The 57671-nt window shown below is 58.8% G+C and carries 50 protein-coding genes and 1 tRNA gene (1 of these 51 running past the window's edge); 37 read left to right on the top strand and 14 right to left on the bottom strand.

The features are described 5' to 3' along the window. Positions 1 to 133, top strand: the end of a protein-coding gene (locus tag ACO54Z_RS09955) for a peptide ABC transporter substrate-binding protein (protein ID WP_485996868.1). 1436 nt of this gene lie to the left of the window's left edge; only the last 133 of its 1569 coding nucleotides appear in the window; its start codon lies beyond the left edge, outside the window; the stop codon is at positions 131 to 133. Positions 134 to 140: 7 nt separating this feature from the next. After that, a complete protein-coding gene (locus ACO54Z_RS09950) occupies positions 141 to 1718 on the top strand; it encodes a peptide ABC transporter substrate-binding protein (protein ID WP_485996867.1) in 1578 nt (525 codons plus the stop codon). Positions 1719 to 1761: 43 nt separating this feature from the next. Here ACO54Z_RS09950 and ACO54Z_RS09945 read toward each other — a convergent pair whose 3' ends face one another. The 8 genes from ACO54Z_RS09945 to ACO54Z_RS09910 form a co-directional block, all read right to left on the bottom strand. Next, complete coding sequence (locus tag ACO54Z_RS09945) at positions 1762 to 2517, bottom strand: ABC transporter ATP-binding protein (RefSeq protein ID WP_485996866.1); 756 nt, start codon at positions 2515 to 2517, stop codon at positions 1762 to 1764. After that, the gene (locus ACO54Z_RS09940; protein ID WP_485996865.1) at positions 2514 to 3692 is read right to left on the bottom strand and encodes a FecCD family ABC transporter permease; all 1179 of its coding nucleotides are present in this window, start codon (positions 3690 to 3692) and stop codon (positions 2514 to 2516) included. The genes ACO54Z_RS09945 and ACO54Z_RS09940 overlap by 4 nt, the downstream gene beginning before the upstream one ends. Positions 3693 to 3903: 211 nt before the next feature. Next, entirely contained in the window at positions 3904 to 5001 is a 1098-nt protein-coding gene (locus ACO54Z_RS09935) for an ABC transporter substrate-binding protein (RefSeq protein ID WP_485996864.1), read from the bottom strand. Between the two features lie 190 nt (positions 5002 to 5191). Then, positions 5192 to 5659 carry a hypothetical protein gene (locus ACO54Z_RS09930; protein ID WP_485996863.1) on the bottom strand — a complete coding sequence of 156 codons (468 nt, stop codon included), beginning with the start codon at positions 5657 to 5659 and terminating at the stop codon, positions 5192 to 5194. A gap of 219 nt (positions 5660 to 5878) precedes the next feature. Continuing rightward, a complete protein-coding gene (locus ACO54Z_RS09925) occupies positions 5879 to 6727 on the bottom strand; it encodes a hypothetical protein (protein ID WP_485996862.1) in 849 nt (282 codons plus the stop codon). Positions 6728 to 6809: 82 nt separating this feature from the next. After that, entirely contained in the window at positions 6810 to 7316 is a 507-nt protein-coding gene (locus ACO54Z_RS09920) for a hypothetical protein (RefSeq protein ID WP_485996861.1), read from the bottom strand. A gap of 64 nt (positions 7317 to 7380) precedes the next feature. Further along, positions 7381 to 7830: a hypothetical protein gene (locus ACO54Z_RS09915; RefSeq protein WP_485996860.1), complete on the bottom strand. Its 450-nt coding sequence runs from the start codon at positions 7828 to 7830 to the stop codon at positions 7381 to 7383. 54 nt (positions 7831 to 7884) lie between these two features. Further along, on the bottom strand, positions 7885 to 8307 hold the full coding sequence (locus tag ACO54Z_RS09910) for a hypothetical protein (protein WP_485996859.1): 423 nt from the start codon (positions 8305 to 8307) through the stop codon (positions 7885 to 7887). 88 nt (positions 8308 to 8395) lie between these two features. Between ACO54Z_RS09910 and ACO54Z_RS09905 the strand changes: the two genes are divergently transcribed. The 11 genes from ACO54Z_RS09905 to ACO54Z_RS09855 all read left to right on the top strand — a co-directional run bounded on the left by ACO54Z_RS09905 (position 8396) and on the right by ACO54Z_RS09855 (position 19687). After that, positions 8396 to 9430 (top strand): Gfo/Idh/MocA family oxidoreductase, encoded by a 1035-nt coding sequence (locus tag ACO54Z_RS09905; protein ID WP_485996858.1) that lies wholly within the window; start codon positions 8396 to 8398, stop codon positions 9428 to 9430. Between the two features lie 259 nt (positions 9431 to 9689). Next, positions 9690 to 11828 (top strand): protein-disulfide reductase DsbD, encoded by a 2139-nt coding sequence (locus ACO54Z_RS09900; protein WP_485996857.1) that lies wholly within the window; start codon positions 9690 to 9692, stop codon positions 11826 to 11828. 97 nt (positions 11829 to 11925) lie between these two features. After that, a complete protein-coding gene (gene aroQ / locus ACO54Z_RS09895) occupies positions 11926 to 12372 on the top strand; it encodes a type II 3-dehydroquinate dehydratase (protein WP_298080281.1) in 447 nt (148 codons plus the stop codon). Between the two features lie 13 nt (positions 12373 to 12385). After that, entirely contained in the window at positions 12386 to 12844 is a 459-nt protein-coding gene (gene accB / locus ACO54Z_RS09890) for an acetyl-CoA carboxylase biotin carboxyl carrier protein (protein ID WP_485996856.1), read from the top strand. A gap of 10 nt (positions 12845 to 12854) precedes the next feature. Beyond that, the gene (gene accC / locus ACO54Z_RS09885; RefSeq protein ID WP_485996855.1) at positions 12855 to 14198 is read left to right on the top strand and encodes an acetyl-CoA carboxylase biotin carboxylase subunit; all 1344 of its coding nucleotides are present in this window, start codon (positions 12855 to 12857) and stop codon (positions 14196 to 14198) included. A gap of 129 nt (positions 14199 to 14327) precedes the next feature. Beyond that, positions 14328 to 15212, top strand: a complete 885-nt coding sequence (prmA, locus tag ACO54Z_RS09880) for a 50S ribosomal protein L11 methyltransferase (RefSeq protein WP_485996854.1) — start codon at positions 14328 to 14330, stop codon at positions 15210 to 15212. Between the two features lie 88 nt (positions 15213 to 15300). Beyond that, on the top strand, positions 15301 to 16242 hold the full coding sequence (dusB, locus tag ACO54Z_RS09875) for a tRNA dihydrouridine synthase DusB (protein WP_485996853.1): 942 nt from the start codon (positions 15301 to 15303) through the stop codon (positions 16240 to 16242). Positions 16243 to 16254: 12 nt separating this feature from the next. After that, entirely contained in the window at positions 16255 to 16518 is a 264-nt protein-coding gene (locus ACO54Z_RS09870) for a helix-turn-helix domain-containing protein (protein ID WP_298080276.1), read from the top strand. Next, positions 16515 to 16943 carry a DUF192 domain-containing protein gene (locus tag ACO54Z_RS09865; protein ID WP_485996852.1) on the top strand — a complete coding sequence of 143 codons (429 nt, stop codon included), beginning with the start codon at positions 16515 to 16517 and terminating at the stop codon, positions 16941 to 16943. The genes ACO54Z_RS09870 and ACO54Z_RS09865 overlap by 4 nt, the downstream gene beginning before the upstream one ends. Before the next feature lie 69 nt (positions 16944 to 17012). Then, positions 17013 to 17543, top strand: a complete 531-nt coding sequence (locus tag ACO54Z_RS09860) for an inorganic diphosphatase (RefSeq protein WP_485996851.1) — start codon at positions 17013 to 17015, stop codon at positions 17541 to 17543. A 41-nt stretch (positions 17544 to 17584) separates the two neighbouring features. Then, positions 17585 to 19687 (top strand): prolyl oligopeptidase family serine peptidase, encoded by a 2103-nt coding sequence (locus ACO54Z_RS09855; RefSeq protein WP_485996850.1) that lies wholly within the window; start codon positions 17585 to 17587, stop codon positions 19685 to 19687. Positions 19688 to 20026: 339 nt separating this feature from the next. On the opposite strand, the gene ACO54Z_RS09850 is transcribed toward ACO54Z_RS09855, so the two are convergent. Further along, a complete protein-coding gene (locus ACO54Z_RS09850; protein WP_485996849.1) occupies positions 20027 to 21319 on the bottom strand; it encodes a DEAD/DEAH box helicase in 1293 nt (430 codons plus the stop codon). 236 nt (positions 21320 to 21555) lie between these two features. Between ACO54Z_RS09850 and deoC the strand changes: the two genes are divergently transcribed. Both deoC and ACO54Z_RS09840 read left to right on the top strand, forming a co-directional pair. Continuing rightward, positions 21556 to 22272 (top strand): deoxyribose-phosphate aldolase, encoded by a 717-nt coding sequence (gene deoC, locus ACO54Z_RS09845; protein ID WP_485996848.1) that lies wholly within the window; start codon positions 21556 to 21558, stop codon positions 22270 to 22272. Beyond that, positions 22260 to 22979 (top strand): endonuclease/exonuclease/phosphatase family protein, encoded by a 720-nt coding sequence (locus ACO54Z_RS09840; RefSeq protein WP_298079139.1) that lies wholly within the window; start codon positions 22260 to 22262, stop codon positions 22977 to 22979. The genes deoC and ACO54Z_RS09840 overlap by 13 nt, the downstream gene beginning before the upstream one ends. Before the next feature lie 3 nt (positions 22980 to 22982). On the opposite strand, the gene ACO54Z_RS09835 is transcribed toward ACO54Z_RS09840, so the two are convergent. Beyond that, the gene (locus ACO54Z_RS09835) at positions 22983 to 24149 is read right to left on the bottom strand and encodes an NnrS family protein (protein ID WP_485996847.1); all 1167 of its coding nucleotides are present in this window, start codon (positions 24147 to 24149) and stop codon (positions 22983 to 22985) included. A gap of 169 nt (positions 24150 to 24318) precedes the next feature. Here ACO54Z_RS09835 and ACO54Z_RS09830 point away from each other — a divergent pair, with 169 nt between their 5' ends. From ACO54Z_RS09830 to ACO54Z_RS09800, 7 genes are all read left to right on the top strand, one after another. Beyond that, positions 24319 to 29400, top strand: coding sequence for an alpha-2-macroglobulin family protein (locus ACO54Z_RS09830; RefSeq protein ID WP_485996846.1), 5082 nt, complete (start codon positions 24319 to 24321; stop codon positions 29398 to 29400). Positions 29401 to 29808: 408 nt separating this feature from the next. Then, positions 29809 to 30612 (top strand): hypothetical protein, encoded by an 804-nt coding sequence (locus ACO54Z_RS09825; RefSeq protein ID WP_485996845.1) that lies wholly within the window; start codon positions 29809 to 29811, stop codon positions 30610 to 30612. 342 nt (positions 30613 to 30954) lie between these two features. Beyond that, positions 30955 to 31140, top strand: a complete 186-nt coding sequence (locus ACO54Z_RS09820; protein ID WP_485996844.1) for a hypothetical protein — start codon at positions 30955 to 30957, stop codon at positions 31138 to 31140. A gap of 47 nt (positions 31141 to 31187) precedes the next feature. Continuing rightward, entirely contained in the window at positions 31188 to 32084 is an 897-nt protein-coding gene (locus ACO54Z_RS09815; RefSeq protein WP_485996843.1) for a hypothetical protein, read from the top strand. Between the two features lie 18 nt (positions 32085 to 32102). Next, positions 32103 to 32870, top strand: coding sequence for a hypothetical protein (locus tag ACO54Z_RS09810; protein ID WP_485996842.1), 768 nt, complete (start codon positions 32103 to 32105; stop codon positions 32868 to 32870). A gap of 8 nt (positions 32871 to 32878) precedes the next feature. After that, positions 32879 to 33217, top strand: coding sequence for a hypothetical protein (locus tag ACO54Z_RS09805; RefSeq protein WP_485996841.1), 339 nt, complete (start codon positions 32879 to 32881; stop codon positions 33215 to 33217). A 396-nt stretch (positions 33218 to 33613) separates the two neighbouring features. Beyond that, positions 33614 to 36424 (top strand): hypothetical protein, encoded by a 2811-nt coding sequence (locus ACO54Z_RS09800; RefSeq protein WP_485996840.1) that lies wholly within the window; start codon positions 33614 to 33616, stop codon positions 36422 to 36424. A gap of 78 nt (positions 36425 to 36502) precedes the next feature. Here the strand turns inward: ACO54Z_RS09800 and ACO54Z_RS09795 are convergent, their stop codons facing one another. Further along, positions 36503 to 37453 carry a cation diffusion facilitator family transporter gene (locus tag ACO54Z_RS09795; protein ID WP_485996839.1) on the bottom strand — a complete coding sequence of 317 codons (951 nt, stop codon included), beginning with the start codon at positions 37451 to 37453 and terminating at the stop codon, positions 36503 to 36505. 96 nt (positions 37454 to 37549) lie between these two features. Between ACO54Z_RS09795 and ACO54Z_RS09790 the strand changes: the two genes are divergently transcribed. From ACO54Z_RS09790 to hemF, 8 genes are all read left to right on the top strand, one after another. After that, positions 37550 to 39121 carry a tannase/feruloyl esterase family alpha/beta hydrolase gene (locus ACO54Z_RS09790; protein ID WP_485996838.1) on the top strand — a complete coding sequence of 524 codons (1572 nt, stop codon included), beginning with the start codon at positions 37550 to 37552 and terminating at the stop codon, positions 39119 to 39121. Positions 39122 to 39225: 104 nt separating this feature from the next. Beyond that, a complete protein-coding gene (locus tag ACO54Z_RS09785) occupies positions 39226 to 40305 on the top strand; it encodes an ATP-binding protein (protein ID WP_485996837.1) in 1080 nt (359 codons plus the stop codon). Between the two features lie 82 nt (positions 40306 to 40387). Next, on the top strand, positions 40388 to 40915 hold the full coding sequence (locus ACO54Z_RS09780; RefSeq protein ID WP_485996836.1) for an REP-associated tyrosine transposase: 528 nt from the start codon (positions 40388 to 40390) through the stop codon (positions 40913 to 40915). A gap of 381 nt (positions 40916 to 41296) precedes the next feature. Further along, positions 41297 to 43540, top strand: a complete 2244-nt coding sequence (locus ACO54Z_RS09775; RefSeq protein WP_485996835.1) for a DUF5682 family protein — start codon at positions 41297 to 41299, stop codon at positions 43538 to 43540. Positions 43541 to 43591: 51 nt separating this feature from the next. Then, positions 43592 to 44155: a GrpB family protein gene (locus ACO54Z_RS09770; protein WP_485996834.1), complete on the top strand. Its 564-nt coding sequence runs from the start codon at positions 43592 to 43594 to the stop codon at positions 44153 to 44155. A gap of 12 nt (positions 44156 to 44167) precedes the next feature. Further along, complete coding sequence (locus ACO54Z_RS09765; RefSeq protein ID WP_485996833.1) at positions 44168 to 44635, top strand: hypothetical protein; 468 nt, start codon at positions 44168 to 44170, stop codon at positions 44633 to 44635. Further along, the gene (gene leuE / locus ACO54Z_RS09760; RefSeq protein ID WP_485996832.1) at positions 44632 to 45273 is read left to right on the top strand and encodes a leucine efflux protein LeuE; all 642 of its coding nucleotides are present in this window, start codon (positions 44632 to 44634) and stop codon (positions 45271 to 45273) included. Before ACO54Z_RS09765 ends, leuE begins: the two co-directional genes overlap by 4 nt. A gap of 11 nt (positions 45274 to 45284) precedes the next feature. Further along, complete coding sequence (gene hemF, locus ACO54Z_RS09755) at positions 45285 to 46208, top strand: oxygen-dependent coproporphyrinogen oxidase (protein ID WP_485996831.1); 924 nt, start codon at positions 45285 to 45287, stop codon at positions 46206 to 46208. A gap of 652 nt (positions 46209 to 46860) precedes the next feature. Here the strand turns inward: hemF and ACO54Z_RS09750 are convergent. Together ACO54Z_RS09750 and ACO54Z_RS09745 are read right to left on the bottom strand one after the other, a co-directional pair. Beyond that, complete coding sequence (locus ACO54Z_RS09750; protein WP_485996830.1) at positions 46861 to 47727, bottom strand: hypothetical protein; 867 nt, start codon at positions 47725 to 47727, stop codon at positions 46861 to 46863. 18 nt (positions 47728 to 47745) lie between these two features. Then, complete coding sequence (locus tag ACO54Z_RS09745) at positions 47746 to 49038, bottom strand: leucine-rich repeat domain-containing protein (RefSeq protein ID WP_485996829.1); 1293 nt, start codon at positions 49036 to 49038, stop codon at positions 47746 to 47748. A gap of 174 nt (positions 49039 to 49212) precedes the next feature. Between ACO54Z_RS09745 and ACO54Z_RS09740 the strand changes: the two genes are divergently transcribed. The 5 genes from ACO54Z_RS09740 to rbfA all read left to right on the top strand — a co-directional run bounded on the left by ACO54Z_RS09740 (position 49213) and on the right by rbfA (position 54391). Beyond that, positions 49213 to 49289, top strand: a tRNA-Met gene (locus tag ACO54Z_RS09740). A gap of 65 nt (positions 49290 to 49354) precedes the next feature. Next, the gene (rimP, locus tag ACO54Z_RS09735; RefSeq protein WP_079541639.1) at positions 49355 to 49828 is read left to right on the top strand and encodes a ribosome maturation factor RimP; all 474 of its coding nucleotides are present in this window, start codon (positions 49355 to 49357) and stop codon (positions 49826 to 49828) included. Positions 49829 to 49838: 10 nt separating this feature from the next. Then, positions 49839 to 51329 carry a transcription termination factor NusA gene (gene nusA / locus ACO54Z_RS09730; protein WP_485996828.1) on the top strand — a complete coding sequence of 497 codons (1491 nt, stop codon included), beginning with the start codon at positions 49839 to 49841 and terminating at the stop codon, positions 51327 to 51329. Between the two features lie 18 nt (positions 51330 to 51347). Next, positions 51348 to 53999, top strand: a complete 2652-nt coding sequence (gene infB, locus ACO54Z_RS09725) for a translation initiation factor IF-2 (RefSeq protein ID WP_485996827.1) — start codon at positions 51348 to 51350, stop codon at positions 53997 to 53999. After that, positions 53999 to 54391, top strand: a complete 393-nt coding sequence (gene rbfA / locus ACO54Z_RS09720; protein ID WP_485996826.1) for a 30S ribosome-binding factor RbfA — start codon at positions 53999 to 54001, stop codon at positions 54389 to 54391. The genes infB and rbfA overlap by 1 nt, the downstream gene beginning before the upstream one ends. 110 nt (positions 54392 to 54501) lie before the next feature. Here the strand turns inward: rbfA and gpmA are convergent, their stop codons facing one another. Beyond that, positions 54502 to 55188: a 2,3-diphosphoglycerate-dependent phosphoglycerate mutase gene (gene gpmA, locus ACO54Z_RS09715; protein ID WP_485996825.1), complete on the bottom strand. Its 687-nt coding sequence runs from the start codon at positions 55186 to 55188 to the stop codon at positions 54502 to 54504. Between the two features lie 218 nt (positions 55189 to 55406). On the opposite strand from gpmA, the gene ACO54Z_RS09710 reads away from it, so the two are divergent. After that, entirely contained in the window at positions 55407 to 56474 is a 1068-nt protein-coding gene (locus ACO54Z_RS09710; RefSeq protein ID WP_485996824.1) for a TerC/Alx family metal homeostasis membrane protein, read from the top strand. A gap of 3 nt (positions 56475 to 56477) precedes the next feature. Further along, positions 56478 to 57056 carry a TerD family protein gene (locus ACO54Z_RS09705; protein WP_298078723.1) on the top strand — a complete coding sequence of 193 codons (579 nt, stop codon included), beginning with the start codon at positions 56478 to 56480 and terminating at the stop codon, positions 57054 to 57056. Positions 57057 to 57671 lie beyond the last annotated feature (615 nt).

Below are 57671 nucleotides of genomic sequence, written 5' to 3'. Positions count from 1 at the left end.
CGTCATTGACGACTACGCCGTTGCGCCGCTGTACCATTACGTCACCGTGCGCCTGCTCAAGCCACAATTCAAAGGCTACGCAGGCAATGCCCTCGGCATCGTGCGCACCCAGGATTTACACATCGAACCATGAGAACCCCATGAAAAAAACACTGCTCCTCACCACCGCCCTCCTGCTCGCCGCCACCAGCGGCGCGCAGGCCGAGACCGTCTTCCGCCGCAGCAACGACGCCGAACCCGCCAGCATGGACCCACAACTGGCGCAGGGAATGCCGGAAATGCACATCCTGCGCGATATGTTCGTCGGCCTCGTCGATGAAGACGCGGGCGCGCACCTCATCCCCGGCGTCGCCGAACGCTGGGACATCTCCGACGACGGCAAAACCTGGACCTTCCACCTGCGCGACAATGCCTGGTCGGACGGCACCCCGGTCACTGCGAGCGATTTCGTCTATGCCTGGCGGCGCGCGGTCGATCCGGCGGTCGGCAGTAAATACAGCTTCTTCCTCTACCCGGTGAAAAACGCAAAAGCCATCGCCGAAGGCAATGCAGCGGTCGATACCCTCGGCGTCAGCGCCGCTGATGACAAAACACTGGTGGTCGAACTGAACGAACCGACGCCCTACTTCCCCGGCCTGCTCATCAACGCCGTCACCTACCCCGTACCGCGGCACATCATCGAAAAACAGGGCAAAGACTGGACGCGCCCCGAAAACCTCATCGGCAACGGCGCCTTCAAAATGCGCGAATGGAAACCGCAGTCGCGCATCGTCCTCGAAAAATCCGCCAACTACTACGGCGCGCAGGACGTCCAGCTTGACAAGGTCATCTACTACGTCAGCGAAGACAAAAACGCCGAACTGCAACGCTACCGCGCGGGCGAGCTGGACTGGACGGCAGACGTACCGAACGACCAAATCAAATGGCTGCGCGAAAACCTCGGCGCAGAGCTGCACATCCACAACTACCTCGGCACCTTCTACTTCGGTTACAACCTCACCAAACCGCCATTCAAGGACAACCCCAAACTGCGCGAAGCACTGAGCCTCGTCATCGACCGCGAACGCATCGTCAAAAACATCACCGCCAGCGGCGAACAACCCGCCTACGGCTTCGTCACCCCCGGCATCAGCGGCTACACCCCCTACCAGCCCGAATACGCCAACTGGGACCGGCAAAAACGCCTCGAAAAAGCCAAGGCGCTCTACGCGGAAGCCGGCTACAGCAAAGAAAACCCGCTACGGGTCGAACTGCTCTACAACACCAACGACAACAACAAAAAAGTCGCCATCGCCGTCGCCGCCCTGTGGAAAGACGCACTCGGCGTCGAAACCAGCCTGATTAACAAAGAATGGAAGGCGTACCTCAACGACCGCCGCGAATACAACACCCAAGTCTTCCGCGGCTCGTGGATGGGCGACTACGACGACGCCAACACCTTCCTTGACCTCTTTGTCAGCGGCGGCGGCAGCAACACCATCGGCCTGAACGACGCGGCATACGACAAACTGCTCAGCGACGCCGCGCGCGAAACCGACGGCACAAAACGCGCCGCCATCCTGCAACAGGCGGAAAAACGGCTGATTGACCAGCACGACCTCGTCCCGGTGTTTTTCTTCGTCTCCAAACACCTGGTGAAGCCATATGTCAAAGGCTACGAAGAAAACGTGATGAACCACTGGCCGAGCAAATACATCCGCATCGAGAAAGAACAATAAACCCGCAAAAAACCGCCCTCCAAGGCGGTTTCTTTTTATTCACTCATTCTTGATGACACGGACACACCGGTATCACTGCGGTGTAGGCGCTCGGCGTGGTGACGATTTCCGCCTCGATTTCATAGACCGCGCGCAGGCTGTCGGGCGAGACCACTTCGGCGAACGCGCCCTGTCCGGCGACGTGGCCTTTGTTCAGCAGCAAGATGGTCTGTGTGTGGCGCGCGGCAAGGTTCAGGTCGTGGATGGCAATCACCACCAACGCGCCGGTGCGCGCAACGTAAGCGCCAAGGCGGTCGAACACTTGCATCTGGTGGCGGATGTCGAGCGCGCTGGTCGCTTCATCGAGCAGTAGCAGTTTCGGCTCGCGCAGGAGGCGTTGCGCGAGCAGCACCAGTTGTTGCTGCCCGCCGGAGAGGCGCGTCATGCAGCGGTCGTGCAGGTGACCGATGCGGAAGTCGTCCAGGATGGCGCAGGCGGCGTCAATCAGTTTGTGACCGACGCGCAGACCGAGTTGTTCGTGGTGGCCGAGCAGCACGGTTTCCAGCACGCTCAGCTCCGCGCTCACCTGGCAGTTTTGCGGCATGAAGCCGATGTCGCGCAGGCTGACCGGCGCGCCCTGCCAGTGAATCGTGCCGCTGAAGCGTTGCACGGTGGCGATGCTTTTGATGAGGGTGGATTTGCCGGTGCCGTTCGGGCCGATGAGGCCGACTATCTGCCCCTGCTCAAGGCGCGCGGTGATGTCGCGCAGGATGGGGGTTTTGCCGTAGCTGACGGCGACGTGTGCGAGTTCGAGGCTCATCCTTCGTTCCTCCTGCCGCTGCGGATGATGATGCCAAAGAGCATCGGCACCCCGGCGACGGCGGTGATGATGCCGACGGGGATTGCGCCGCCGGGCGAGATGATTTTGCCGAAGACGGAGGCGCCGATGAGGATGACCGCGCCGGTGACTGCGGCGAGCGGCAGGGCAAAGCGGTGGTCTTCGCCGACGAGCGAGCGCGCCATGTGCGGCGCTATCAGGCCGACAAAGCCGATGGTGCCGACGAAGGACACGGCGGCGGCGGTGAGTAGCGCGACGATGATGAAGCTGCGCTTGCGCAGTTTGTCAACGTTGATGCCGAGGCTCATCGCGTTGGCGTCGCCGAGGCGCAGTGTGGTCAGCGCCCAGGTGTCAAAGATGATAAACGGCACGCAGACGAGCAGGGTGGCAAGGCCGACCGCGACGGATGTCCAGCTCGCTTTCAGCAGGTTGCCAAAGAGCCAGAAGACGATTTGTTGTGACGCTTCCGGCGTGGCGAGGAATTGCAGCAGCGATTGCAGCGACTGGAAGAAAAACAGCACGGCAATGCCGCCGAGGACGAGGATGGCGGGCGTGGCGCTGCGCAGGATGGCGATGAGGTAAATCAGGCCGCAGGAGCCGATGGTCATCGCAAAGGCAGCGGCGGGAACGATGAGGAAGCCAAACCAGGCGTGCGCGGCAAGCCCCGGCACCATGCCGCCAAACATAATGGCGAGCGCCGCGCCAAAGCCGGCAGCGGCAGAGAAGCCGAGGGTGAACGGGCTGGCGAGCGGGTTGGCGAGGATGGTCTGCATCTGCAAGCCGGCGAGGCCGAGGCAACAGCCGACGAGAATCCCGGTCAGCGTCTGCGGCATCCGCAGTCCCCAGAGAATCGTCACCAGCTTGCGCAGCCGTGCCTCATCGGCGAATGTTTCCTGCAAGCCGCGCCAGAGCGATTCCAGCCCGGCAGGTGCGGCAGGCAGGGCGGACAGCGCCTGACTGGCGACGCTGCTGCGGTCGGTATCAAAAAACGGCCCGGCGCGCAGCGCCTTGAAAATATCGGCCAGCGGCATTCCGGACGGGCCGGTAGCAAGGTCGGCCAGCGCCAGCGCGAGCAGCACGAGCGCGGCGGCGGCGAGCAACAGCAGCCGCCGGTCGGCATTGCGCTGGTAACTGCCGTGAATGGAGGCGGGGGTCATAAAAAGTCCTCAAAGAATTAACGTATCGGGAGTGTGGCCGTAGGATGTGTGGCGGCATCGCCGACACGCACGCGGAGCTTATCGGGATGCGCGTGCCTACGGCATACACCCTACGAGAATCGAATAACGCACGCCTTGGCATATCCTGCCAAGGCGCATCCTATATACGACAAACCGGGCGGGCAGAAATATATCCGCCCGCGGTTTTCCATTATTTACCCGGCTGATAACGGGTCATAAAAACACCGTCCGCTTCAATCGGCAGCCATTTCTTGTAATATTCCTGCAAATTCCGCACCGGATCGATATCCTTGAAGGCGTCAGGATAAAGCTGCTTGGCGATAAATTGCGCATAAACATAATCGGAAAGGGTACGTGCGCCGCCGTGATAAATCGCAAAAACATTATCCGTTTTTACCGCAGGCAAATCCGCCCAGCCGGGACGTTTCAGATAAGCTGCAATGCGTTCATTGACGGTTTTGGGGTCGGCAGAAAAACCGACGGCGACCGCCTGCGGCTTGTTTTTCCATTCCGAACCGGCGAGGAAAATCAAATCCGGTGCTTCGGCGAGGATATATTCCGGGCTGAGCGGTGCCGCGCCTTTCACCTGTCCGGCGGCGATATTTTCCCCGCCCAGTTTTTCCAAAAGGGCGCCCCACATCGTGTTGCCATAAGAATTGCCGAAAGTATCCGCACCATTTTGTGCGAGCTCAACGTAAACTTTTTTCGGCGACGGTTTCAGTTTTTCAATGCGCTTTTCAATATCGGCGAAGGCATTCTTGTAATTATCGGCCAATTCCTGCGCGCGCTGTTCCTGTCCCAGCAATTTGCCCAATGCCAACGTGGAAATAGTGTGTTTCTCTACCGTTTGCGCATTGTAATCGAGGACGACATAGGGAATGCCCGCCGCATCGAGTTGCTTCACCGATTCGCCCAGTCCTTCATAATTCCAGACGCCGAGGATAACCAAATCGGGATTGGTGGCGATGATTTTTTCAATGGAAAACGTGCCGTCTTCGGTATTGCCAATATCGGGAATCTCTTTCAGTTTCGGCAGCGCTTTTTCATAAAGCGCGTATTGCTGCGGCCGCCAGTCTTTCCAGGTGGAAAGGGCAAGGGCGACGACCTTGTCCATCGCATCCTTGCCGCCAATGGCAAGATAATCTTCATAATAAAAACCGAGCACGATGCGCTCCGGCACTTTGGGTACGGTGACGGTGCGACCAACGACGTCGGTAGCGGTGATTTCGGCAAAGGCGGGGGCGGCGGCGGTGAATGCCAGCGCGGCGGCGAGCAGGAGCTTCTTCATGTAAACCTCTTGAATGCAAGGGAAAAGGGAGCCGGAAATGGCACGCGGGATTATAGGGTAACACGCCGGTAAATGCGATAACTTCTTGTTAGCCGCCGTGGAAATTTGTGGCAGACGCGGGAAAATCCCCGTGGTACTACGCGACGGCGAGCCACAAAAAACCGCGCCGGAGCGCGGTGGGTCATGTGATTTATGGCTTCTGTTTTTCCGACGCTGCGTCGGGTACCGCATCTGCAAGTATCCTGCCGCAGGCCTTGTAGGCTTCATTGCCAATATCTTTTATTGCTTGTAGTGATTTTCTTGTGTCTTCCACCGAACTTCCACTAAATAATTTGGCCAATATTGAAAATTGGGCATCGTAATCCAATTTGTCAGAGAAACATTGGCACAGGCTGTCATTATCTTCACCATTGATTTTGATACAATCTTCTTTCACTATTTCTTTATACTCATCCAGTCGTTCGCGCAGTTTTACAACCATAATTTTGGCCAATTCTTCTGCGGCCAGTGGATAACCGGCTATTTTTGCTTCCTGTAATACTTCATTGCTAATCTGTTCTTTAAGTATATCGCCTTTGCTTTTTTCGACAGCAATTGCAGTTATGGTAAATACTACAAAAAACAGACCAGCAAGGACGTTTTTCAGAATATTTTTCATGGAAATCTCCTTGTGTTAAAAATGTCAAGGGTTTGGGATAGTTCATGTCGGTCGTCACATGGGGATTATTTTCTGCCCCGAACCTCCCTTACGGGGGAGAGAGCTGACCTGCGTACGTCCGCAAAACATTGCTTGCAGTAGACGCAATTGTAACAGCACTTGGCTTGAATCAACGAATCAAATCGTACCGAGCGGAAATTTGCTGCGTAGGTACAACAACTACTTTTGTTTTTTTGCTTTGGCGATTGAGGCGGACAAACCGCAAGCCTTGCCTGTCGTCATGATAGCTTGTTGCCGTGCCCGTGCCTGCCGCGCTTTTTTCTGCGCTTGCGGTTCTCCCTCAAGGGTTTTTATGACCAAGGAAAATTGGGCTTCGTAATCGAGTTTGTCGGTAAAGCATTGGCATTCGCTCTTTTTGTCGCTGCCGAATGTGCTGAGGCAGTCTTCTTTACTGGCCTGTTTGAAGTCGGCCAGATGTGTATGCAGTTTGTCGGCAAGCATTTGGGGTATTTGCGTTTCTGTCAGCGGTTTGCCCGATGCTTCGGCAGATTTTGCTTGCTGGAGTAATTCTCCGATGATTGTTTTAGTCAGCAGGTCTGTTTTGCTGGATGCCTTTAGGGTTTCCTGACTATGGGCAATACTCAAATCGCACGCCTTGATGGCGGTCATTTCCTGTTCTTGTCGTAGCTGCTGCGCTTTTTCGACTTCTGCTGCCCGTATTTTCTGGTCTGCATTCAGCGCCTTTTCCATCCGTGCCAGGTGAGCGTTGTAATCCACTTTATTGATAAAGCATTGGCATTGTTTTTGGTTGGCCTTGCCGTAATCGCGGATGCAGTCTTCTTTCATGGCGTCGCTGTATTCGTTCTGGCGTGTGCGCAGCTTGGCAATGACCCGTTGACTTATTTCTGCCTCATTGGGGCTAGTACCAGATGCCTGCATTTCTTGCATGACTTCGGTGGCAACCTGTTTTCTGAGGATTTCGTATTTGCTTTGCGCCGCAGCCGTCGCGTGAATGGCGATACCGGCCAGCAGGATTGCGGCGAGGGTGTTTTTCAGGATTTTTTTCATGATGATTTACTTGGAGATTTCAGCAACAAAAACGGCGCAGATTATCCGCGCGGGGATATATCTGCGCCGCTGTGCAGGCGATTTATTTTTTCGCCGGTTGGGCTTCTGCCGCTTTGGCCGCCTCGGCAGCCGCTTTGGCTTCAGCTTCACGGCTGATGTTGATGTCCAGTCCGCAGGCCTTGTACGCCGCTTCTTCGTTTTCTTTAACCGTCTGGGCTTCTTTTTCCAGATTGGCGTCCGGCGTGGCGACCTGTTTTTCCATCATCGCAAAGTATTGCTCGAAATCCAGCTTGTCGGTTACGCACTGGCATTGGCTGTTTTTTTCTTTGCCGTAATCCTTGACACAGTCATCTGTTACCGCTTCTTTGAATTCGCCCAGGTGGGCGCGCATTTTGCCGAGGAATTTTTGTGCAAGGTCTTTTTCGGTGATGTTTTTCCCGGCTTTGCTGTCCGCCGTGATTTCCTGTATCAGCTCATTGGCGATTTTTTCACCAAGTTCATCGGATTTGTTTTTTTCCGCGGCCATGGTAGTTGTGGCTACTGCGGCAAGCAGCAAGGCGGCGAGGGTGTTTTTCAGAGATGCTTTCATCGTTTTTCCTGGTTATGGATGGAAGTGTTCAGGCGCGCAGGGGCGCGCCTGATAAAGGGGATAGTTATTCGGTTTCCTCGTGATATTCAAGGCCGCAGGATTCATAAACGGCTTTTTCGTTTTTAATGATGGCCTTGCTCTCTTTTTCAATCTCTGCGGGGCTGGCATCATTCAGTTGTTTTTCCATCAGGGCAAAGCTGGCTTCGTAGTCGAGTTTCCCGGTTGCACATTTGCATTGGCTTTCTTTGTCCTTGCCATATTCCTGCACACAGTCTTCGTGCATGGTTTCTCTAAATTCGCCGAGATGGTCGTGCATTTTTTTCAGGAACAGGCGGCCAACTTCTTCATCGCTCGGCTCTTTGCCATTCGTGTTATGTTGGCTCATCAGTTCTTGCGTCATTTCCAGCACGATTTTGTTGGCCAGCGCGTCGGCTTTTTCATCTTTTGCCTGCGCTGTCATGGCCAGTCCGGAAAGCAGTAATCCGGCAAGGGTGCTTTTTATTAGCGGTTTCATCGCAGATTCCTTGTGTTGAGGGAAGAAAACGGGAATTGGCGGCTGTAGCTGCCGTTATTTGAGCCGCAGCCCGCACATACGGTAGGCGCGTGCAGTCATCGCATCCAGGCGGCTTATTTCGTAGCGGTAATCGCCGCGCGGGTTGGCGCGGTATTTTTGTGTGTACCTGAAGACGGCATCGTAATCCAGTTTATTGGCAAGGCATTGGCACTGGCGCAATTTTTCCGGGCCATAGGTTTCGATGCAATCATTGCGTGTCGCCAGTTTCAGCTCGCCACGGTGTGCGCGCATTTTTTTGCCGAGAATTTGGCTGACGGTCTTGTTGCCCAGTTTTTTGCCACGAACCGCCTCTTTCCAGGCGACCTCCTGCGCGACTTCACGATTGACCTGATCACCGAGGCGCGAGGCGCGGTCAGCCTTGACGCAGGCAGTGAGGCTCAGGCTGCAAAGCAGCAATGCAAACAGCGTTTTTTTCATTTCAGTTGCCTTTATCTGGGGGGAAACTGCGATAATTATAAACGGCTTTTTATTACAATATTTCATCATGTTTGATGAGGAGAATTCCATGCAACACATTTCCGTCGCGATCATTGGTTGCGGTATGTCCGCCCACACCTTTCATTTGCCGCTGATTGCTGCCAGCGCCGATTTCCGCCTCACCGCGCTGGTGAGCAGCCGTCCGCAGCCGGATGTTGCCGTGGCACAATTCCCGGATGCGGCGGCAATGCTGGCGCAGTCCGATGCGGAGCTGGTCGTCATTACCGCGCCGAATGCGGTGCATTTTTCCCTCGCCGCGCAGTGTCTGGCGGCAGGACGGCACGTCGTGCTGGAAAAGCCGATGGTGAACACGGTCGCGGAAGGACGCGAGCTGATTGCGCGGGCAGAACGCGCCGGGCGATTGCTTTCGGTCTTTCATAACCGCCGCTGGGACAGTGATTTTTTGACGTTGCAGGCGCTCTTGGCGCGCGGCGAGCTGGGTGCGTTGCGCTTTTTTGAGTCGCGCTGGGACCGCTTCCGCCCCGAAGTGCGCGACCGCTGGCGCGAGAATCCCGGCGTCGGCGCGGGTATTTGGTACGACCTCGGCGCGCATTTGCTCGATCAGGCGCTGACGCTGTTCGGGATGCCGCAGGCAGTGACGGGCAACTGCCGCGCGCTGCGCCCCGGCAGCCGGACGGTGGATTATGCGCAGGTGCAGTTGCATTACCCGGATTTTGAAGCGGTTTTGCATACTTCGCCTTATACCTGCGCGCCGGTCGCGCGTTTCCGCGTCGAGGGCGATGCGGGCAATTTCGTCAAATTCGGGCTGGATGTGCAGGAGGCACAGTTGAAGGCGTGGCTGTCGCCGTGCGATGCCGCTTACGGGCTGGAGGATGCGGCGCAATTCGGCACGCTTTATGCGCCGGATGGCAGCGCCCGCACCGTGCCGCCGGTGCGCGGCGATTTTGCCGCTTTTTACCGCAATGTCGCCGCCGCCTTGCGCGGAGAAGCGCCGCTGGCGGTGACGGCAGAGGACGCGCTGCGGGTGATTTATTTGACCGAGCTCGCGCAGCAAAGCAGCGATTGCGGGCGCAGGCTGACGGTGGATACGACGGCAGTTTGAGGATTTCCCGCAAGCCGCCATAAGGATTTGATGTCCGGGAGGATTAAGGCGATACGGCGATGCGTATTGCGCTATGCAAGCGCGACGATTCGCACGGGTGGTTTTGCCCGAATGGCAGGAAAGGTTTGCACCATAGCGGGTGGGCGCTCTGCCGTCGCAATCTTTTGCGCGACCGGCTTGAATTGCCGAATGGCAGTAGCGCGGCGCGGCAAATGCGCTAGAATTGCGCCCGTTTCCACTCATCCATAACTCACGCATCATGAAATATTTGCTTTCTCTCTTTTGGCTTCTCGCTGTCGCCGTCGCGCAGGCCGATCCGCTGCCTGCCGAGGAGGTGTTCAAGCCGGAAATTCATCAAAGCGCGACCGCCGACGGCTATCGCACCGAAGTCACCATCCATTTTCCCGACGGCTATTATTTGTATGCCGACAAGACCACGCTCGGCGGGGTGGTTGGCGAGGAGTCGCGCACCCCGGCGGAGGCGAAGGAGGACCCGTATTTGGGGCCGACGCAGGTGTGGCATCAGCCGCCGACGATTACCCTCAGCCACCGCGACCGCGCTGACACGTTTACGCTGAAGACGCAGGGCTGCGAGGAAAACGTTATTTGTTATCCGCCGACGTCGTGGACGTTGCAGGTGCCGCCTGCCGAGGTCGCCGCCAATGAGGCGGTCATGGCGCAACGGGCGACGGCGGCAAATGTTGAACCCGCCGACACTGCCCCAGCCGCGCAACCGTCGCTGTTCCAGACGAAGAAAAACGAGGTCTTGCCGGAAGACCAGGCGTTTCTCGTCGATGCGCAAAAAGGCACGAACGGCCAGCTTGACCTGCATTATCAAATGCCGGAGGGCTATTACCTATACCGCCACAGCCTGAAAGCGGAGCTGGACGGCAAACCGTTGGCGCTGCCGTTGCCAGAGGGCGAGCGTCATCAGGACGATTTTCTCGGCGAGCAGGAGATTTACCGCAACACCCTGCGCTTCAGTCTGCCCGACGTGCAGGGCAAGGCGCTCACCCTGCATCTGCAAGGCTGCGCCGAGGGGCTGATTTGCTACCCGCCCATTCAGCGGCAATTCCATTTTGAGGCGGGCAATAGCGCGGGCGGTCTCACCACCACCCCGTCCATTGCTGCGGAAACGCCCGCCGCGCCGCCAGTTGTCGCCAACAGCGATGCGCCTTCCGCCATCGTGCAGAAGTTGAACGACCATTTCTTCATCGCGCTGCCGCTCGTTTTGCTGCTCGGCATCGGCGTCAGTTTCACCGCCTGCGTCTATCCGCTGGTGCCGATTGTCACCAGCCTCGTTGTCGGCAAGAACACCAGCACCGCCCGCGCCTACCGCCTCATCAGCGTCTATGTGCTGGCGATGGGCGCGACGATGGCGCTGCTCGGCGCGGTCTTCGGCATTTTCCAGATTAACCTGCAAGTGATTCTGCAAAAGCCGTGGATTACCGTGCTGGTAGCGCTGCTCTTTGCCGGGCTGTCGCTGTCGCTGTTTGACGTTTATACCCTGCAAACGCCGCGCTGGCTGCAAAAACCGGTGGACAAACTCAACCGCAAACAGCAATCCGGCTCGTACAGCGGCGCGGCGGCGATGGGCGCGCTTTCTATCCTCGTCGTCAGCCCCTGCGCCACGCCGGTTCTGACCGCGCTGCTGCTCTTTACCACGCAGACAACGCCGCTCAAGGGCGCGACCGCCCTGTTCTTCTTCGGCCTCGGCACCGGCCTGCCGCTGTTGCTGTTCGCCGGTGCCTTCCGCAAATTCCTGCCGAAGGCGGGCGCATGGATGGACAACGTCAAAAAGGCCTTCGCTTTCGCCCTCTTGGCCATTGCCGTCTGGCTCGTCGCCCGCATCCTGCCGCTCGCCTGGGCGCTCGCGGCGTGGATGCTGTACGCGCTCTTGTTTGCGACCTATATATATGGCGACAGCAAGACGCGCCGCTTCCTCGCCGGATTGGGGCTTACCGTTGCCATCGCCCTCGGCGTGCAAAGCGCGGCGCAATTCTTCGCGCCGCCCGCCGCAGCCGTCGCCCAACAAGGCGCGGCCTTCCGCGAACTGCATAGCAAAGCGGAAATCGAAGCGGCGCTCGCCGCCAGCGACCGCCCGGTGCTGCTCGATTTCTATGCCGACTGGTGCGTCGCCTGCAAAAAATGGGAAGCCAACATCTGGCACAACCCGCGCTTTGCCGCCGACCTCGCCGGTTACACCCTGCTGAAAATCGACGTCACCGACTTCAACGACGCGCACAAGGCCATCTTCAACGCGCTCAACCTCGTCGGCCCGCCCGCCGTCCTCTATTACCCGCCGCACGGCCAACTCGCCGCGCCGCAGGAAAAAATCATCGGCGAGCAGAACGCGGATGATTTCGCGGCAAAACTGGCAGAATGGCGCAAGAAATAGACTATAATGCGCGGCTTTAACGCCCCCGGCCCGCAATACCATACGGTGTTGCGGGCATCAATATGCGACCACCACCCCATTTGAGACAACACACCCTATGGCGCTCATTTTTGTCATCAACGGCCCCAACCTCAACCTGCTCGGCAGCCGCGAACCGGCGCACTACGGGCATGACACCCTCGACAGCATCGAACACCGCCTCAGCGAAATGGCGACCGGCCTCGGCCACCAACTCGAATTCATCCAGCACAACCACGAAGGCGTCCTCATCGACCTCATCCACGCCGCAGGCAAACACGAAGTCGATTACATCATCATCAACCCCGCCGCTTTCACCCACACCAGCGTTGCCCTGCGCGACGCCCTCGCCGCCGTCGCCATCCCCTTTACCGAAGTCCACCTCTCGAACATCTACCGCCGCGAACCCTTCCGCCAGCACTCCTACTTCAGCGACCTCGCACAAGGCGTCATCAGCGGCTTCGGCGCGACCGGCTACGAACTGGCGCTGACCGCTGCCCACCACTACCTTACCCAACCCAAATAAGAGACCGCCCACTATGGACATCCGCAAAATCAAAAAACTCATCGAAATGCTCGAAACCTCCGGGATAGCCGAACTGGAAATCACCGAAGGCGAAGAATCCGTGCGCATCAGCCGCTACGGACAAACCTCGCCGATGCCCGCGATGCCCTACCCGCCGCAGGCGTACAACCTCGCCGTCCCTGCCCCTGCTGCCGCACCCGCCGCCGAAGCAGCGCCTGCGGGCAAACCCGCGCCGGACGGCAAAATCATCCGCTCGCCGATGGTCGGCACCTTCTACAACGCCCCCGCCCCCGACGCCGACCCCTTCGTCAAACTGGGCGATGACATCAAAACCGGCGACACCGTCTGCATCATCGAAGCGATGAAAATGTTCAACCGCATCGAAGCCGACTTCGGCGGAAAAATCGTCGAAATCCTCGTCGAAAACGGCCAGCCGGTCGAATACGACGAACCGCTGTTCGTGGTCAAATAAGGAGCGCGCCATGTTTGAGAAAGTGCTGATAGCCAACCGGGGCGAAATCGCGCTGCGCATCCTGCGCGCCTGCCGCGAAATGGGCATCGAAACCGTCGCCGTCCACTCCAAGGCCGATGCCGACCTCAAACACGTCGTGCTGGCCGACGAATCCGTCTGCATCGGCCCCGCACCATCGTCCGAAAGCTACCTCAATATGCCGGCCATCATCTCCGCCGCCGAAGTGACCAACGCCGACGCCATCCACCCCGGCTACGGCTTTCTCTCCGAAAACGCCGACTTCGCCGAGCGCGTCGAACAATCCGGCTTCACCTTCATCGGCCCGCGCGCCGAAACCATCCGCATGATGGGCGACAAAGTCGAAGCCATCAAGGCGATGAAAGCCGCCGGCATTCCCTGCGTCCCCGGCTCCGACGGCCCGCTCAGTACCGACCCGGACGAAATCCGCGCCACCGCCGAGCGTATTGGCTATCCGGTCATCATCAAAGCCGCCGGTGGCGGTGGCGGGCGCGGCATGCGTGTCGTCAGAAGCGCCGACGAAGTCGTCGATGCCGTGCGCCTCACCAAAACCGAAGCGCGCCAAGCATTTGGTAACGACATGGTGTACATGGAAAAATTCCTCGAAACCCCGCGCCACATCGAAATACAAGTACTGTCGGACAAACACGGCAACGCCATCCACCTCGGCGAACGCGACTGCTCGCTCCAGCGCCGCCACCAAAAAGTCATGGAAGAAGCGCCCGCCCCCGGCATCACCGAAGCACAGCGCAACAAAATCGGCGCCGTCTGCGTGGAGGCCTGCAAACGCATCGGCTACCACGGTGCGGGCACCTTTGAATTCCTCTACGAAAACGGCGAGTTCTACTTCATCGAAATGAACACCCGCGTCCAGGTCGAACACCCCGTCACCGAAATGGTCACTGGCGTGGACATCGTGCGCGAACAAATCCGCATCGCCGCCGGCCTGCCGCTTTCCTACACCCAGGACGACATCAAGGTGCGCGGCCACGCCCTTGAATGCCGTATCAACGCCGAAAACGCCAAAACCTTCATCCCCTCGCCGGGGCGCGTCACCGAATTCCACGCACCGGGCGGACTGGGCGTGCGCGTCGAATCGCACCTCTACGACGGCTACACCGTACCGCCGCACTACGACTCGATGATCGGCAAACTCATCACCTGGGGCGACACCCGCGAAACCGCCATTGCGCGGGCGAAAATGGCACTGCGCGAACTCGTCATCGAAGGCATCAGCACCAACATTGAGCTGCACCAGGATTTGCTTGAAGACCCGGTCGTCAACAAAGGCGGAATGGACATCCACTACCTTGAACACAAACTCGGACTGGCCTGAACCCGACGCCCCGCATCCGCGGGGCGCATTACTTGTAGCGCCCGAACTGCCGCATTCCCGTAGGGTGGGGCTTGCCCCACCACATCACCGACATACCCGCCCCGCCAAAACCCCAAAAGGAAACACCCCATGACCGCACAATGGCTGGAAATCACCCTGCACAGCACAAGCGACGCCGACACCGACCGCATCGAAGCCGCACTCGAAGCCGCGGGCGCGATTGCCATCACCTACACCGCCGCCGATGACGAAGAAATCTTTGAGCCGCCCGTCGGCACGATGCCGCTGTGGCAACACACCGGCATCACCGGTCTCTTCCCGCAAAACAGCGACCCGGAAACCATCCACTTCCTGCTGCGCGCCGCGCTCGGCAACGACATCGCGCTTGATGACCGCCTCTTTGCCGACAGCGAATGGACGCGCGCCTGGCTTGACCACTTCCGCCCGATCGACTTTGGCGGCGGCTTTTGGGTGGCGGCGAGCGAACACCATATTGATGACCCAACAGCGACCGTGCTGCGTCTTGACCCTGGTCTCGCCTTCGGCACCGGCACGCATCCATCGACTGCAATGTGCCTCAACTGGCTGGTACACCACGGCGCGCTCGCGGGCAAAACCGTCTATGACTACGGCTGCGGCAGCGGCATCCTCGGCATCGCCGCCGCCCTGCTCGGTGCAGCGCACGTCTGGCAGACCGACATCGACCCGCAGGCACTCACCGCCAGCGGCGAAAACGCCGACAAAAACGGCGTGCGCGCGCGCATCACCCTCTGTGCCGACCCGAACGACGCGCCCAAAGTCGATTTGCTCGTCGCCAACATCCTGCTCGAACCGCTCTGCTTCCTCCGCCCACAGTTTGAAAAACACCTGCGCGCAGACAGCCAGCTCATCTTCGCCGGACTGCTTGAGCGGCAGGAAGACCGCATCCGCGCAGCCTACGGCGATGCCTATCACATCAGCCGCGCCGACGAACGCGACGGCTGGATACTGCTGCACTTGCGTCCCAAATCCTAAACATCCCTCCCCCGTGGGAGAGGGGCGGGGGTGGGGTTTGCCCGCACACCTCGTTGCTCAATAAACATCCTCGCCCAAATCCAAAACCATGCACCTCGGCTCCTTCCACTACCCGCAGCCCGTCATCGTCCTTGCACCGATGGCGGGCGTGAGCGACCTGCCCTTCCGCCGCCTCTGCCAAGAAAACGGCGCGGACTACAGCACCGCCGAAATGATCAGCGCCAAACCCGAACTGCTGCACACCGCGCATTCCGCCACACGGCTACAATTCGACCCTGACCCGCGTTACCCGAAAATCATCCAGCTCGTCGGCGGCGACGCGGCGCTGCTGGCGGAAGCGGCGCTCCTCATGCAGGCCAAAGGCGCGGACATCATCGACATCAACATGGGCTGCCCGGCAAAAACCATCGCCCGCCAACAGGCAGGATCGGCGCTCTTGGCCGACCTCCGCCAGGTGGAGAAAATCCTCGCCGCCGTGGTGCGCGCGGTCAACATCCCGGTAACACTCAAAACCCGTCTCGGCTACCACGACGGCCAACCGGTCATCACAGAAGTCGCACGCATCGCGGAAGCCTGCGGCATTGCCGCGCTTTCCGTCCACGGCCGCAGCCGCGCGCAGCGTTACCAGGGCGAAGCCGACCACGCCGCCATTGCCGAAGCGAAAGCACAAACCCGCCTGCCGGTGATTGCCAACGGCGACATTACCAGCGCTGAACAAGCGAAAACCCTGCTTGACCGCTACGGCTTCGACGGCATCATGATAGGCCGCGCCGCCCTCGGCGACCCGTGGCTCTTTGCCCGCTGCCAGGCGCTCATCAATGGCCGCACCCTGCCCGCCGCCGAAAAAACCGCCCAAATCCGCGCCCATCTGCGCGACTTGCACCAACACTACGGCGCGCAGGCGACCGCCATCGCGCGCAAACACCTGCACGCCTACCTGCGCCCGCATCCCGATTACCCCGCACTGCGCCCAGCGATTAACCACGCCGCGCATCTCGACGCCCAACTCGCCCTCATCCCGAAGCCCTAACCGAGAAAACCCATGCCCCCGCTGACCCTTCGCGCCGCCATCGAATACAGCATTGCCGAATACTACGCCCTGCACGACGGCGACGACACCCGCATCACCAACCTCTACCACCTCATCATCAGCGAAGCCGAACACGCCCTCATCAGCCACACCATGCAGCGCTGCCACGACAACCAGAGCCACGCCGCCAGAGTCCTCGGCATCACCCGCAACACCCTGAAAAAAAAGCTGACCGAACACCGCATTCCCTACCAAAGCCCGCAACAACAACGATGAAAAAAACCATCCCCCTGCTTGCCCTCACCCTCCTCGCCGCCTGCCCCGCCCACGCGGCCGAATACCGCTGGCTGCACGACGGCGAACGCCCCATCCTGGCCGAAATCGTGCGCAGCGACGCCGACCGTGCCCGCGGCCTGATGTATCGCCCCTGGCTCGTGCCGTACGGCGGGATGCTGTTCATCTTTGACCCGCCGCAACCGGTCGCCTTCTGGATGAAAAACACCCTGATACCGCTGGAAATACGCTTCTACAATGCTGACGGCCAACCCGTCGCCCGCCACCTCGCCACACCCTGCACCCGCGACCCCTGCGCGCATTACCCCGCCCACGGCAAAGTCGCCTACGTCCTCGAAACCCGCGCCCGCTACCGCCTCGCACCCCCGCGACAGCCGCTGTACATCTTCCCGGACGGGCGGGCCTAACCCTTCCAGCCGCCGTGCTACAGGCGCTTTGCTATAATCCCCCTCCCTTCAACAACCGAGGAAAACCCCATGGCAGACTTCAACCAAATCCTTGACGCGGGCGACGTGGACGGCGGCATCATCAACGTCGTCGTCGAAATCCCGGCAGGCTCCAACCACAAAATCGAATGGAAGCGCAAAGTCGGCGCGCTGATGCTCGACCGCGTTGAGCCGCTCATCTTCGCCAAGCCGACCAACTACGGCTTTATCCCGCAAACGCTGGACGAAGACGGCGACGAGCTGGACGCGCTTATCATCACCGACACCCCGCTGCCGACCGGTGTCTATCTCGAAGCGCGCGTCATCGGCGTGATGAAATTCGTCGATGACGGCGAAGTCGATGACAAAATCGTCTGCGTCCCCGCCGACGACCGCCAAACCGGCGACGCCATCAAGACCCTTGCCGACCTGCCCGCGCAGCTCATCAAACAAATCGAATTTCACTTCAACCACTACAAGGCGCTGAAAAAACCCGGCTCAACCAAAGTTGACCACTGGGGCGACATCAACGAGGCGAAACAAGTCATCCGCGACTCGCAAGCCCGCTGGAAAGCCCAATAATTCACAGCCCCCGCCACCGGGGGCTTTCACCATCTATCCGCATGAAAAAAATCCTCCTCCTCACCCTCCTCCAGGCGAACACCCTCATGGCAACCCCGCAAGACCCCAACCTCTGGCTCGAAGACATCGACAGCGAACGCGCCCTGCAATGGGTACGCGAACAAAACACCACCGCCGAAAAAGCGTTCACGCAAAACCCCGCCTTCAAACAAATGGAAGCGGACATCCTTGCCGTACTCGATTCCAAAGAAAAAATCCCCTACGCCGGCAAACGCGGCGACTACTACTACAACTACTGGCAGGACGACCAGCACCCGCGCGGCATTTGGCGGCGCACCACCCTCGACGAATACAAAAAGCCCAACCCCCAATGGGACAACATCCTCGACCTCGACGCACTCAATAAAGCAGAAAACGCCACCTGGGTCTGGCACGGCGCCCAATGCCTGCGCCCCGACTACCGCCGCTGCCTCATCAGCCTCTCCAACGGCGGCTCGGATGCCGACGAAACGCGCGAATATGACCTCGAAAAACGCGAATTCATCAAAGACGGCTACTACCGCCCCGCCGCCAAAGGCTCGATGAGCTGGATCGACGAAAACCACGTCTTTATCCAGACCGACTTCGGCAAAGACAGCATGAGCAGCTCCGGCTACCCGCGCGAAGCCCGCCTGTGGACGCGCGGCACCCCGCTGGAGCAGGCCGAACTCGTTTACCGGGGCAAAGACGGCGATATGCGCGTCATCGCTTACCACGACAGCACCCCCGGCTACGAACGCGATTACGTCGTGCGCATCATCGACTTCTACAACAACGAATACTACCAGCGCCTTGCCGACGGCAAACTGGTGAAAATTGACGTCCCCGATTCCGCCGAAAAAGGCGTCGTGCGCGACTGGCTCATCATCAGCCCGCGCGAAGACTGGACAATCGGCGACAAAACCTACCCGGCGGGCAGCTACCTCGTCGCCAAATACGACGACTGGATGGCGGGCAAACGCGAGCTGACCGCACTCTTCACCCCGGACGCGCACACCTCGCTCGCGGGCAGCACCTGGACCAAAAACTACCTCATCCTGGAAACCCTCGAAGACGTCAAAACCCGCCTTACCGTTTACGACCCGGCCAACCACTGGGCGCAAAGCAAACTCGCGGGCGTACCCGACATCGGCACCGCCAGCACCGCCGCTATTGACGCCGACGAAAGCGACCAAATCTGGCTCACCACCAGCGGTTACACCCAGCCGACCACCCTCGCGCTCGCCGACCTCGCCCGCGCCCAACAGCCGCCCGAAACCCTGAAAACCCTGCCCGCCTACTTTGACGCGAGCGGACTCACCGTCGAACAACACTTCGCCACCAGCGACGACGGCACCCAAATCCCCTACACCATTGTCCGCCCGAAAGACCTGAAAACCGACGGCAACAACCCGACCCTGCTCTACGGCTACGGCGGCTTTGAAGTCGCGCTCACCCCCGGCTACGGCGGCGGCATCGGCAAAAGCTGGCTGACGCGCAAAACCGCAAGCGGCCGCAGCGGCGTTTACGTCGTTGCCAACATCCGTGGCGGCGGCGAATACGGCCCACGCTGGCACCAGGCAGCGCTGAAAGAGCACCGCCACAAAGCCTACGAAGACTTCGCCGCTGTCGCCCGCGACCTCACCGCGCGCGGCATCGCCAGCCCGGCACACCTTGGCATCCAGGGCGGCAGCAACGGCGGCCTGCTGACGGGCAATATGCTGACCCAATACCCGGAACTGTTCGGCGCCATCGTCATCCAGGTGCCGCTGCTGGATATGCAGCGCTACCACAAACTGCTCGCCGGCGCCTCGTGGATAGCCGAATACGGCGACCCGGACAAACCCGAAGAATGGGCATACCTGCAAAACTACTCGCCCTACCACCGCTTTGACCCGGCGAAAAACTACCCGCCGGTGCTGTTCACCACCTCGACCCGCGACGACCGCGTTCACCCCGGCCACGCGCGCAAAATGATGGCGAAAATGCTTGCGGCGGGCAAAACCGCGCTTTACTACGAAAACACCGAAGGCGGCCACGGCGGTGCGGCAGACAACAAACAGCGCGCCTACATGAGCGCGCTTGCCTACACTTTCCTCTGGAACGAACTGACGAAGGGGCTATAACCCGCCGCTGCTGCTATAAAAAAACGCCGCATTTGCGGCATTTTTTCGCAGGTTGGGTTAGGCGCTGTTTATAGCCGTTCACCGAAAGTTTCAGCTTGTAGGGTGGGGCTTGCCCCACCCTACAGGTTCTGCGGGAAGCGACAGTTTTGCGGGTCAAGGGATTCATGCCCAACGTTGTAACAACGGCAACAGCGTAGGATTTGTGCCGCAGGCACGCACGCGGTTGCCGATATCAAATTCCGGCGTGCGTGTCGGCTACGCCACCACACACCCTACGCATGAAACCCGCCCGCTGCGGATTTGAAAGGAGGTCTAAATTGTAAACAGCCCCTGGCGCGCTTATGCCCGCTCGCCTTTGCGGTGGTAATTGCCGCCTTTGCGTTCGGCAAACGGTTTTTTGCCGCCGCGTTTGCCGTCGAATTTCTTGCCGTCCGCCTTGCCGTAGCTTTTGCCCGGTGCGCCCCGGAATTTTTTCCCCAGTTTGGTTTTCGGTTTGCTGGTGATTTTCGGCTCCAGCCCAGCGATGCGGTGCTCTTCGATTTTCCGCTCCAGGTAGCGGGTGATGGCGGAAAGCTGGCTGCGGTCGGCAAGGCTGCACAGGTTAATCGCGGTGCCGCTGCGTCCGGCGCGGCCACTGCGGCCAATGCGGTGCACATAGTCTTCCACCTGGCGCGGCAGGTCGTAGTTGATGACGTGGCTGATGGCGGGGACGTCGATGCCGCGCGCGGCGACGTCTGTCGCAACGAGGATGTCGCATTTGCCCTTGCGCAGGTCTTCAACGATGCGGTTGCGTTTGACTTGCGGCAGGTCGCCGTGCAGGTAGCGGGCGCGGAAGCCGTTGTCGCGCAGTTGGTCGGCGATTTCTTCGCTGGCGCGTTTGGTGGCGGCGAAGATGATGGCCTGCCCCATTTCCGGGTCGGCGACGAGATGCTCCAGGATTTGGTTTTTGTGGTCGGCGTTGTCGCAGAAATAGACTTTTTCTTCGATGTGCGCGCTTTCGACCTTGATGGCGATGCGCTCCGGCTCGCGCGTATAGCGGCGGGCGATTTTGCCGACGGCGCCGTCCCAGGTGGCGGATGACATGATGGTCTGCCGCGCCTCCGGCAGCGCTTCGATGATGGCATTGAGGTCGTCGGCAAAGCCCATATCAAGCATCCGGTCGGCTTCGTCGAGGACGAGCATATCGAGCGCGCTGCAATCAATGCGTTCGTCGCGCAGGTGGTCGAGCAGGCGGCCGGGGGTGGCGACGATGATTTGCACGCCTTTTTTCAGGGCGCGGATTTGTCCGCCGTAGGGCGCGCCGCCGACCAGCGGCACGGAGAACAACCATTTGAGTTCTTTGCCGTATTTGCGTACCTGGTCATGCACTTGCAGCGCCAGTTCGCGTGTCGGGGTGAGGATGAGCGCGCGCGGGCGTTTGCCCTTGTTTTCGCCGGTGACGAGGCGGGTGAGAATGGGCAGGACAAAGGCGGCGGTTTTGCCGCTGCCGGTTTGCGCGGAGAGTTGCAGGTCGCGCCCGGCGACGGCAAGCGGGATGGCTTGTGCCTGGATGGGCGTCGGCGTGGTGTAGCCGCTGGCGGCGATGGCCTTGAGCAGGGCTTCGGGGAGACTCAGGTCGGTGAAGGTTTGCATGGATGGCTCCGGTGTGTGGGGCAATGGCAAACCATGACGACCGCAGCGCCGTGAGGGTTACGAAGATGAGGGTTGCCGGAATTTTCATTTCATCGGCAACAATCAGGGGAAGCCTCGTGCTTCGGATCGCGGGCGATGTCGTCAAAGGGCGCGCATTGTACGCGCCCGCAGCGGCTTGTAAAGCGGTTCTTGCAAAAATCCCTTATGCTGTCGCCATTTTCACACCGGAGAACGCCATGCCCTTCCCCCCTGCCCTGCTTGAACTCGCCGCCCTTTCTGCCACGGAGGACGAAAGCAGCATCGCTGCCCTCTGCCTGCAAGCGGCGGACTGCGCCGCGGTGTGCGTACCGCCGCCGTTTGTCGCCCAAGCGCGGCGGGCGCTGCCTGCTGCCGTGCAGGTCGCCAGTGTCGTCAATTTCCCCGACGGGGCGCAGTCGCAGGAGGCGATTTACGCGACGCTGCGGCAAATCCTCGCCGACGGCGGCGATGAAATCGCCTTCATTTTCCCCTACCGCGCCTTTATCAACGACAACGCCAGCAGCGCGCTGGAGCTCAGCGAAGGCGTCGCCCAGTTTTGCCACGACCACGACACCCGCCTGCGTGTCATCCTCGAAACCGGCGTGCTGGCCGATGGCGACATTCTCGCCAGCGCCGAAGCCGCCATCCGTGCCGGGGCGGATATGCTGCAAACCTCAAGCGGTTACGCCGAAAAGGGGGCGACGCCGGAAGCGGCATTGCTGTTGCTCAATACCCTTGCCGCCGCCCCGCGCGACATTGGCCTTGTCATCGCGGGCGGCGTGCATGACGCCGACACCGCCCGCGCCTATCTGGTACAAGCGGCAGCGGTGATGGACGAGGACTGGCCGAACGTGGCGCGGTTTCGCCTCAGCATCGGCGCGGAAGACCTGCCCGCGCTGCAAGACGCCGACGGTCAGCCCCCATGCGCATCCTGAGCTACAACATCCAGGCGGCAATTAACGCACGCAGCTACCTGAGCTACACCTGGCAATGGCACCGGCAAATCCTGCCCGGCCCGGCCAAACGCAAGACCCTCGCCCGCATCGCCGCCTACATCAGCCAGTTTGACCTCATCTGCCTGCAAGAAATTGACCTCGGCGGCCTGCGCAACGGCTTTCGTAACCACGTCGAACAACTGCGTGACTTGACCGGCCTGCCATACAGCCTCGCCCAGACCAATCGCCGCCTCGGCAAACTCTCGCTGCACGGCAACCTCATTTTGAGCAAAATGCCGCTGCGCGAAGTGCTGAACCGCCCGCTGCCGTCGCGCATCCCCGGTCGCGGCGTACTGGCGGCGGCGGTTGCAACCACCCGTGGCGAGCTGGTCGTCGCCAACATCCATCTGAGCCTCGGCGCGCTCGACCAGCACCGCCAACTGCGCTTCATCCGCGGCCAGCTTGCCGCCTGGGAAAACGTGCTCATCACCGGCGATTACAACTGCACCCCGGATGCGCCGCAACTGCGCATCCTCGCCGAACACGGCTACCGTCGCCTCGGCGACACCAGTCCGACCTTTCCTAGCTGGAGGCCGCACAAGGCACTCGATCACGCTTTCCTGAAAGGCGGTCTGAGCGCACGCAGCTTCGTCAGCGACGAACGCGACAGCGACCACCTGCCGCGGGTGATTGAGCTGGCGGAATAATCCTCACCCCGGCTTACCGTCAATGCGCGGGCGAAACCAGATGAGCGTGTAACCGTGCAGCAGCAGGCAGAATGCCACCACCCACAGCACCTGCGCGCCGCCAATCCACCATAAATATTGCGCGGGCAGGGCGAGCGGCAGCAGCACGCGGCAGACGAACCCGGCGCAGAGCAGGTAGAGCGCGATGACGGCGACGCGCGGCGGTTCGTGAATATTGCGCCCGGAGTGGCCGAGGCTGACCCGCGCCATCATCGACAGCGTCAGCAGGCCGATGCCAGACAGCGCCAGCGCGTGCAGGGCGAGGGTATCGCTCACCACCGGCCAGAACAGTTGGCTGCCAAAGAGGAGAAAGCCGAAAATCATCGCGGCGAAGGCGAGGTGAATACTCCACAGCAGCGGGCGATGCCAGATGCCGCGCGTGTACCAGCCGGCGAGGCGCCAGCCGTTGCAGACGGCGGTAGCGAGGGCGAAGAGCGCTGCCGCTGCCGTCCACGGCGTAAACACCTTCAATATAAAGAAAGCGGTAAAGGTGGCGAGGCAGGCGCGGTCCAGCAGCGCGCTATTTTTCGGGGTGAAGGGATAACCGACGCCGCGTTCGGTGAAAAACGGCGTCACCCGCCGCCCGATGGTGAGGACGATGGCGAGGATGACGAACACACCGAGATAGAGGCTAAAGCGGATGCCGTTACCCCAGCCGAGCAGCCCGGCGATAAACAGCAGCTGACCGATGGCGAGCAGCGCCATTTTCGAGACCAGCCCCATTTGCCGCCACTGCTTCACCGCAAAGACCGGGCGCGCGACGCCATACAACCCGCCGAGGGCAAAGAGCAAATCGCAGCAAGCGGCGACGACATACCCGCCTGGCGCGAAGGCAAACAGCAGCCGCGCCGCGAACCACGGCAGCCAATAGCAAAAAAGCGGCCAACCGTGCGGCATCGGCACGCCGGTCCAGTTCTGCACTGCGGTGAACAAAAAACCGGTGACGACTGCGGCAGCGTAGCCATAAACCATCTCGTGGCCGTGCCACCACTGCGCGACCAGCCCGCCGACGGTGGCATGATGACCCTGATACACCGCCAGCCACGCCAGCATGGCCAGCACGGCGAAAGCGGTCGCAGAGAAAAAAAAGAGGCGAAAACCCAAATTGAGAATCGCGGGATAGCGGGACATGAACAGACTCCTGAAAAAACGGCGGCAAGAATAGCACCCGCCGCCCGCGCCACCGATGACGGAAATCAACCCCTTGCCGCAGCAAGAAAATAAAGCCACAGCCCTCCCCAAAAAACCCCGCCGGATTTGCTAAAATCCGCGCCAATTTTCACCCACAAGAGACACTCTCATGTTCAAAAAGACCCTGCTCGCCGCCCTGATCGGCGCCATCAGCCTTGCCCATGCCAGCGCCCGCTGGAGTGAAGACAGCCTTGTCGCCGCGCGCAACCAGGCCGAAGCGGACATCAACCAATACCTGAAAGACGGCACCGGCCCGGTTGCCAACCTGGCCGACGCCGACATCCGCACCTGGCGGGCAAACGCCAAATACAGCAAAAGCAAAAAAGGCGTAGCCAGCAAAGACTTCGCCCACCTGCAAAACCCCGGCGAGCTGCTCGGCAAACTGGCGGAACGCACCCGCTACAGCGACGACCCGCGTGGCATCGCCTACCGCGCCCTGCTTGCCTCCTCGCCCAACATCCGCAACTCACGCGAAGCCTGGCTGGGCGACAACCTCGCGCTGTACGAACGCATCATGGAAACCGACCGCGACAGCATCCCCTTCGCCCTGGCCGCGCTGGCAAAACTCGCGCCCGAATTTGAAGGCAACCAAAAAGAACAATACAACGCCCTGCTGGACCGCTTCACCTTCAAACTCGCCAACGTTGACGTGGACAAACAACAGGACAAACCACAAATCTGCCTCGAATTTAGCGAAACCCTCCTCGCCGAACCCCAACAAGACTGGCGCAAACGCATCACCATCGAACCCGCCGCCGAAGGCGAAGCGCGCTACAGCGGCGACAAAATCTGCTACAACGGCGTCTGGCAGCGCGATTACAAAATCCGCATCGACCCCAAACTGACTGCACAAAACCACCTCGAACTGGGACGCGCCGAAGAGCGCACCATCAGCACCGGCGACCGCGAACCGATGGTGCGCTTCGCCACCCGTGGCAAAACCCTCGTGCTTGACCCCGATGCCGCGCTCACCGTCGAAAGCAGCAACGTGGACACCATCGAACTCGAACTGTGGCAAATCCCCGGCAACAACCTCGCCGGCGACATCCACGACGCCATCGACAACCCCGACTACTTCAACACCTACGACCTCGACGCCAACGCCAGCAAAATCTGGAGCGGCAGCTTCAACCCCGAAAAAAGCGAACGCAACAGCGTCGTCCAGAACCGCATCGCCTTTGCCGACATGGCGGGCAAAGAAAACCGCAGCGGCGTATACGTCCTCACCCTGCGCGTCCCCGACCAATACCAAACCGCGCTGATGGGCTTCACCGTCACCGACCAGGGACTCACCGCCTACCAGACCCGCGACGGCCTGCTCGCCGAACTGCGCGACCTGCGCAACAACCAGCCCATCGCCGGACAAACCGTCACCCTCTACGCCCAAAACAACCGCGTCCTCGGCGAAGCCAAAACCGACGCACAAGGCATCGCCCGCTTCAGCGCCGCACAAACCGGCGGCAACGGCTCCGACGCCCCCGGACACCTCGTCAGCCAGCACGACGAACACCTCGCCTACCTGCGCGTTGCCGGACAAGGCATCGACCTCTCCGACAAAGGCCTGGACGGCGCACCGGCGGCCAACCCGACCCTGAGCCACTGGAGCTGGCACGACCGCGGCGTGTACCGCCCGAACGACACCATCAACGCCCTCTGGCTCTTCAAAACCCCCGAAGGCAAAGCCTGGAGCGACAGCCCGCTCTGGCTCGAAATCCGCCGCCCGGACGGCAACCTCGTCCACAGCGAACTGCTCAAAGCCGACGACAGCGGCGCCTACCGCTACAGCAGCGCCATCGCCAACAACGCCCGCCTCGGCAACTGGCAAATCCGCATCAGCCTTGGCAAAGACGGCGCGCGCCTCGTGGACGAAACCTACCGCGTGGACAGCATCATCCCGCGCCAAATCGAAAACACCCTGACCGTCAAAACCGAAGGCGACAACAAAGCCAGCATCGACCTCAAAGCCGACTGGCTCTACGGCGCCCCCGCCGCCGACCTGCAAAACGACGGCGTCTGGCGCATCACCCACGGCGATCTCGCCAAAACCAACCCGGCCTGGACCGGCTGGCAAATCGGCCGCCACGACGAAACCGTCGCCGCCTACGACGAACAACGCATCGCTGCCGGCACCACCGACAAAGACGGCAAACGCCACATCGACATCACCCTCGACCGCCCCTTCGACACCCGCCCGCAAGCACTACAAGTCACCAGCACCCTCACCGCACCGGATGGCAGCACCATCGGCGCCGAAAACACCACCCTGCTGCCGCGCAGCGCACCCTACATCGCCCTCAAAAGCGGCGACAACACCGCGCAAATCGCCGTCATCAACGACAAAGGCGAACAACAGGGCGACAACCTCAACTGGACCCTCTACCAGGTAGAGCGCGACTGGTACTGGTACTACGACGACGGCGAATGGCGCTACAACGACAACGACACCCGCCACCCCGTCAAAACCGGCACCATCGCCACCGACGGCAAAACCCCGGCGACCCTCGAACTGCCGCTGGACAACGGCATCTACATCCTCGAAGCCCAGGGCAAAGACCCGGCGAGCGCCGCCAGCCTCGAAATCACCCGCGGCTGGTACGGCAACCCCGGCAACAACAACCCGTCCACCATCACCCTTACCACCGACCGCGAAACCTACCACAACGGCGACACCATCACCCTCAACCTGCAAGCGCCCTTTGACGGCGCCGCCAGCGTCAAAATCGCCAGCCGCGACACCATCAGCGAAAGCCACGACATCACCCTCAAAAACGGCAAGGCACAACTGCAAATCCCGTGGCAAGAAGGCTGGGAACAAGGCATCTGGCTGCTCGCCAACGCCTGGAACGACAAAAACGACGACCACAACCGCCGTGCCGTCGGCCTGCGCTGGCTTGGTGCCGACCTCGCGCACCGCCGCCTCGCGCCCCAAATCAAACTGCCGGAAAACGCCCAGCCCGAACAACCGCTCACCGTGGACATCCACGTCCCCGAAGCGGGCGACAGCACCTGGGTCAACATCGCCGTGGTGGACGACGGCCTCTACCAACTGACCGCGCCCAGCTTCAGCGACCCGCTTCAAGCCTTCTACGGCAAAAAAATCCTGAACCTGGAACTGTACGATACCTTCGGCAACATCATCCGCCAGACCAACGCCCGCCTCGCCGCATTGCGCAGCGGTGCCGACGGCGACGAAAACCCGGTGGATCAAGCCGCACTTGCCGCCCTGCCAGACCTCGACCTCACCCTCATCGCCAACTGGAGCGGCCCGCTCAAACTCGACACCGACGGCAATCTCCAGTACACCGTGCCAATCCCGCACTACAACGGCCGCCTGCGCGTCATGACCGCCGCCTGGAACCCTGACAAAACCGGCAGTGCCGAACAAACCGCCATCGTCAAAGCCCCGGTAGTCGCCGAACTGCAAAGCCCGCGCTACCTCAGCCAGGACGACAGCGGCGTCTTCACCCTGCGCCTGCACAACACCACCGACAAAACCCAAAACCTCAACATCAAACTGGAGACCGACGGCCTCGACCTCGCGGGCGAACCCATCCCCGAAAGCACCCTCGCCCCCGACCAAACCGCCACCCTGCGCTACCCCTTCCGCAGCAACAAAACCGGCGAAGCCCACATCAAAGTGGCCATCAGCGGCGACTACAACGAAACCCTGGAGCGGCGCATCCCCGTCCGCGCCCCGACCCTGCCCGCCGTACGCAACCAGTACCAGCGGCTGGACGCCGGTGCGACGCTGGAATTTACCGACCTCGCCGACGCCCGCCTCAGCCTGAACAGCGGCATCCCCTACAACGCCGAGCCCTACCAAAAACAACTGGCCGACTACCCGCTCGGATGCAGCGAACAAACCACCGGCAAACTGTGGGGACTCATCGCCGCCGCCACCCCTGACCGCGAACACATCCGGGAAGCCGAAAACCGCCTCGCCAACCTCGCCCACTACGACGGTGGCTACAGCCTCTGGGGCTACGGTAACAACAACGCCTGGCTGACCGCCTACGTCGGCGAAGCACTGCTCGAACTGCAAAAACACGACCAGCTGCAAAACCCGGCCCAACTCACCCGCCTGCTGAAAAACCTGCGCGACAACAACGACGGCAGCTTCGACGCCAACCGCGCCCACAGCGACAGCTACAGCTACTACACCCTCGCTTACGCGGGCGAACCCGTACGCGGCAACCTGCTGCGCTACCACCGCGAAGCCGGCGACAAACTCGACCGCAACGACAGCCTCGACATCGCCGCCGCACTGGCACAACTCGGCGAATACCAGGCCGCGAGCGAACGCCTGAACACCCTGACTGCCGAAGAAAACAGCAACAGCTACCCCTACAGCAGTGCGACCAGCCTTGCCGCGCACAACCTCGTCCGCCTCAAACAACTCGAAACCCAATGGCAAAACGTCAAAAACGACCCGCAAAACACCGCGGCGACCATCGCCAAACAAATCGAGAGCCAGCGTGACGCACTCGCCCAGGCACTCTCGCACGACCGCTACCTGAGCACACAAGAACTCGCCTGGCTGGTACGCCTTGCGACCGTCGCCCCCAAACTCGCCGCCGACACCGCCATCGAAATCAACGGCAAAACGGCGACCCTGGCCGACCTCGAAAAAAGCGACTACAACGGCCGCGTGCGCATCACCAACCCCGGCAAACAACCGCTGTGGCTGGAAGCGAGCGACCTGCACGTCCCGGCGGCAGACACGGCGAGCAGCGAAGGCTGGGACATCGCGCTGCGCTACGAAACCGCGGACGGCAGCACCGTGCTTGACCCGGCCAAACTGCCGAACAACACCGACATCCGCATCACCGCGACCTTCACCCCGAAACTCGACCGTGACGCCACACAAAGCGACCTGCTCTACGTCTATCGCCTGCCCGCAGGCATCACCCTGAACGCGCTGCGTGACGACAAACACGACAGCGCCCAGGACGAAGACGACAACAGCGGCGGGGATGACAGCGACAACATCCGCTACCAGTACCGGGAAAACCGCGACGACCGCCACATCGCCGCCTTCACCCTGGATGGCGCGCCGAAAGCGTTCAGCTACACCCTCTACGGCCGCACCACCCGTGCGGGCACCTGGCACGCCCCCGGCGCTTCCATCGAAAATATGTACCACCCCGAAGAACACGCCCGCCAGGCGGCACAAACCATCGTGGTGCAATAACCGCAACCCAAAAAAACCGCCCTCCGGGGCGGTTTTTTTAGAACCTGTTCAAAATCGCGGCTATACACATATAGCGATACTCACAAAGTTCTGTACAAGGCGCGCCGCCGAAGGCAGTACAGTTTAGTACGGTGAGGCGGCTCAACGCTGTACAGGGCTTTGTGAGGATTGCTATAAATCTGAATTGCTGCGCCGAATTGTCCCCCTCCCCTGCAGGGCGCGCAGCGCCCGCAGCGGGGGAGGGTTGGGGAGGGGGTAGCGTCCGTAACTTTACCGCCAATGCAATTCAATCACCCCTGAGACAGCATACATTTCAGGACACTGCCCAAAAATACTTGCCTCGTCCGGTAAACAATGGCAGCGTAGAAAAACTCAACCGATACACGTCATGACCCATGGAGTGAGCCTATGACATTTCAAAAAACATCCCTCGCGCTGTTACTGGCGCTTCCCCTGGCAGCGACCGCTGCCGATTCCCCATCACTACCGCCCGAACCGGCGGGTTTCATCTCTGGCATTCCCGTGCTGCAAGCGGCAAAAGATGCGTTTTTCACGCAGGCAAAAGCGGAAAATCCACCGCCTACACCTGCTATACCTCCTCCTGCCTCAGAAAAAATGCGGATGGAAGATTTTCCCGATGTCGCCCCATTTGAGATTCCGGGACAGGTGAAAAAACCTGTGGTGCAGAATGAATGTAGCGATTTTACCCCGGTAACGGATATGAATCATTTAATTTGGCAGTTATATCATCACATGAAATTTGACTGCCTGCGTCATCCTGACACCAATAATTTAGAGACATTACTTGGAATTCCTGTTCTGACTTTACCTGTCGGGGAAATTCATTATGATTCACTTAAACCAATGGAGCTCTATGAAGGAAAATTTTTTTTGGTGCAATTGGTTACACAAGACCGCAAGGATGTTATTAAAATAACAGTAGAAATACCAAAAAAATTCTTTGATTATGGAGGCAATATATTTGAAAACAGATCTCTTCCTCCTATTCCCGAGCCTGAAATATATAAAAATTTAGGCGATACCGCGCACTCTTGGGATTTCTACAAGTTTAACCGTCTTCATTTTTCTGGAGAATGGGGAGATTTTTCTCCCAAAAGCTACCATATTTGGACAGTTAATAAAACAGAAATGGAGATAGCCAATTGGTATGTTGCAGGTTCGGAGCGGTTTACCTTATATTTTCGTGACTAAATATTTAATTAAACTGGAGAAATAGCTATGTCTAACACCCATTCCCCCGAGAATTTTGATGATATTAAAGGATTAAGCAAGCGTAGGTTGGGTTAGCGAGGAACGAGCATAACCCAACGAAATAAAGAACACCAAAATAATTAACGCTACTTCTGTGAATATAATTCCTGCAACCACGATTAAATCACGAACATTTTTGTTTGTTATCTGGTGATATATTTTGCTGTGCTTATAAGCAAACGTAATACCTCCCTGAGCAAAAATGCTTGCCTCGCCCGGAAAACGATGATACGGTAAAAAAGTGCCTCAACCGACACACGTCATGCCCCATGGAGTGAGCCTATGACATTTCAAAAAACATCTCTCGCGCTGTTACTGGCGCTTCCCCTGGCAGCGACCGCTGCCGATTCCCCACCACCATCCGAACTGGCAGGTTTCATCCTTGGAATTTCATTCCTTGTAACAGGCAAACAAAACGCCCGCATAAACAAAAATGCTTGCCTCACCCGGCAAACGATGATACGGTAAAAAAGTGCCTCAACCGACACACACGTCATGACCCATGGAGTGAGCCTATGACTTTTCAAAAAACATCCCTCGCGCTGTTACTGGCGCTTCCCCTGGCAGCGACCGCTGCCGATTCCCCACCACCATCCGAACCGGCAGGTTTCATCCCCGGCATTCCCGTACTGCAAGCGACGAAAGATGCGTTTCTCACGCAGCCAGAAACAGCATTATCTCCACCTAACCGGTATCGACCCATCGCAACCCTTTCAGATTCTCCAGAGGATAAATACGAGCTGTTTAAAAAACTGCTGGAGCAGGCCATGCAGAAGAGAAGAATTGCAGAGCATAATGGCGGGCTATTACCTGCTGTCTCGTCATTTACAGCCACAGATACGGTACACAAAGTAGCAATTGAGAATGAATGCAGTGATTTTATACCGGTACACAATATAGAAGAATTGGTTGTCCAGCTATACAACCATATGGATCTGCCCTGCTTACAGAGACCTCAAGAGCATCATTTGGAATCTTTAGGTATTCCGATCTTGGCCTACACTTATAACGGAAGACTTCTCTATAAAAATATTGATTATATTGATGACTATAATGGTCAATTTTATTTATCATTACACCAATGTGAGATAACAGACAAATTATGCTCCATCAGAGTTGAAATTTCAAAAAATTTTTTTAAACAAGGTGGTAATATTTTTGAAGACGGGGTTATTTTCAGACATTTGCCATCAGCCCGTTTTTGCAAGGATTATTACAGCAAAAATTTTGAGAACCGTAGAAATTGTCAACGAGATACGTATAACGCAACATCTGATGGAATAGGTGCTTTTAGACAAGGTGCATTGCAAAATAGTCATGCGTGGAAAAAAAGAAAATCGGAGATGATTATCTCCAATTGGCGTGTTCCCGGTTATGGTAGCTTTGAAATAAAATTTCTTTCTTCTTTTTAAATCCTACAGGAGGATACTATGAGTGAACTTGATAAAATTGATGGCCTTAATGATAAAGCCAAAGCTATAATCAGATCTCTTGATTCTTTGGAGTCTGATAAAACGCAGATGGATTATTTGGCGCATTCTCCTACTGCCATCAATATGCTTAATCGATATGCAGACAAGAATGGCACAATGAATGTTGTAGGTAGTGATAAAGAGGTTGGTTATATGTATTCCAATTCTCCTGACAGTATAGGAAATATCAACATAGGGACAGAGATAGTAGATGGAAAAAACATATACTTAACTATTGATACAATAATTCATGAAGTTGGTCATGCACTCGGCGCACATAATAAATTAGTTCAAAATGTCAAAAATAATATTCAAGATGTAACCCTCAATGAATACGTTGATGCTTACAACCTGACAGAAGTAGATGCGGCTGTAGCTCAGTATCAAGTTTTTAAAGAAAACCAAAAATTTAGGGAAAATAATCCACAAAGTGATATAGGAAATATGAAATCAGATTTTGAAATATATCATTCAAAAACCAAGGATAAATTTGAAGAAATTGCCAAAGACTATATAGAAAAAACAGGAAAAGATCCTTTTTTGGATAGAGATTTTTGGGAAGGTAACAGCACTGATAAACAAAAAATTATAGACACATTAAAAGAATTTAGAGGTAATCTTGTTCCTGTATCTCAGAAGGATGTTGATGAAAAAGATGCATTAACTTATAGTGATATTAGTAAAATAAATTTTCTTAAAGAACAAGTTGGGCTTAACTTTTTTTAGATAATGCTGTGGGATATCCTATTATTGATGCTTTAACTTCAAAAGAGCAGAAGGAATTTGTTCAATCAATTCATCTAGATAATAATGGTGATGTCCTATTCGAAATACCAGGTGGAAAAAATAAGTTGATATCAGAAGTATCTAAAAGAGAGGGCAAACCAACATTGTTTTCTCAAGTTATTTCTGATAAAGAAAAATCTACTATTGAATTTCAATATAGAACTATTGATAATATGAAGTACGCGAACTATACTTTAAATAATTATGATATTAGCGGCAATATTCTTCAAAAAAATGAAATTTCTATTACTTATTTTGTGGGGGATACAGAAACCCGTGTTACATGAGTGTATGATGTATATGCCTATGATACTAATGAAAAAATAAAAGGAACTATAGTTACCATAACTAATGTAGACAAGAATTTGCCAACTAGAATATATGAAACTAGAATAACAGAAAATGATAAAGAAATTAAAGAAGAGACAATAGAAATAGAACAAGGAATGATTGAGCAAGAAAACTCATATTCCCAAGAACGTAAAGAAATATCAAAGGTTATAATAGTTAGGACTACGAATGGTAACATAATTTCCAAAACCATCAAAGATAGTGATGGAAACGAAGCTATAACAACGTATTCTACAGATAAAGATGGCAATGCAGTTGAAACAACTATTACTACTGACCAAAATGGCCATACCGTTGGAGAAAAAACAGTAACAACCGACAGCAAAACCGGTGTGAAAACCACTACGGTTAAAGGTGAAGGTGGTACGGTAATTTCTACGACTACCGAGCATGAAGATAGTAACGGTAAAAAGACCGTAACAACCAACAAAACTGACGAAAATGGTAATGATATTGAAATAACCACCACTACAGACAAGAATGGGGAAAAGGTTGAAATAATTTCTACGTCTGATAATAAAACCGGTATAAAAAATATCACGGTAACCAATGACCATGATAACAGTACTACCACTTCAGAGATTCACTACAAACGTGATGGTAATGGAAAATATGATTTTGACAACAAGAATATAGATTCCTCATCAACAACCTATACCAATTACACCGATGGTCTGCAAATTACCACTACAACGCAGAATGGCGTTACCGTTACTGTAACCAGGAAATATGACAGAAACTCTGACGGGACTTTTGATTTTGATAACGGCTCATATAACTGGGAAGCAACGGTAGAAAACGGAGGGGTAACGACCAAAGATAAAGGCCGCTTTGACCCCGGCAATCCCAACAGCCGTAACCCGCCCGGCCCGGATGGCAAGTTTGATGATGGCGGCAATGCCAACGAAAATGGCAACAACGGTAACGCCAACGAAAACGGTAACAACGGCAATGCCAACGAAAACGGCGGCAACGAAAATGGCAATAATCCGGCCAACCCCGGCGGGTTGCCTATTTGTACCATTCTCGGCGCTTTCGCTGGTGGTTTTGCAGGCGGTGTCGCCGGAGGTCCGCTGGGCGCAATTATCGGCGCGGGCATTGATGCGCAGCATGGCGCGAAAGCCTGCGGCGAACCCGACCCGTGGAAGCCGTTTTTCCCGCCGATGGCGCTCGACCCCCTCGCTCTTGATTTGAACGGCGACGGCAAGATTGGCACGTTGCCGCTTGCGCATGGGGTGCATTTCGATATGGATAACAGCGGCTTTGCCGAGAAGTTGTCATGGATTGCGCCGGAAGACGGTTTGTTGGTGAATCTTGCCGACGGGGCGACGCGCGTCAGCAACGGTTCGCAGTTGCTCGGCAATGAAACGCGGCTGCCGTCCGGCGAGCTGGCGGCGGACGGTTTTGCGGCTTTGGCGGCGCTGGATGATAACGGCGACGGCAAGGTGGATGCGCAGGATGCGGCGTTTGCCCATTTGCGTGTCTGGCAGGACAAAAACAGCGACGGCATCGCCAGCGCGGATGAGCTGTTTGCGCTGGAAGCGCTGGGGATTGTTTCGCTGGCAACCGCTTATGACGCCGCTACCTGGACGGACGCGAACGGCGTGGAGCACCGTGGCGAGGGTGCTTTTGCGACGCAGGATGCGGGCGGGCTGATGCAGACGCTGTGGTTCACCGCCGACAAGGTTGATAGTGTGGCGGTGGATGTGCATCACGGTTCTTCTGCCGGCTTGCCGGAGGCGGTCACGCGCCTGCCCAACGCCGCCGGCTTTGGCAATGTGGATACGCTGCACCGCGCGATGAATGCGGATGCGGATTTGCGCGCACTGGTGGAGACGTTTGTCACGGAGGCCGATCCGGCGGCGCGGCAGACGCTGACGGAGCAGATTCTGCGTCGCTGGGCGAAGGCCGATGCGGTGACGGGCACGCGCGGCGCGCTGGATGCGCGGGATTTGGCGGTGCTGGAGGCGTTCTGGGGGCAGCCCGCGCTGGCGGAGCAGCCAACCGGGGCGTATGCGCGCAGCGTGGCGCAGGTGTATGAAGACTTGAAGTCGCTGTTGCACGCGCAATTGTCGCTGCAAAGTCATTATCGCGAGTGGTACGGGCTGGCGCAGTTCCGCGTGCAGCATGGCGCGTGGGAAATCAATGACACCGCGCTGGCGGATGCCATCGCGCAGCGTTTCGGCGCGGGCAGTGTCAATGCGGCGACGGTCGGCGATTTTCTCGACGCGCTGCAAGGTCTCACACCGGGCAATGCGGCGTTGTTGCAGCATTTGACGGTGAGCGTGCGTCAGGCATCTGCGCAGTTGCCGCAGGAGAGTCGCAGCGCGCTGCATGAGGTGATTCACCGCGGTGATGACCATATCACGCTCGCCGACGGCGAGGATTTCGTCAATGCCGGGGCGGGCAATGACCGCATCGACGGTAATGCGGCTAGCAATGTCATCATGGACGGCGCGGGCAACGATATGGTTCACGCAGGCGCAGGCGATGATGTGCTGGTGAGCGGGCGCGGTGATGATTCGCTGGATGGCGGCAGCGGCAACGATGTGTACCGCTTCGACAGGCATTCCGGGCATGACACGGTTCACAATGTGGATAACGATGCGGGTCGCCACGACGAGATTCATCTGCTCGACCGCGACATGACCGAGGTGGACATCAGCCGCGTCAACAATGATTTGCTCATCCGCAGTCATGACGGCGATAGCAGCGTGACAGTGCGCGATCATTTCAACGGCGCGCCGGTGAATGCGGTGCGCTTCAGCGACGATATGGTCTTTGACCACGCGTTTCTGGATAAAGTCGCCCGCGCCAACAGCGACCCAGATTATCCTGACCCGACGGATTGGGTTGAGAACGGACAACATGATTTGGATGCGTTGCTGCACCGGCTGGCGCATGGTGCGGCGGAAGACAACCACGCCGGCCTTTCCGGCTGGAACAGGTTGCTTGACCGCCTGACGCAGGACGCGAACAGTCCGTCTGACATTGGCGATGTGGACCGGCTGATTGACCAGATGGAGCACGGCACAGCGGGCAAAAATGCCACGCCACCACATCAATACGACCACCATGCGCATGGTACGGGCAGCGCACATGAGCACATTGACCGCCTGATTGATGCCTGGGCGGGGATTTAGACTGCCATGTAACGAAAAACCGCCCTCCGGGGCGGTTTTTTTATCGCGCAGCGGACAAAACCGGATGGCGAACAGCCTTTAATGATGATGCCCTTCATGATCATGGTCATGATGATGCACGCCGCCGTCCGCCGCGCAGGTGCAGACGAGGCTGTCGCTGTGGCCGTGCGCCTCGCTTTCCGTCTGGATGGTGCTGTGCTGGATGCCGTGGTGTTCGAGTTCGTGCGCGATGCTCTGCACGATGGCTTCCGCTTCGCGCACGCAGAGGTCGCCCGCGACGACGATATGGCAGGAGAGCGCGTTCAGGCCGCTGGTAATCGTCCACAGGTGCAGGTCATGCACGGCAATGACGCCATCGGCGGCGCGCAGGGTGGCGAGCAGCCGCGCCTCATCAATATGCGCCGGGCTGCCTTCCATCAGGATGTGCAGCGCGCTTTTCAGCACGCCGTAGCTGCTTTTGCCAATCAGTGCGGCAATCAGCAGGCTGGCGACGGGATCGGCCCAGCGCCAGCCGAAGGCGAGCATCAGCAGCGCAGCCAGTATCGCGCCGACCGAGCCGAGCAGGTCGCCCAAGACGTGCAGGTAGGCGCTTTTCATGTTGAGATTGCCGTGAATGTCGCCGCCCCGGTGCATCCACACGGCGACGACGATGTTCACCACGAGACCCAGCACCGACACCACCAGCATCCCGGTGGAAGCGACTTGCGGCGGGTGCAGCAGTCGCCCCACCGCTTCAATCACTATCCAGAGGACGATGGCGGCGAGCGTCAGCCCGTTCAAGGCGGCGGCGATGATTTCGCTGCGGCGGAAACCGTAGGTGTTGCGCAGCGTGTTGGGGCGTTCGCCCCAGTAGAAAGCGGCGAGCGAGAGGCCGAGCGCGAGCGCATCCGAGAACATATGCCCGGCGTCGGACAACAGCGCCAGGCTGTTGGTGAGCAGGCCACCCGCGACTTCAACCAGCATGAAGGCAGCGATGAGCAAGAGCGCGCCTTTCAGCACGGCTTTGTTGTGGGTGTGAACGTGGGACATGACAGACTCCGGTGGTGGTTTGCCGCGATTCTACCCGAAGCCCGCGCCGCCGCCGTTACGGGGTACAATCCGCGCCCTTCAACCCCGGAGAACATCATGACCCGACCCGCCCTGCTCGCCCTTGCCATCGCCGCCGCCGCCAGCGCGCCTGCCTTGGCGCAGTTTGACGCCGCCCAATGCGCCGCGCTGAAAAACGCCGCCGTTGCCAACACCCGCATTGACCGCGCCGAATGGAGCGACGGCGACATCGCCGCCGACAAAATGTCCGCCCTCACCGGCGGCTCCGCCAACAGCCAAAAAGCCGGGGCGCACTGCCTCATCGAAGGCGAATACGGCGCGCGCACCGGCGCGGATGGCAAGCCCTACGGCATCCGCTTCCAGCTCCGCCTGCCCGCTGCCTGGAACAACCGCTTCCTCTTCCAGGGCGGCGGCGGCGTGGACGGCTTCGTCGCCCCGGCCGTCGGCAACATTCCCTGGCGCGAAACCCACGCCACCCCGGCGTTGATGCGCGGCTACGCCGTGGTCAGCATGGATGGCGGCCACCCGACGCCGACGCCCGACTTCGGCGCCGACCAACAGGCGCGGCTGGACTTTGCCTACCAAGCCATCGGCAAAACCACCATCGTCGCCAAAGCGCTGATTCACGCCGCCTACCAGCGCGCGCCCGCGCACAACTACTTCATGGGCTGCTCCAACGGTGGCCGCGAAGCACTCATCGCCGCGCAACGCTACCCGCTCGAATACGACGGCGTCATCGCCGGCAACCCCGGCTTCCGCCTCTCGCGCGCCGCCATCGCCGAAGTCTGGGACACCCGGCAACTGATGAACATCGCCCCGGTCAATGACAAAGGCGAAAAAATACTGGCAAACGCCTTGACCCAACAAGACCTCGACACTGTCTCCGCCGCCGTCCTCGCCCGCTGCGACGCCAACGACGGCCTCAAGGACGGCTACATCAACGCCTGGGAACACTGCGACTTCGACCCCGCCAGCCTTGAGCTGCCCAAAGAAAAAATCGCCGCACTCAAAGCCATCTTCGACGGTGCGAAAAACCGCCACGGTGAAGCCATCTACAGCGGCTGGTACTACGACAGCGGCATCAACCAGCCCGGCTGGCGCGCGTGGAAACTGGGCTCCTCGCAAACCGCCACGCCGGATGCGCGCAACATCACCCTCGGCAGCGGCTCGCTCACCCAATACTTCATGACGCCGTACAACCCGGACTTCGACCTCGCCACCTTCGACTTCGACCGCGACCCGGCGAAAACCTACCAGACTGGCGCACTAAATGACGCCGTCAGCACCGTTCTTGATACCTTCCGCGCGGGCGGCGGCAAACTACTCATCATCACCGGCGTCTCCGACCCCGTCTTCTCGGCGAAAGACCAGCGCGACTGGTTCGCCCAACTACAACAAGACACCGCCGACACGAACAGCTTCGCCCGCCTCTACATGGTGCCGGGCATGACCCACTGCGGCGGTGGCGACGCCTACAGCGACTTCGACCCGCTCACCGCACTCGAACAATGGCACGACAAAAACACCGCGCCGGAGCAGCTCACCGCCCGCCACGAAAGCGGCAAAACCATGCCACTCTGCGCCTGGCCGAAAATCGCCCACTACAACGGCGGCGACGCCAGCAAGGCGGAAAGCTACCAGTGCCGGTAAAGCCGCATTCTGACGCCCTCCCATGCGCCATTGGCATTAACAACCAACCCCGGATACCATTAACCCGGTCAACCGGCATCCCCTTCACCTTCACAAGGAACCCCATGAACGACATCCTGCGCCAACACGCCGAGCAGCAAACCGCCGAAGAGCTGCACGAACTCAAACAACAAGAAAGCCACCCCGTGCCGGACAACTGGCAGCTCTCGCCACAATCCGTCGTCACCTACCTCATCGGCGGCAAGCTGAAAAACGGCTTTACCGTCAAGCCCAAATACATCGGCAACCGCCGCCTGATGGAAATCGCTGTCGCCACCCTCGCCACTGACCGCGCGCTCTTGCTCTACGGCCTGCCCGGCACCGCCAAAAGCTGGGTGAGCGAACACATCGCCGCTGCCGTCTCCGGCGATTCCACCCTCGTCGTGCAAGGCACCGCAGGCACCGGCGAAGAAGCCATCCGCTACGGCTGGAACTATGCCGAGCTGCTCGCCAAAGGGCCGAGCGAACAGGCGCTGGTGGAAACCCCGGTCATGCGCGCGATGCGGGCGGGCAAACTGGCGCGCATCGAAGAGCTGACCCGCATCGGCGCCGACGTGCAGGACACGCTCATCACCATCCTCTCCGAAAAAAACCTGCCGGTGCCGGAGCTGAACAGCGAAATCCAGGCGGTGCGCGGCTTCAACCTCATCGCCACCGCCAACAACCGCGACAAAGGCGTGAACGACCTCTCCAGCGCGCTAAAACGCCGCTTCAACACCGTCATCCTGCCGCTACCGGCGACGCTGGACGAAGAAACAGACATCGTGCGCAGCCGTGTTGAAAGCTACCAGAACACGATGAAGCTGCCTGCGGAAAAACCGGCGCTGGAAGAAATCCGCCGCATCGTCACCATCTTCCGCGAACTGCGCGCCGGTCTCACCGTCGACAAAAAAACCAAACTGAAAAGCCCCAGCGGCACCCTTTCTACCGCCGAAGCCATCTCCGTGGTCAATAACGGCATGGCGCTCTCCGGCTATTTCGGCGACGGCGCGCTGAAGGCGGACGACCTCATCGCCGGCATCCTCGGCGCGGTCGTCAAAGACCCGGTGCAGGACAAAATCGTCTGGCAGGAATACCTCGACACCGTCGTCAAATCACGCGATGGCTGGCAAGACCTCTACCGCGCCGCGCGCGACATGGCATAAACGGCATAAAACGTAGGGGCGGTTAGGCGAAGCCGTAACCGCCCGTTCCAATCAAATGGCAATCTGCCCAACATCAAAACATATGGCCAACTACAAACGCTTTTACCGCAATGGCGGCACATGGTTCTTTACCGTTAATCTGTGGCAACGCCAAAACAATGACCTGCTCATTCGGGAAATAAACCTGCTGCGCCAGAGCGTGCGTAACGTCAGACAAAAACATCCCTTTACCATCATCGCCTGGGTCGTATTGCCGGAGCATATGCACTGCATTTGGCAATTACCCGAAGGCGACAGCGATTTTTCCCTGCGTTGGCGCCTGATAAAAAATCGGTTTAGCCGTAACCTGCCCCAAACCGCCATTCCCGGCGCATCCTTGCAACAAGAAAAACGTCGGGAAATCTGGCAACGCCATTTTTGGGAACATTGCATCCGTGATAAAGCCGATTTCAAACGCCATTTTGACTATATTCACCTGAATCCGCTGAAACATGGTTTGGTTGGCCAAGTCAAAAACTGGCCGTACTCCACCTTTCACCGTTATGTTGCAACGAATATCTATCCCGAAAATTGGTGCGGCATTATTGAACCGGGAGTATTTGGTGAATAACAACAGATGGTCTCTTGAAAAGTATGCTGACGGACAACAGAATGACCAAAGTCAGCCGTTGCCGATATACCGCCAGTTTGCCCCCTCCCTCGCAGGGTGCGCCAGCACCCGCAGCGGGGGAGGGTTGGGGTGGGGGTAGCGTCCGTAACATTACCGCCGATGCAGGTCGGCTATCCCTGAAGCATCGTATATTTCAGAACCCTGCCCAAAAATATTGCCCCAAACCTGTATTCAGCGATACACGCAGGATTCTGTACAAGGCGCGCCGTTGAAAACGTACAGCGGCGCAACACCGTACAGGGCTTTGCGTGGATGACCATACGAATCAACGGGTGGTTACGCTCGTCCCTCGCTAACCGCCCCTACTTCGCCGAGAAAACCATGACCATCCAACACTTTGGCATCCGCCACCACGGCGCGGGTTCCGCCCGCCACCTGCTCGCCGCCCTGCGCGACTACCAGCCCGACTGCATCCTGCTCGAAGGGCCGCCCGAAGCAGACGCCTTGCTCGCGCTTGCCGCCGACGCGGAAATGCAGCCGCCGGTCGCGCTGCTCGCCTACCGCCCGGACGCGCCGCAGCACGCCGTTTACTACCCCTTCGCCGCCTTCTCGCCCGAATGGCAGGCGATGCGCTACGCCGCCGAAAATGGCATCCCCCTGCAATTCTTCGATTTGCCGCTAGCGCACAGCCTTTACGAAGAAAAAGCGCCCGACGACGGCGAAGAAAACGACAGCGAAGCAGCCGAAGAAAAAGAAGCAACCGCCCTGCCCTATTCCGGCGACCCCTTCGACGAACTCGCCGCCATTGCCGGGCTGCCCGATGGCGAGGCCTTCTGGGAAGCGCTGGTTGAACAGCGCCGCGACAGCACGGAAATTTTCGCCGCCGTCCATGAAGCCGTCACTGCCCTGCGCGAAGCGCGTGGCGAGGCCGACCCGCGCGACCAGCTGCGCGAAGCGTGGATGCGCAAAATGCAGCGTCAGGCAGAAAAAAATTACGAACGCATCGCCGTCGTCTGCGGCGCGTGGCACGTCCCGGCGCTGGTCGCCAAAGTCGCTGCCAAGGACGACAACGCCCTGCTCAAAGGCCTGGCGAAAGTCAAAGTCGATTGCACCTGGATACCGTGGACGAACAGCCGCCTCAGCCTCGACAGCGGCTACGGCGCAGGCCTTACCGCCCCCGCCTGGTACGCCCACCTCTGGGTGCATCCCGACGACGGCGTGCGCTGGATTGGCCGCGCCGCCGCCCTCTTGCGCGGCAAAGGACACGACATCTCCGCCGCGCACGTCATCGAAACCGTGCGCCTCGCCAACGCCAGCGCCGCCCTGCGCGGGCAGAGCCAGCCGCGCCTTGCCGACCATCTCGAAGCACTCACCGCCATCGTCGGCATGGGCGATGACACCGTACTGCGCCTGATAGAACACGAATGGCTGATTGACAACGCCATCGGCAGCGTCCCCGCCGCGACACCGCAACTGCCGCTGATTGCCGACGTCGCCGCGCAGCGCAAAAAACTGCGCCTCATTGAGACCGCCGAAGCGAAAACCCTCGAACTCGACCTGCGCAAACCGCTCGACCTGCAACGCAGCATCTTCATCCACCGCCTCAACCTGCTCGGCATCGACGGCGCGGAAGCCCTGCCGGTGCGCGGCAAAGGCACCTACAAAGAAGCGTGGTCGTACCTCTACCAGCCCGAACAGCACATCACCCTCACCGAACGCGCCATCTACGGCAACACCCTCGCCACAGCCGTCAGCGGCTACGTCAGCGAACGCCTGCAACAGGCGGGCAGCCTCGCCGAACTGACCGCGCTGCTCGCGCAAGTCATCCCCGCCGACCTGCCCGGACTCGTCGCCCGCATCACCGCGCAAATCGCCAACCTCTCCGCCAGCCACGACAACCTCGCCGACACCCTCGCCGCCCTGCCGAACCTCGCCGACACCGTGCGCTACGGCAGCGTGCGCGACTACGACCCCGCGCCGCTCGTGGCCGTGCTGGATACCCTGCTGGCGCGGCTTGCCGCCGGTGGCGTGCAGGGCTGCCTTAACATCGACTACGACAGCGCCCGCGCCCTCTTTGAACCCATCCGCCAGGCGGATTACCAAATCGGCCTGCTCAATAACGCCGCGCTCGCCGCCTACTGGCAGCGCTTCCTCGAAACCATCCTCGCCGCGCACAACGCACACCCGCTACTTGCCGGCAGCGCGACGCGACAACTCTTCGACCAGCAACACCTCGACGCCGACGCAAGCGCCGTGCAGCTCGCGCAATACCTCTCCGCCGCCAACCCGCCAGAACACGCGGCGCACTGGCTGGAAGGCTTCCTCTACCAGTCCGGCACGGTGCTGCTCATCCACGAACCGCTGTGGCAGATAGTAGACGGCTGGCTGCGCGGCCTCACCGCCGAACACTTCACCGAACTGCTGCCGCTGTTGCGCCGCACCTTCAGCAGCTTTGAATACGGCGAACGCCGCCAACTGGGCGACAAGGCACGCGCCCACGCCAGCGACCGTCCTGCCGCAGCCCCCGCTACGGCCAGCACTAACACCGCCTTCGCCAGCGAACACGGTCTGGCGGCGATGCAAACCGTCGCGGCGTGGCTGGGCATTCCGCTTGTCGCAGAATAACGCCCATTTACATACACCTTCTCCGCTACCCTGTATGTAAAACGTAAAACCATGACCAAACCGCTCACGGAAATGAGCCTGCAAGAACTCTGGCAACTCTTTCCCATCCAGCTCACCCCGCACCGCGATGAATGGCGCGACTGGTACGCCGCAGAAGCCCGGCACTTGCAACAGCTGCTGCATGGCCATATCCGCGCCATTGCCCATATCGGCAGCACCGCCATTCCCGGCATTTGGGCAAAACCGATTATCGACATTCTGATTGAAGTGGCGGATGCGGCCACGCTGCAAAACGCCGCCAACATTCTGGTTGCCCACGGTTATTTGCAAATGTCGGCAAGCGATACCCGCATCTCGCTCAACAAGGGCTATACTCCCGAAGGATTTGCCGAACGGGTTTTCCACATTCATTTGCGCCTGCCCGGTGACCATGACGAATATTATTTCCGCGATTACCTGCGGGAACATCCCGCCATTGCCAAACAATACGAAGCGCTGAAACTGTCGCTGTGGAAACCGTATGAACACGACCGCGACGGTTATACCAATGCCAAAGGCGATTTCATCCGCACCATTACCGTCCGCGCCAAAAGCGATGCCATGCCATATTTTTAACCCCTAACCGCCATGCAAAAAATTCATTTTCTCTACAATTTCATTATTGTCCTTGCCGCCCTGATTACCTGTGCCATTGTCGGGGAATTTTATTTGAGTACGTTACTTATCATGCTGCCGGTCTATTACCTCGCCTATGCGGTTTATCTCGCCGTCAATTACCGGAAAATGGCAAACCGCGCCGCTTTTCCTTTCAAAGGATTGCGGCTCCTGTTCGCCAGTTTTGTTATTTATCTTGCCGCTTTTGCCGCGAGCCTGTTTATCTATCAGCGCATCAATCAAACCGTTGCTGCCGAAATGCAGCAGATTGAACCCTGCCCGGTCAATGGCGATTGCAGCGCGGCGGCGGTGCTGACCTACCGCAACATTCTGGAAAAACGCTTTTTTCTCACCCGCGATAACCGCTGCGTTCATTTGCGCAGCCCCGGTTATGCGCTGGTCAAAACCGAACTGGATTATTGCCGGGAGGAAACGCGATGAGCGGCATTCATGATTTATACCAGTACATTCTTGGCGCCATTGCCATTATTCTCGTCCCCGGCCCCAATTCGCTGTATTGCCTGAGCGTCGCCGGGCAATACGGCGCGCGTGCTGCCTACCGTACCATTGGCGGCATTATTCTCGGCGACAGCGTCCTCATTCTTTCGACCATTTTCGGTGCGGGCGCCTTGATGAAAGCCTACCCGCCCATTTTTCATACCATCAAACTGGCAGGCGGGCTTTATCTGGTTTGGCTCGCGCTGAATCTGCTCAAGGGCAGTTGGCTCGCCTGGCAAACGCGGCGCAATACCCAACCGGTGACGCAAAAGATGCAGACACAGCATTTCTTCCAGCGCGCGCTGACGTTAAGCCTGATGAATCCCAAGGCGATTATTTTCTTTCTCTCTTTCTTCACCCAGTTTGTGCGCGACGATGCGCCCAATCCGGTGTGGAGTTTGTTTATTCTCGGCTTTATTCTGCAATGTATCAGCTTCACCTATCTTAATGTGCTGGCATTTGCCGGCGGGCGGCTGATTCGCTTCTTTGCCCATTCGCGCGCCCTTGCCGCACTGGGTATGGCATTGGTAGGATTATTGTTTATCGGCTTTGCCGTCAAATTATGGATGACGACTTTATAGGGGAGATTGTCATGCACATTCAAAATGAATCCATCGACGCATTCGCCCGCTTTCTCGGCGATTTGCAGCAGCGCATTACTGCCGCACTCACCGCCGAAGACGGCAAGCCCTTCCATTGCGACCGCTGGCAACGCGACGGCGCGGACGGCAGTCTCGGCGGCCACGGCGCGACGATGGTGCTGAAAGACGGCGCGGTGATTGAGCAGGGCGGGGTGAATGTCTCGGTGGTACATGGCGCGCACCTGCCCGCCGTTGCCAGCGAAAAACGCCCGCATCTCGCCGGTTGCGCCTTCAGCGCGCTCGGCCTGTCGCTGGTCATCCACCCGCGCAATCCGTATCTGCCAACCAGCCACGCCAATATCCGCCTCTTTGTCGCGCGCGATGGCGAGGCGGTGCGCGACTGGTGGTTCGGCGGCGGTTTCGACCTCACCCCGTTTTACCCGTTCGACGAGGACTGCCGCGCCTGGCATGAGGCCGCCCGCGCCGCCTGCGCGCCCTATGGCGCGGCGCTCTACCCGCGTTTCAAGGAGTGGTGCGACCGCTATTTTTATCTGCCGCACCGGGGCGAGACGCGCGGTATCGGCGGCATTTTCTTTGACGATTTCAACGAGTTGCCGTTTGCCGAGGCGCTGGCGTTTACGCAAGGCGTGGGCGAGGCCTACCTCGCCGCCTATTTGCCCATCGTCCAGGCGCGCAAGGGCACGGATTACGGTGTGCGCGAACGCGAGTTCCAGCTCTATCGCCGGGGGCGTTATGTGGAATTTAACCTGCTCTACGACCGTGGCACCCATTTCGGCCTGCAAAGCGGCGGCCGCGCGGAGTCCATCCTGATGAGCCTGCCGCCTGCGGTGCGCTTTGAATACGACTACCAGCCGCCTGCGGGCAGCGCCGAGGCGCGGCTGGCGGAATACCTCAAGCCGCGCGAGTGGCTTTGATTTATAGCAATCCTCACAAAGCCCTGTACGGTGTTGCGCCGCCTCGCCGTACTAAGGGCTGTTTACATTTCAACCCTGCCCCGTTGCGGGCTTTGCTCTGCGGTCATCCACCAAACTGCTCCCTCCCCCGTGGGGGAGGGGCGGGGTGGGGGCAGCAAACCATTCGCGTCAGCGATTGCATATAAAACGAATTGTAAACAGCGCCTAAGGGCTGTTTACAATTTAGACCTCCCTCCTCCGCAGGGCGAAGCCCGTAGCAGGCGGGTTCCGTGCGTAGGGTGTGTGGCGGCGTAGCCGACACGCACGCGGGAATTTGACATCGGCAAACGCGTGCGTGCCTGCGGCACACACCCTACAAACCAATGGTGTAGCTCACAAAATCGTCGCCACGCAACCGCATTGGATTGGGCGTGTTTACGGCTGAATGGTAAACAGGCCTTAACCAAACCTGCGAATGAAATCATCATGTTATGGCCAATTGTAAACAGCGCCTAATCTGTACTGTCTTCGGCGGCGCGCCTTGTACAGAACTTTGTGAGTATCGCTATACCCACCGGCGCTGCGCGAAAAGAAGAAGCGCGATGAATTGACCTGACGCATAAAAATAGCCCCGGTTGCCGAGGCTATTTTATGTCGCCGCCTCTGGCGGCATTCAGTCAAAACGAATCGGGTAGTTGTCCGGCATTTGGTAGTCGTGTTTGGTCGCGTTGTAAGGGAAGGTATATTTTTCCTGCCGGTATTCTTTGATCGGTGCGAGGCGGTAGGCGCCGTTGTTTTCGCGTCCAGTAATTTTGCGGCCGTCGTAGCCGTTGAGGGTGATTTCCAGCGGCCAGCTGTTACCAACCGGGTTGAGGTCGCGGCGGATGTTGAGGGTGGCTTGCAGGTCTTTGGTATTGGCAAGGTGTTCTTTGGCACCCGCTTCGCCTTCCCAAAAGTTGTCGCAGAATTTTTCTACGGCGGGATCGCAAAATTCGTCGTAGCTGCTGGTGGCGGGTATGGTGCTGCTGGCGATGCGCTCACCGTCGTCGTGCAGGATGTTGAAGGCTTCTTCCAGCCCGCCGCCCTGGACGAATCCGCTTTTGCCAACCGCGCCCCAATAGCCGGGGCCAAATTCTTGCCATTGCCAGTCCTCCGGCGCGTCACCCCATTCGCCCGCTTCGGTTTGGCCGTGCGCGGTTTCCCGCCACCCGCCGTTTTCTTCAGTGAAGGCAAAGAGGACGGCGAGTCCGGCAGAGGCGTGTCCTTCGTTCAGATTTTTGCCGGTGAAAAGCAGGTAGCGGCGTTTGTCCTGTGCGCTGTCAGCGGTTTTTTCGCTGTGCAGGGTCATGCAGTATTCGTCGTCATCCACGCGGTAGTAATGGCATTCGCGCTGTTTGCCGTCGCTGGCGCGGGCGAGGCGTGCGCTGGCGTCCGCGTTCACGGGGTAGTGTTGATTCAGGGTTTGGGCAATGAGCGGGTCTGTGGCTGCCTGCGCGGTGGCGACGAGGGTGAGGGCGACGGGCAGGGCGAGGGTTTTCATGGGATTTTCGAAGGGCGGTTATTTGTAGTAGCCCGCCATCACCGCGTTGCTTTCGATGCGGGTGGCGAGCGGCAGCGGGATGCGCATTCGCGTGTTGCGCACATCAAGGATGCAGAGGCGGTTCAGGTCGTTGATGTATTTGGGCAGGTAGGGAATTTGGGTGTTGGAGAGGTCGAGGTTGATCAGTTTGGTGAGGCGCGCGACGGAGGGCGGCAGCGCGCCGATGTTGTTGTGGCTGATGTTGAGCATTTCCAGTTCGGTGAGCTGGCCGATGTCGTCCGGCAGTTCGGTCAGTTCGTTGTAGCCGAGGTTGAGGTCGTTCAGGCGAGTGAACTGGCAGATAAATTCCGGCAGTTGCATCAGGCGGTTGTGCGAGAGGTCAAGTACCGCCAGACGCTGCATTTGTGCGGTCGGCGGCGGCAAGAGGCTTAGCTGGTTGTGCGCCAGCGAGAGACGGTGCAACTGGCTCAGGCTGCCGAAATTGGCAGGAAGGCTGGTGAGGCGGTTGTTGTGCGCGTCGAGAATGCTCAGGTTTTGCAGTTTCGCCAGTGATTCGGGCAAGGTGGTCAGCATATTGCCGCCGATGTCGAGCCGGTGCAGTTGGTGCAGTTCGCCGATGTATTCGGGCAGGGTGCCGAGGTGGTTGCCGTAGAGTTCAAGTTCGCCCAGTTCGCGGTAGTTGGCGATGAAGTCGGGCAGTTTTTTCAGTTCGTTGGAGGAGAGGTTGAGCCGCGTCAGTTTGGTGAGGTTGGCGCAGACTTCCGGCAGGTCTTCGAGTTTGTTTCGCGCGAGGTTGAGTTTGGTGAGGTGGGTGAAGTTGCCGATAAAGAGTGGCACGCGCAGCAGGCGGTTGTCACTGAGGTCGAGTTCGGTGATGTGGCTGAATTTGGCGATGACTTCCGGCAGGGTGGCCATTTTGTTGTAGCCGAGTTCGAGTTTGGTCAACCCGGTCAGGTTGCCGAAGCTCTCCGGCAGGGTTTCGAGCTGGTTCCATTTGAGGTCGAGGCGTTTCAGCAGGGTGAGGTTGCCGATGGAGTCGGGCAGTTTTTGCAGTTCGTTGCCGCGCAGGTCAAGCTCGGTCAGTAGTGCCAGTTCACCCAGGGTTTCCGGCAGGCTTTGCAGGCGGCGGAAGGAGAGATCCAGACGGTTCAACCCTATCAGTTCGGAGGGTTCGCGCGGGATGCGGTCTTCGCCGATGTTGTTTTCTTCCGCCCATTTCAGGATCTCGCTGAAACGTCCTTGATTTTCGTCGTCGTCTTGCGCGTCGCTCTTGAAAACGCGGCGCAAGCCGCTGGTGATGCTTTTGAGCATGGGTTTTCCTGTTGGTTTCGGTTTTTGTGGCGGTATTGTAACAATCCGCGCTCACTATTTGTAAGCCCTGCGCACGCCGCTTGTGTTTTCAAGCGGTTGTCGCTTTTTTATCCGCTTTTCGGCATCAGAGCTTGCATGTGGCAAAGTTTTGCCTATAATGCGCGCCTCATCAATTGCGGGGTGGAGCAGTCTGGTAGCTCGTCGGGCTCATAACCCGAAGGTCGTTGGTTCAAATCCAGCCCCCGCTTCCAAGGATTTTTTAGAAGGCCCTTTTTCAAGGGCTTTTTTGTTGTATGCGTTTTTGCAAGGGGTCGCTATGTCGCGCGAGGAAAGGGTTACAGAGTTGTTGAAGCCCGTGGTGGAATCCATGGGTTTTGAGTGGGTTGGGGTGGAGTATCACCACAATTCGGTCAATGCGATTCTGCGCATTTATGTCGATCGGCCGGAAGGCGGGATTGATATGGAGGGCGTGGTTGAGGTCACCGAAGCGGTCAACCCGATTCTCGATGTGGAAGACCCGATTAACGCGCCCTACACGCTGGAAGTTTCTTCGCCTGGCTTGGATCGCCCGCTCTTTTCCTTTGCCGATTTTGTCCGCTTTACCGGCGAGACGGCGAAGGTGCATTTGCACGCGCCGGTCGGCAAGCGCCGCCGTTTTGAAGGGGTAATTGAGTCCACCGACGAGGCAGCGCAGCGCATTACTTTTGCGATACAGCAAGGGCGTGCCGTCGAGGCGGTCGAAGTGGATTACGCCAATGTGGACAAGGCGCGTCTGGTACCCGTTTTTTGAAGGAGGAGTTATGTCGAAAGATTTGTTGAACATTATTGAAGCGGTAGCGAACGAGAAGGAAGTCGATCGCAGCGTGATTATCGAGGCGCTGGAAGCGGCGTTGGCGGCCGCGACGCGCAAGCGTTATCCCGACGAGGAAATCGGCGCCAAGGTCGTCATTAACCCGCGCACCGGCGAGTACAAGAGTTTCCGCCTGTGGACGATTGTCGATGACGAGGCGATTCTGGAAAACCCGGACGCCGAGATGCGTGAAAGCGTCGCCGCCATTGAGTTTCCCGAGGCGCATTTGCAGGTCGGCGATGTGCATGAGGTGCCGATTGAAAACGAACCGTTTGGCCGCATCAGCGCGCAACAGGCGAAGCAAATCATCATTCAGAAGCTGCGCGAGGCAGAGCGGCGCAAGGTTTATGACCAGTTCATCGCCGAAGAAGGCACGCTGGTACACGGCATCGTTCGCCGCCACGAACGCGGCAACGTCATCGTCGATGTCAATGGCGCCGAGGCGACTATCCTCCGCGACGGCATGATTCCGCGCGAAACACTACGCATCGGCGACCGCATCCGTGGCTACCTCGCCAAAGTCAACCTGGAAATGCGCGGACCGCAACTGGAAGTAAGCCGCGTCGCCCCGGAAATGCTGAAACAGCTCTTCACCCTGGAAGTGCCGGAAATCGGCTCCGGCATCATCGAAATCATGGGCGTTGCCCGCGACCCCGGCCTGCGCGCCAAAATCGCGGTGCGCACCTTTGACCCGCGCATTGACCCGGTCGGTGCCTGCGTCGGCATCCGTGGCTCGCGCGTGCAGGGGGTGATGAACGAACTGGCGGGCGAGCGTATCGACATCGTTCTCTGGGACGAAGACCCGGAAACCTACGTGCGCAAGGCGATGGCACCGGCGCAAATCACCAACGCTGCCGCCGACGAGGCGCGCAAGGTGATGGATATCTCCGTCCCGGAAAACAAACTGCCGCAGGCCGTGGGTCGCGGCGGACAAAACGTGCGCCTTGCCAGCGAACTCACCGGCTGGACCATCAACGTCCTCAGTGAAGCCGAATTCGAGGCACGGCAAGAAGCGGCGCAGGACGCACAGGAGCGGGCATTGGCAGAAGCGCTGGACATCGACGACGACATCGCCGACCTGCTGATAGAAGCCGGATACAGCGCGCCGGAAACAGTCGCCTATGCCGAACGCGACGAACTGCTCGCCATCGAGGCCTTTGACGAAGAAACCGTCGATGCGCTGATGGCGCGCGCGGCAGATTACCTGCTGCAACAGGCCTTTGTCGCCGAAGTGGAGCCGGAAGAAGAAATGCAGTTACCGCTGGAAAACGTCGAAGGGCTGGATGCGGACACCATTGCCGCCTTGCAGGCGAACGGCCTGCACACCCAGGAAGACCTGGCAGAATTGGCGGTGGACGAACTGGTGAACTACACCGGCATGGACAAAGAACAGGCATCGGCGCTGATACTGAAAGCGCGCGAGCCGTGGTTTCGTGGATGATAGCGAGGGAACAATAAAATGGCAGTAGCAGAACAAACCGTAGCGGCGCTCGCCAAACAACTGAAAATACCCGTGAACCGCCTGCTTTCCCTGCTGAAAGAAGCGGGTGTCACGGTCGCGGGCGAAGAAGACACGCTGACACCGGCGCAAAAAGTGGCGCTGACCAAACACATGGCGGCGAAAAAAAGCGGCGAAAAAAAACTCAGCCTGAAAAACCCCGCCGGAGCGGCGAAGAAAACCGCCGGTGAGAAAAAAAGCGGCGAGACGGCGGCGAAAAAACCGCGTGCCGCCGCCAAAAAAAGCGGCGAAAAAAAACTGAGCCCGCGCGAAATCGCCCAACAAATGGCCGAACAACAACGCCTCGCCCAGGGCGAAGCCATGCGCGACAGCGAAGCGCGGGCGCGCGAAGAAGCAGAGCACGCCGAACGCCAGCGTGTCGCCGAAGAAGAAGCGCGCCGCCTGCGCAAAGAACAGGAAGAAAAAGCCGCGCTTGACGCCGAACAGGCGCGACAAAAAGCCGAAGCCGCACTGGCGGCACAACTGGCCGAACAAGAAAAACAGCGAAAACTCCGCGAAGCCGAAGACGCCAAGCGCAACGCCGCCGAAGAAGTCCGCAAACAGGAAGAGCGGGAAAAACGCGCCGCCAAAGAAAACGAAGAACTCGAACGGCAGCGGCAAGAAGCCCTGCTTGATGTCGCCAAACGCGAAAACTACGAAGAAGAAGCCGAAACCCGCTTCCACATCCAGAGCCGCGAACGCGGTGCGGGCGGTGGCGGTCGCAACGAACGCGGCGGCAAACGCGGTGGCGGACGCGACAGCGACGACCGTCGCAGCGGCGCGGGCAGCCGTGGCGGCAAGGGCGGCAACAAACGCGAACGCAAGGGCGGCAAATTTGAAAAACCCGTCGCCCCGGTCTCGCGCGAAGTACGCATCCCGGAAACCATCACCGTTGGCGAACTCGCACAAAAAATGAGCGTCAAGGCGGGCGAACTCATCAAAGTCATGATGAAACTCGGCTCAATGGTCACCATCAACCAGGTGCTGGACCAGGAAACCGCCGCGCTCGTCGCCGAAGAAATGGGGCACCAGTACATCCTCATCAAAGAAAACGACCTCGAAGCACAAGTCATGGCCGAGGCCGACGAAGACGCGGGCAACATCATCCAGCGCGCGCCGGTCGTCACCATCATGGGCCACGTTGACCACGGCAAAACCTCGCTCCTGGACTACATCCGCAAAACCAAAGTGGTCGCGGGCGAGGCGGGCGGCATCACCCAGCACATCGGCGCCTACCGCGTACAAACGCCAAAAGGCACCATCACCTTCCTTGACACCCCCGGCCACGCCGCCTTTACCGCCATGCGCGCGCGCGGTGCGGACGCGACCGACATCGTCATCCTTGTGGTTGCCGCCGACGACGGTGTCATGCCACAAACGATTGAGGCCATCCAGCACGCCAACGCCGCCAAAGTGCCGCTCATCGTCGCCGTCAACAAAATCGACAAGCCGGACGCCGACCCGGAGCGCGTCAAATCCGAACTGTCGCAACATGGCGTCATCGCCGAAGAATGGGGCGGCGAAAACCTCTTCGCCTACGTCTCGGCGAAAAGCGGCGAAGGCATCGACGACCTGCTCGACAAAGTGCTCATCCAGGCCGAAGTGCTGGAGCTGACCGCGCCCTCTACCGGCATGGGACGCGGCGTCGTCATCGAATCCCGCCTTGACCGTGGCCGTGGCAGCGTCGCCACCGTGCTGGTGCAATCCGGCGTCGTCAAAAAAGGCGACATCATGCTCGCCGGCATGGAATACGGCCGCATCCGCGCCATGCTCGACGAAAACGGCAACGAACTCAAAGAAGCGGGCGCCTCCACCCCGGTCGAAATCCTCGGCCTCTCCGGCACGCCGAACGCGGGCGACGAAGTCGTCATCGTCGAAAACGAACGCAAGGCACGCGAGATTGCCAACTTCCGCCAGGGCAAATTCAAAGAAATCAAAATCGCCCGCCAACAGAAGGCCAAACTGGAAAACCTGTTCAGCAGCGCCGCAGAAGGCGAAGTCCACACCGTCAACCTGATGATCAAGGCGGACGTCCAAGGCTCGGTCGAAGCCCTCTCCGACTCACTGCTGAAACTGGCGACCGACGAAGTCAAAGTGAACATCATCGCCTCCGGCATCGGCGGCATCACCGAATCCGACGTCCAGCTCGCCATCGCCTCCGAAGCCATCATCATCGCCTTCAACGTCCGCGCCGACGCCAACGCGAAAAAACTGGCGGAAAACGAAGGCGTTGACCTGCGCTACTACAGCATCATCTACGAAGCCATCGACCAGGTGAAAGCGGCGATGCAGGGGATGCTCTCGCCGGAAGTGCGCGAAGACATCATCGGCCTGGCAGAGGTACGCGAAGTGTTCCGTTCCTCCAAATTCGGCACCGTCGCCGGCTGCATCGTCGAAGACGGCGTACTCAAGCGCAACAACCCCATCCGCGTGCTGCGCAACAACGTCGTCATCTACGAAGGCGCGCTCGAATCGCTGCGCCGCTTCAAGGACGACGTCAGCGAAGTCCGCGCCGGTACCGAATGCGGTTTGGGCGTCAAAAACTACAACGACGTGCGCATTGGCGACCAAATCGAATGCTACGAGCGCGTCTCGGTTGAGAGGACACTCTGATGCCAAAAGGACAAGACCGCACCCGCCGCATCGGCGAACAAATGCGGCGCGACCTCGCTGTCGCCATCCCGCAATACCTTGACCACCCGCACGCCTCGCTGATTTCCATCACGGCGGTGCGGGTGACACGCGACCTGTCATTTGCCAAAGTCTATGTGACCCACGTCATCAGCGACCCGGCGGAGCGCGCCGCGCTCATCCGCGCGCTGAACGCCCACGCCGGACAACTGCGGCACGCGCTCGCACAAAAACTCAGCATCCGCAAAATGCCGGAACTCAGCTTCCACTACGACGACTCGGTGGAATACGGCGCGCGCATGGATCACCTGTTGCATGACTTGGTAAAAGACCTGCCGCCGGAAGATGAAACAGAAGAAGATGGGCAGGCATAACCGCCCTGCCCTGCCATAAAAGACGCGCTCCTTGACCGGAGCGCGTTTTTTTTGCGTAGAGGACAAAAAACGGACGACCGTGCTGGCCGCCCGTATCCGTCTCGCAAGCGTCAGAACAGCTCTGGCGCGGAGACGATGTTGAGTTTGTCATCCAGGTCAAAGATGAGCGGCGTACCGGTCGGCAGGTTCAGCTCCAGGATTTTTTCGTCGCTGATGTTGAGCAGGTATTTGATCAGCGCGCGCAGGCTGTTGCCGTGGGCAGAGATGAGGACGTTTTTGCCCTGGCGCAGTTCGGGCGCGATGTTGCTGTCCCAGTAGGGCAGAACACGGGCGATGGTGTCTTTCAGGCTTTCGCCGACCGGCATTTCGTCCGCCGGGACCTCGCGGTAGCGGCGCTCGTTCGCCGGGTAATATTCACTGGTTTTCTCAACGGCAGGCGGCGGCACGTCAAAGCTGCGACGCCAGATATGCACTTGTTCATCGCCGTATTTGGCGGCGGTTTCGGCCTTGTTCAGCCCTTGCAGGCCGCCGTAGTGGCGTTCGTTCAGGCGCCAGCTTTTGTATTCGGGAATCCATAGCTGGTCGCAGTATTCAAGCAGGAGGTGCAGGGTCTTGATGGCGCGCTTCTGATAGGAGGTGAAGGCGACGTCAAAGAGGATGCCTTTTTCTTTCAGCAATTTGCCACCGGCGACGGCTTCTTCCACGCCTTGCGCGGTGAGATCGACATCAACCCAGCCGGTGAAGCGGTTGGAAAGGTTCCATTCGCTTTGGCCGTGGCGAGAAAGGACGAGTTTCATGGTGTGCTCCTTTAGCAGGTGAGGGAAAGGTAACGAATCGTTAGTATTGTAGCGTTATTGCGGCGGCGGTTCTATCGCAGCGATTGCGCAACAGTCGTAGCAGGGCCAATGTTTTTCCCGTGATGCGCAGCTATCCCGCTGAAATTCAGCCTGAAAACTCCTATAATGCGCGCCCCTGTGCCGTTTGGCACATCCTCCCAACTACCCCAAGGAACCCCATGCAAAACCATCACCTCGGCTTCCCCGTCGAAACCGTCGCCGTCTTCATCATCCTCTCCGTCGGTGCGATTCTCATCGACCTCTACGCCCACCGCAGCGACAAACCGATGAGCCTGAAAAGCGCCTCACTCTGGACCGTCTTCTGGATTCTCGTCTCGCTCGCCTTCGCCGGCTTCCTCGGCTGGCACCACGGCAGCGAAGCAGCGAGCCTGTTCATCACCGGTTACGCCCTGGAAAAAGTACTTTCCGTCGATAACCTCTTCGTCATGATGGCGATTTTCGCCTGGTTCAAGGTGCCGGAAGGCTACCGCCACCGCGTGCTTTACTGGGGCATCATCGGCGCCATCATCTTCCGCATGATTTTCGTCATCATCGGTACCGGCCTGCTTGCCTTGGGCCCCTTCGTTGAAATCATCTTCGCGCTGGTTATCGCCTGGACGGCGGTGATGATGCTCAAAGGCGGCGATGACGGCGACGAAATCGAGGACTATTCCGACCACCGCGCCTACCGCCTGGTGCACCGCTTCTTCCCCGTCTGGCCGCGCCTCTACGGGCACAATTTCTTCCTGAACAGCCAGGAGCTGGCCGACGCGCAGGCGAAGAACCCGCAGGAACACCTCGAACTGGCCGGGGAAGACACCAAACACCCCGAACAAAGCCACCCGCACGCGATGAAAGCGGGCGCCTGGGTCGCCACCCCGCTCCTGCTCTGCCTCGCCGTCATCGAAATCTCCGACGTGATGTTCGCCTTCGACAGCGTCCCGGCGGTAATTGCCGTCTCGCGCGAACCGCTGATTGTTTACAGCGCGATGATGTTCGCCATCCTCGGCCTGCGGACGATGTACTTCGTGCTGGAAGCGCTGAAAGGCTACCTCGTCCACCTCGAAAAAGCGGTCATCGTCCTCCTCTTCTTCATCGCCGCCAAACTGGCGCTGTCTGCGACCAACCATTACCTGCACCACGGCCTCGACATCTCGCCGCTCGTCTCGCTCATCGTCGTCATCGTCGTCCTGCTCGCGGGCGTGGTCGCATCCCTGCTCTACCCGGAAAAAGAAACCAAGGAGTAAATCATGGCAGTCACCCTAAGCAAAGGACAAAACGTCTCGCTGAGCAAAACCGACCCGGCGCTGAAACACATCCTCATCGGCCTCGGCTGGGATGCGCGCAGCAGCGACGGCCAGCCGTTTGACCTTGACGCCAGCCTGTTCATGACCGGCGACAACAAAAAAGTGCCGTCCGACGCCTACTTCATCTTCTACAACCAGCTCAAATCGCCGGAAGGCGCGGTGGAGCACACCGGCGACAACCTCACCGGCGACGGCGATGGCGATGACGAAAGCATCCTCGTCCAGCTCGACAAAATCCCGGCGAACATCAGCTCGCTCTTTATCACCGTCACCATCCACGACGCCGAAGCACGCCACCAGAACTTCGGCCAGGTCAGCAACGCCTTCGTCCGCCTGGTGAACCACGAAAGCGGCCAGGAAGTGCTGCGTTTTGACCTTTCCGAAGACTACAGCACGGAAACAGCAATGGTTTTCGGCGAAGTCTATCGCCGTGACGGCGAATGGAAATTCCGCGCCATTGGTCAGGGCTACGCCGGTGGCCTGCTCAGCCTCTGCCACCAGTACGGGGTGAACGTCGGCTGATTGATGACCGCGTGATTGCCATACAGCTCCCCTCCCCTGCAAAGCGGGATGGAGTGTAAACAACCGTGTAGCGGCCGCATCTAAAACGAATGGTAAACAGCCCTTAGAGGCTGTTTGCCATTCGGCGGATAAGCCCCTCTCCCTCTGGGAGAGGGGTTGGGGTGAGGGCAGCAAACAATTGAAAAATTGGAATTTCGGCTCATCAATAATATCGCTTACCCCTCTCCAACCCTCCCCTGCAGGGCGAAGTCCGCAGCGGGGGAGGGTCAGGGAGGGGTGTGAAAAACCGCGTAGCGACCGCATCCAAAATGAATTGCAAACAGCGCCTAGAGGCTGTTTACCATTCAGCCGTGAGGCTTTGTAGGTTGGGTCAGCGAGGTACGAGCGACTGGAACAGCTCGCGCAGCGACAAGTATTGCTCGCGCAGCGAGAGAGAGACCCAACAAACCGAATGCCGAACAGATTCCGTTGTTGGGTTACGCGCTGCGCGCTAACCCAACCTACGCACAAAACATTGTGTTATGGCCAATTGTATAGCCATCCACCGAAAGCCTCATACGGTGTTGCGTCGCCTCGCCGTACAAAAGCGTACTGTCTTCGGCGACGCGCCTTGTC

The sequence above is a fragment of the Cardiobacterium sp. genome, from assembly GCF_057314735.1.
The sequence above is the reverse complement of the archived record's forward strand: the minus strand, read 5'-3'. Positions and strand labels throughout refer to the sequence as shown.

Bases quoted from the DNA above. Each gene is read 5' to 3' on its own strand.
- ACO54Z_RS09765 (WP_485996833.1), top strand. From the start codon at position 44,168: ATGCAAAAAATTCATTTTCTCTACAATTTCATTATTGTCCTTGCCGCC.
- leuE (WP_485996832.1), top strand. From the start codon at position 44,632: ATGAGCGGCATTCATGATTTATACCAGTACATTCTTGGCGCCATTGCC.
- hemF (WP_485996831.1), top strand. From the start codon at position 45,285: ATGCACATTCAAAATGAATCCATCGACGCATTCGCCCGCTTTCTCGGC.
- ACO54Z_RS09870 (WP_298080276.1), top strand. From the start codon at position 16,255: ATGCCCCCGCTGACCCTTCGCGCCGCCATCGAATACAGCATTGCCGAA.
- ACO54Z_RS09795 (WP_485996839.1), bottom strand. From the start codon at position 37,453: ATGTCCCACGTTCACACCCACAACAAAGCCGTGCTGAAAGGCGCGCTC.
- ACO54Z_RS09850 (WP_485996849.1), bottom strand. From the start codon at position 21,319: ATGCAAACCTTCACCGACCTGAGTCTCCCCGAAGCCCTGCTCAAGGCC.
- ACO54Z_RS09785 (WP_485996837.1), top strand. From the start codon at position 39,226: ATGAACGACATCCTGCGCCAACACGCCGAGCAGCAAACCGCCGAAGAG.
- ACO54Z_RS09940 (WP_485996865.1), bottom strand. From the start codon at position 3,692: ATGACCCCCGCCTCCATTCACGGCAGTTACCAGCGCAATGCCGACCGG.
- gpmA (WP_485996825.1), bottom strand. From the start codon at position 55,188: ATGAAACTCGTCCTTTCTCGCCACGGCCAAAGCGAATGGAACCTTTCC.
- ACO54Z_RS09950 (WP_485996867.1), top strand. From the start codon at position 141: ATGAAAAAAACACTGCTCCTCACCACCGCCCTCCTGCTCGCCGCCACC.
- ACO54Z_RS09710 (WP_485996824.1), top strand. From the start codon at position 55,407: ATGCAAAACCATCACCTCGGCTTCCCCGTCGAAACCGTCGCCGTCTTC.
- ACO54Z_RS09705 (WP_298078723.1), top strand. From the start codon at position 56,478: ATGGCAGTCACCCTAAGCAAAGGACAAAACGTCTCGCTGAGCAAAACC.
- ACO54Z_RS09930 (WP_485996863.1), bottom strand. From the start codon at position 5,659: ATGAAAAATATTCTGAAAAACGTCCTTGCTGGTCTGTTTTTTGTAGTA.
- ACO54Z_RS09910 (WP_485996859.1), bottom strand. From the start codon at position 8,307: ATGAAAAAAACGCTGTTTGCATTGCTGCTTTGCAGCCTGAGCCTCACT.
- rbfA (WP_485996826.1), top strand. From the start codon at position 53,999: ATGCCAAAAGGACAAGACCGCACCCGCCGCATCGGCGAACAAATGCGG.
- aroQ (WP_298080281.1), top strand. From the start codon at position 11,926: ATGGCGCTCATTTTTGTCATCAACGGCCCCAACCTCAACCTGCTCGGC.
- ACO54Z_RS09840 (WP_298079139.1), top strand. From the start codon at position 22,260: ATGCGCATCCTGAGCTACAACATCCAGGCGGCAATTAACGCACGCAGC.
- ACO54Z_RS09945 (WP_485996866.1), bottom strand. From the start codon at position 2,517: ATGAGCCTCGAACTCGCACACGTCGCCGTCAGCTACGGCAAAACCCCC.
- ACO54Z_RS09915 (WP_485996860.1), bottom strand. From the start codon at position 7,830: ATGAAACCGCTAATAAAAAGCACCCTTGCCGGATTACTGCTTTCCGGA.
- ACO54Z_RS09775 (WP_485996835.1), top strand. From the start codon at position 41,297: ATGACCATCCAACACTTTGGCATCCGCCACCACGGCGCGGGTTCCGCC.
- prmA (WP_485996854.1), top strand. From the start codon at position 14,328: ATGACCGCACAATGGCTGGAAATCACCCTGCACAGCACAAGCGACGCC.
- nusA (WP_485996828.1), top strand. From the start codon at position 49,839: ATGTCGAAAGATTTGTTGAACATTATTGAAGCGGTAGCGAACGAGAAG.
- accB (WP_485996856.1), top strand. From the start codon at position 12,386: ATGGACATCCGCAAAATCAAAAAACTCATCGAAATGCTCGAAACCTCC.
- rimP (WP_079541639.1), top strand. From the start codon at position 49,355: ATGTCGCGCGAGGAAAGGGTTACAGAGTTGTTGAAGCCCGTGGTGGAA.
- ACO54Z_RS09865 (WP_485996852.1), top strand. From the start codon at position 16,515: ATGAAAAAAACCATCCCCCTGCTTGCCCTCACCCTCCTCGCCGCCTGC.
- ACO54Z_RS09935 (WP_485996864.1), bottom strand. From the start codon at position 5,001: ATGAAGAAGCTCCTGCTCGCCGCCGCGCTGGCATTCACCGCCGCCGCC.
- accC (WP_485996855.1), top strand. From the start codon at position 12,855: ATGTTTGAGAAAGTGCTGATAGCCAACCGGGGCGAAATCGCGCTGCGC.
- ACO54Z_RS09855 (WP_485996850.1), top strand. From the start codon at position 17,585: ATGAAAAAAATCCTCCTCCTCACCCTCCTCCAGGCGAACACCCTCATG.
- ACO54Z_RS09905 (WP_485996858.1), top strand. From the start codon at position 8,396: ATGCAACACATTTCCGTCGCGATCATTGGTTGCGGTATGTCCGCCCAC.
- dusB (WP_485996853.1), top strand. From the start codon at position 15,301: ATGCACCTCGGCTCCTTCCACTACCCGCAGCCCGTCATCGTCCTTGCA.
- ACO54Z_RS09900 (WP_485996857.1), top strand. From the start codon at position 9,690: ATGAAATATTTGCTTTCTCTCTTTTGGCTTCTCGCTGTCGCCGTCGCG.
- ACO54Z_RS09925 (WP_485996862.1), bottom strand. From the start codon at position 6,727: ATGAAAAAAATCCTGAAAAACACCCTCGCCGCAATCCTGCTGGCCGGT.
- ACO54Z_RS09745 (WP_485996829.1), bottom strand. From the start codon at position 49,038: ATGCTCAAAAGCATCACCAGCGGCTTGCGCCGCGTTTTCAAGAGCGAC.
- ACO54Z_RS09825 (WP_485996845.1), top strand. From the start codon at position 29,809: ATGACATTTCAAAAAACATCCCTCGCGCTGTTACTGGCGCTTCCCCTG.
- ACO54Z_RS09835 (WP_485996847.1), bottom strand. From the start codon at position 24,149: ATGTCCCGCTATCCCGCGATTCTCAATTTGGGTTTTCGCCTCTTTTTT.
- deoC (WP_485996848.1), top strand. From the start codon at position 21,556: ATGCCCTTCCCCCCTGCCCTGCTTGAACTCGCCGCCCTTTCTGCCACG.
- ACO54Z_RS09750 (WP_485996830.1), bottom strand. From the start codon at position 47,727: ATGAAAACCCTCGCCCTGCCCGTCGCCCTCACCCTCGTCGCCACCGCG.
- ACO54Z_RS09815 (WP_485996843.1), top strand. From the start codon at position 31,188: ATGACTTTTCAAAAAACATCCCTCGCGCTGTTACTGGCGCTTCCCCTG.
- ACO54Z_RS09770 (WP_485996834.1), top strand. From the start codon at position 43,592: ATGACCAAACCGCTCACGGAAATGAGCCTGCAAGAACTCTGGCAACTC.
- ACO54Z_RS09790 (WP_485996838.1), top strand. From the start codon at position 37,550: ATGACCCGACCCGCCCTGCTCGCCCTTGCCATCGCCGCCGCCGCCAGC.
- infB (WP_485996827.1), top strand. From the start codon at position 51,348: ATGGCAGTAGCAGAACAAACCGTAGCGGCGCTCGCCAAACAACTGAAA.
- ACO54Z_RS09920 (WP_485996861.1), bottom strand. From the start codon at position 7,316: ATGAAAGCATCTCTGAAAAACACCCTCGCCGCCTTGCTGCTTGCCGCA.
- ACO54Z_RS09830 (WP_485996846.1), top strand. From the start codon at position 24,319: ATGTTCAAAAAGACCCTGCTCGCCGCCCTGATCGGCGCCATCAGCCTT.
- ACO54Z_RS09820 (WP_485996844.1), top strand. From the start codon at position 30,955: ATGACATTTCAAAAAACATCTCTCGCGCTGTTACTGGCGCTTCCCCTG.
- ACO54Z_RS09860 (WP_485996851.1), top strand. From the start codon at position 17,013: ATGGCAGACTTCAACCAAATCCTTGACGCGGGCGACGTGGACGGCGGC.
- ACO54Z_RS09810 (WP_485996842.1), top strand. From the start codon at position 32,103: ATGAGTGAACTTGATAAAATTGATGGCCTTAATGATAAAGCCAAAGCT.
- ACO54Z_RS09780 (WP_485996836.1), top strand. From the start codon at position 40,388: ATGGCCAACTACAAACGCTTTTACCGCAATGGCGGCACATGGTTCTTT.